A 55618-nucleotide genomic window follows, 5' to 3' on the forward strand; every position below is an offset into this window, starting at 1 on the left:
GCTACGGGCCTGCTCCCGGGAGTACGCGCTGCAGGCCCCATCCATGGGGCCTCAGCGCTTGACGGGCATCCATGCCCGTCACCTCCCTCCGCAGTCCCTCCGCTCGGCCTCCTGAAGTCGCAATCGGCGGCGCCTGAACTATTGCGCGCTTAAAAGCAAAAGCAAAAGCAAAAGCAAAAGCAACGGCAACGGCAACGGCAACGGCAACGGCAACGGCAGTTGGATGGTTCCGGGAACCTGGCGAATGTCACCGACCTCTCAATTCATAGGCCCTGTTAGGAGGACGCCGCCCCATGAAACACCTGACGCCTTGGTTATTGGCCGCCAGCCTGACTGCCTGCGGCGAAACCGCCCTGCTGAATGTGCTCGACGGTAGTGGCCCAACCCCCCAGCTGCCTGCTCCGGTCAAGACCACCCTCCCCACCGTGAATATCGCCCCGGCAGTGGGCTGGCCCAAGGACGCCAAGCCCGAGGCAGCACCAGGCTCTCAGGTGAAAGCGTTCGCCAGCGGGCTCGACCACCCTCGCTGGCTATACCTGTTGCCCAACGGCGACGTCCTGGTGGCCGAAACCAATGCCCCGCCCAAGCCCGAAGATGGCAAGGGCCTGCGCGGCTGGGTCATGAAGAAGGTGATGAAGCGGGCAGGCGCAGGCGTACCTAGCGCAAACCGCATTACCCTGCTGCGTGATGCCGACCACGACGGCGTGGCTGAAATCCGTACGACCTTCATCGAAGAGCTCAACTCACCGTTCGGCATGGCGCTGGTCGGCAAGGACCTGTATATCGCCAACACCGACAGGTTGCTGCGCTTTCACTATGAGCCCGGTGCCATGCAAATTCGTAATGAAGGCCAGCCAGTGGTCGAGTTGCCAGGCGGGCCGCTCAACCACCATTGGACCAAGAACGTGATCGCCAGCCCTGATGGCAAGAAGCTTTTCGTGACGGTCGGCTCCAACAGCAACGTAGGCGAAAACGGTATGGACAAGGAACAGGGGCGCGCCGCGATCTGGGAAGTGGACCCCACCAGCGGCCAGCACCGCCTGTTCGCCACCGGCCTGCGCAACCCTAACGGCCTGGCCTGGGAGCCGCACAGCGGTAAATTGTGGACGGCAGTCAACGAGCGTGACGAGATCGGTAGCGATCTGGTACCGGACTACATCACTTCCGTGAAGGACGGCGGTTTCTATGGCTGGCCCTATAGCTACTACGGCCGCCACGTGGACGAGCGCGTGCAACCGCCAGCGCCTGAAAAAGTTGCCCAGGCGCTGGTGCCCGACTACGCCGTAGGCCCACACACGGCATCGCTAGGGCTGGCATTCGCCGAACCGAACGGGCTACCACCGCCCTTCGAACAAGGGGCATTCGTGGGCCAGCACGGGTCGTGGAACCGCAAGCCACACAGTGGCTACAAGGTGATTTTCGTGCCGTTCGACCCATCAGGAAAGCCCTCGGGCAAGCCCGTAGACCTGCTTACCGGTTTTCTGGATGAGCATGGCAAGGCCCAAGGGCGCCCGGTCGGCGTAATCACCGACGGGCGTGGTGGCGTGCTGGTAGCCGATGATGTCGGCAACGTGGTCTGGCGGGTGAGCAAAGCCCCGCCTGTCCTCAGGGGTTCTGCGCCAGATGCCCTTGCGGAATGACGCGCTTGGCCTGCAGGTAAGCCTTGGCCCAGTAGCTGTTGGACAGGTAGTCCAAGCGCACCGTGCCGCCGCTGGAGGGAGCATGCACGAAGCGCCCTTCCCCCACATAAATGCCGGCATGGCTGACCTGCGAGCCGCCACTGGTGGCGAAGAACACCAGGTCACCGGACTGCAGCGACTTGGCATCCACGGTTGGCGCGCGCATTACGATCATCTCACGCGTCGAACGCGGCAGGCTTATGCCGGCAGCATCACGATAGACGTACTTGATCAGGCCACTGCAATCGAAACCGGAGTCCGGCGTATTGCCACCCCAGCGATAAGGCGTGCCCACCAGGCCGATGGCACGCATCAGCACGTCATCGGCAATCGGCGACGGACTGGGCTGGCTATAGGTTACCTGCGGCTGTACCACAGGGGCCGGCGCAGGCGCACGGCTGGAGCAGGCAGCCAGCAAGGCTGCCAAGGAGAGAAATGCGAAGCGCGCCATCTTTACCATGGCCAGAACATCCTGTCTGAGTCCGCTGGGCCGCAGCCGAAAAGAGTTGAGAAATTAGATTAGACGCTTTCTATAAATGCGCACGGCGGCGAGCTTTTTTTCAAAGCATCGCCGCCGCGGCAGGGTACATCATTTTGCTATCAGTTGCGCGCGATATTGGTGGTCGGCGCCATGGCCAAGGCACGCTTGGCTTCGATGAAGGTCTTGCTCCAGTAGCGGTCACCGAGGCTGTCGATGCGCACACCACCGCTGCGGCGGCTGCTGGAGTGAATGAACTGGTTGTCACCCAGGTAGATGCCAGCATGGCTGACGCGGCCGCGACCATTGGTGCTGAAGAACAGCAGGTCACCTGGCTTGAGCTTGTTGCGGGCCACTTTCGGGGCATCGACGTTGATCATTTCACGCGTGGAACGCGGCAAGGTCACGCCCGCCTCTTCGCGGAACAGATAGCCGATGAAACCACTGCAGTCGAAGCCGGACTTCTCCGAGGTACCGCCGAAGCGATAGCGGGTGCCGATCAGCGACATGCCGCGCTCGAGAATGCTGTCAGCCAGAGCTGGCAACTGGTATGGCTTGTTGCTGGAGAAGGCCTCCAGGTCATCTTCGGTAGCCAGCTCTTCCGGCTCGCCGAATACCGACGAGGAGGAGGCTTTGGCCTTGAAGGCCGATTGTGCGGCGATCGGGGAGTGATCCTGGGACTGCAGCTCTGAATGAGAAGCTGGGCCTTGGGCCGCGCAGCCAAAAAGCAGGGTCACGAGTGCGAGTGGCACGAGGGGTGCGAAGCGCTTCAGCATGGGCACGACCGTGTCTGTAATCCTTTAGAAGGGTGAAACTATGCCCTCTATCATGGCCATTTGCAAATTTTATCGAAAAAGATGTGACTTTTTCGTTTTGCCGCTCTGGCCCAGCGTTTTCGGGGTTACCAGCCCAGGGTTTCTTTGAGGAAAGGGATGGTGAGCTTGCGCTGTGCCTGCAACGAGGCCTGATCGAGGCGTTCCAGCAGGTCGAACAACGCGCTCATGCTGCGTGCGCCGCGGGTGAGGATGAAGTGGCCGACTTCGTCGGTAAGGTGCAGGCCGCGGCGCGAAGCACGCAGTTGCAGGGCACGCAGCTTGTCTTCATCGGACAGGCCACGCATCTGGAACACCAGGGCCAGGGTCAGCCGCGACTTCAGGTCCGGCAGCTTGATCGGCAGTTCGCGCGGCGATGCCGAGGCGGCCAGCAGCAGGCGCCGGCCGCTGTCACGCAGGCGGTTGAACAGGTGGAACATGGCCTCTTCCCAGTCAGCCTTGCCGGCGATCACGTGCAGGTCGTCGATGCATACCAGTTCGTACTGGGCCAGGTAGTCGAGCAGCTCTACGCCACGATCGAGCAATTGCGCCAGCGGCAGGTAGACGGCTGGTTCGCCGCGTTGCTGAAAGCGGTGGGTGGCGGCCTGTAGCAGGTGGGTCCGGCCAACACCCTGCTTGCCCCACAGGTAGATAAGGCTCTCGGTCCAGCCGGCGTCGGCTTCGCATAGCCGCTCGACGTAGCCCAATGCCGCAGCATTGGCGCCCGGATAGTAGTTGATGAAGGTGGCGTCATCGCGCAGGCGCACACCCAGGGGCAACTGGATCGGTGGTTTCATGCTCGCGGGCGGTCGACAGGACCGCAGGGGGCCTTTGGTGAACAATGTGCAAAGTCTATACCCGCAGCGCGGGGCGCACAATCACGGCAGCAGATAGCACAAGTAAAATCAACGAGTTGCGCTTTTTTTGGCTGTTTTGGGGCTGCTTTGCAGCCCCAATTTTCTTAACTGGCCGGCATTAAGGCGGCCCCGGGGTCACAACTCCGGGTCGATATCCCCGGCATACATGTCCGATTCCTTGTACAAGTCATGCACATGCCGCAGCAGCACCATGATCACCGCCGCCACCGGCAGCGCCAGCAACACCCCGGTAAAGCCGAACAGCTCACCGCCGGCCAGGATCGCGAAAATCACCGCAACCGGGTGCAGGCCAATGCGGTCACCGACCAGCAGCGGGGTCAGCACCATGCCTTCCAGCGCCTGGCCGACCATGAACACTGCGACGATACCCAGCATCGGGTACAGGTCGCCGCCAAACTGGAACAGGCCAGCCACCAAGGCCGCGCCGATCCCGATGATGAAACCCATGTACGGCACGATGGCAGCCAACCCGGCGAGCATGCCGATCAATAACCCCAGTTCCAGCCCCACCAGCATCAGCCCGGCCGAATAGATGATGCCCAAGGCCACCATCACCATCAATTGCCCGCGCACGAACGCCCCCAGCACCTCATGGCATTCGCCTGCAAGGCCCATCACTTGCGGCTCACGCTGGCGCGGCAGCAGGCCACGCAGCTTGGCCATCATCAAGTCCCAGTCGCGCAGCAGATAGAAACCCACCACCGGGATCAGCACCATGTTGGCCAGCCAGGCCATCAGCGCCAGGCTCGAGGCAGTGGCATGGGACAGCAGCACACCGACGATATCGGTGGTCTGGCCCATGTGCGAGCCGATGGCGGCCTTGATCTTGTCGAACTTCCAGAAGCCGTCAGCCAGGCCCAGGCGGCTCTGCACCCAGGGCAGCGCCACGTGCTCGAGCCAGTCGAGCATCTGCGGCGCCAGTTCGTACAGGCGCACCAGCTGCTTGGCCAGCAGCGGCACCAGAACCAGCAGCAAGGCCAGCAACAGCAAGGTGAACAGGCCGAACACCACCACTACGCCCCAGGTGCGCGACAGCCCCAGGCGCTCCAGGCGGTCGACCAGCGGGTCGGCCAGATAGGCCAGCAGCACGCCGACCAGGAACGGGGTAAGAATGTTGTGCAGGCTGTAAAGCAGCACGGCGACCAGCAGGGCAACGCCCAGCCAGATCCAACGACGTACGTCGGTCACGGTGTGCTCCCCTTACCAGCGAAAACGCAAACCGTCGAACGGCTTGGGTGCTGGCTGGGCCGGCACTGGTTGCCCGGCCCCGGCAGCGTCCGCCGGAGCTGGAGGGGGCTGCACAGCGGGCGCCTGCTCTACCGGTACTTCCTGCAGCTTGGCCAGGCCAAGCTGGGCGCGCAGCTGTTCGCGGTTGGCGGTCACGCCGTAGGTCAGGGTGCTGCCTTCGGCCATCTGCAGGCGCGGGCCAAAGGGTTCGAGCACGCGGGCCAGCTCGGCGTAGCGCTGCAGGTTCATCCCCTGCACTTGCAACTGCAACTGGCTGCTGGCGCCCGGGCGGGTGACGTAGCGCGGCGCCAGGCGGCTGCTGAGCGCCAGCATCACGGCGTCGGCCAGCGCTGCCGGGTCGGCACCTTCGGCAGTGCCTTGTTCACGCTGGTCGCCCAGCCAAAGCTGCCATTTGCCCTGCCATTTGCCGTCGGCTTCCCGAGCATGCACCGCCAGCAAGGCATCGGCGCCGTAGCGCCCTGAGGCTTCGCGCAGCGCCGCAGGGTCACTGCCTTCGATCTGCTCGGCATTGGCCACCAGTTGCTCCTGCAGGTCGGCCAGCGGCAGGCGCAACGGCAGGCCACGGTGCTGGGCGGCACGACGCAGGGGTTGGGCGCTGGCCTGGCCGTCACCTACCAGGTTGCTGCCTTCGACACTGTCGTTCAGCCACCATCCGAGGATCGAGGGGCGGTTGCTGCCCCACAAGGCCAGGCCGGCCTTGCGCAAGGCCCGTTCGGTACTGCCAGGGTCGAACTCGACCAACACCGACTCGGGTGGCCCGGCTTCGCTGGCGACCTGGTTGATGATTTGCTGCGGGTCCTTGCGCAAAGCGGCCAATGCCGGGCTTTGTGCCGCCTTGGGGTCGCCGGTCAGGCGCGTTACCAGGGTATCGAGAGCCTGGATGGTAGCCGCGGCACGGGCTTCGGCGCCCTGCCCTGTGACCGGCTCGCGCACCTGGTAAAGGCCGGAGACATTTTCAGCCTGGGCACTGGCCGAGATCAGGGCCAGGCAACCGACTGCCAGAATATTGAAGAGACGCATGGAGGATTCCTGTCCATTTACCGCAATGCCTATACCTTATACACGGGGGCGAAAGGTAACCAGTCGCGAGGATGAAAGATTGGTTGCGGAGATTGCCTGGGAAATGTGATGGGTCTGACAGGTGTTCGCCGCAACAGGTTCAGCGCCTGCGCGTGCATGGCGCGGCCCTTGTGGCGCCTGCGAGATCGAGCGCCGCCCGCGCGGCGCTTCGCGGGACAAGCCCGCTCCCACATCTGTTTCGGGCCAGTAACGCCTGTGCCATTGCACACGACCGCCTTGTTTGCCCGACGCAATATCGAGGTGGACGCCAAGGGGCCGCGCGCCTCTGCCTCAGAAATAATTGGCCCGAAACAAATGTGGGAGCGGGCTTGTCCCGCGAAGCGCCGCGCGGGCGGCGCTCGATCTCACAGGCTCCACACCTCTCGTGGCGTACACCCCCAACTTTTTACCTATTTTCATGCCCTGCCCGTCGGCCTGAGGATGGCCGCTGCCCGGCAACCCTGATAAAATCGCGCGCCTTCACAGACCACTGACGTTTCAGGCAGCCGCCGCTTACCAGCCGGCCTTGGCCGTCATGGTCGTTTTTAAGAATCCCTCCCTCCTAAAGGCCTGGATCAATGAGCAAGCAACCCTCCCTGAGCTACAAGGACGCCGGTGTAGACATCGACGCCGGCGAAGCACTGGTCGAACGCATCAAGGGCGTGGCAAAACGCACCGCACGCCCTGAAGTCATGGGTGGCCTGGGCGGCTTCGGCGCCCTCTGCGAGATCCCGGCCGGCTACAAGCAGCCGGTGCTGGTCTCCGGCACCGACGGCGTCGGCACCAAGCTGCGCCTGGCACTGAACCTGAACAAGCACGACAGCATCGGCCAGGACCTGGTCGCCATGTGCGTCAACGACCTGGTCGTGTGCGGCGCCGAGCCGCTGTTCTTCCTCGACTACTATGCCACCGGCAAACTGAACGTCGACGTGGCCGCCACCGTGGTCACCGGCATCGGTGCCGGTTGCGAACTGGCCGGCTGCTCGCTGGTCGGTGGTGAAACCGCCGAAATGCCTGGCATGTACGAAGGCGAAGACTACGACCTGGCCGGCTTCTGCGTCGGCGTGGTGGAAAAGGCCGAGATCATCGACGGCTCCAAGGTTGCCACCGGCGACGCACTGATCGCCCTGCCGTCCTCGGGACCGCACTCCAACGGCTACTCGCTGATCCGCAAGATCCTCGAAGTGTCCGCCACCGACATCGAGAACACCCAGCTGGACGGCAAGCCGCTGACCGACCTGCTGATGGCGCCGACCCGCATCTACGTCAAGCCGCTGCTGCAACTGATCAAGAACACCGGCGCGGTCAAGGCCATGGCCCACATCACCGGTGGCGGCCTGCTGGACAACATCCCGCGCGTACTGCCGGCCAACGCCCAGGCGGTCATCGACGTGGCCAGCTGGCAGCGCCCGGCGGTGTTCGACTTCCTGCAGGAAAAAGGCAACGTCGACGAGCATGAAATGCACCGCGTGCTGAACTGCGGCGTCGGCATGGTCATCTGCGTGGCCCAGGACCAGGTAGAAGCAGCCCTGAACGAACTGCGCGCCGCTGGCGAGCAGCCATGGGTGATCGGCCACATCGCCGAAGCCGCCGAAGGCGCTGCCCAGGTCGAGCTGCAAAACCTCAAGGCACACTGATGCCAAGCAAGACCTGCAATGTAGTGGTACTGCTGTCGGGCTCCGGCAGCAACCTGCAAGCCCTGATCGACAGCTGCCAAGGCCAGGACAGCCCGGTGCGCATCCGTGCGGTGGTTTCCAACCGCGCCGATGCCTACGGCCTGCAACGCGCCGCGGCGGCCGGCATCGACAGCGTCGTGCTCGAGCACACCCAGTTCGACGGCCGTGAAGCCTTCGATGCCGCGCTCATGGCGCGCATCGACGGTTTCGCCCCGGACCTGGTGGTGCTGGCCGGTTTCATGCGCATCCTCAGTGGCGACTTCGTGCGCCACTACCAGGGCCGCCTGCTCAACATCCACCCGTCGCTGCTGCCCAAATACAAGGGCCTTCATACCCACCGTCGGGCGCTGGAGGCAGGCGACGCCGAGCACGGCTGCAGCGTACACTTCGTGACTGAGGAACTCGATGGCGGCCCACTGGTCGTACAGGCTGTGGTACCGGTGGTGCCTGACGACACCGTCGAAAGCCTGGCCCAGCGGGTACACCGCCAGGAACACCTGATTTACCCGCTGGCGGTGCGCTGGTTCGCCGAAGGGCGCTTGCGCCTTGGCGAACAGGGTGCATTACTGGATGGCCAGCCCCTGGCGGCCAGCGGTCACTTGATTCGATCCTAGGAGAATTTATGCGTCGCGCCCTGCTCTTGGCTCTCGCCGTGCTCGCCCTGCCCCTCCAGGCAGCTGATCTGAAGCCTTTCTCGGCCAGCTATACCGCAGACTGGAAGCAACTGCCCATGAGCGGCACCGCCGAGCGCAGCCTGGTCAAGAATGCCAACGGTACCTGGGACCTTAATTTCAAGGCCTCCATGATGATCGCCAGCCTGACCGAGCAAAGCACCCTGCGCATGGACAACGACACCCTGCTGCCACAGAAGTACCACTTCGAGCGTGGTGGCCTGGGCAAGGCCAAGAAGGTTGACCTGACTTTCGACTGGAACAGCAAAAAGGTCACCGGCAGCGACCGTGGCGATGCCATCAACCTGCCGCTGAACCGTGGCGTGCTAGACAAGTCGTCCTATCAGCTGGCCCTGCAACATGACGTGGCCGCCGGCAAGAAGAGCATGACCTATCAGGTGGTTGACGGTGACGAGATCGACACCTACGACTTCCGCGTGCTGGGCACCGAAAAGGTCACTACCAAGACTGGCCAGGTCGATGCGGTGAAGGTCGAGCGCGTGCGCGACCCAAGCCAGAGCAAGCGCATCACCGAGCTGTGGTTCGCCAAGAACTGGGACTACCTGCTGGTGCAACTGCGCCAGGTCGAGACCGATGGCAAGGAATACGTGATCGTGCTGCAGGACGGCACGGTCGATGGCAAGCCGGTGAAGGGCAACTGAGCCAGCGCTGCCAGCAGCACCCGAAGCCCCGCCTTGTGCGGGGCTTTTTTCTGCACTGGAGAAGGCGCGCTCTTGTGGGAGCGGCCTTGCGTCGCGAAAGGGGCGCGCAGCGGCCCCACGGCCTCTGCCCTGACTCAGGGTGCCGGGGCCGCTCTGCGGCCGTTTCGCGACACAAGGCCGCTCCCACATTTGACTGCGCTCCGGCTTCCATGAAACTTGTTTCATGCCGGTTTTATTTACTTAGCCTGCTAACAAACTCTATAAAGAGGTTGTGCGACACAGTGTCGCAGCCAACTGAAACAGTGGAGTTTAACGATGACAGTCCAAGTAACCGAACGCGACGAATCGAAAATGTCCCACGAAGGCCTGGCCGCTGGTGTGCGGATCTGGGATGTGCACCAACAGGGCCAACTGGTGGGGATGTTCCACAACGAACATGAAGCGCATCAGTACCGTACAGAGCTGGAAAACCTGGAAAACCAGCGCGCCACGCAATGACCCATCTTCAAATGAAAAACCCCGCCAAGGCGGGGTTTTTCGTGGTTACCACATCAGATCATCAGGGATCTTGTAGGCTGCGTACGGGTCGTCCTCGTCCGCTTCCTCGACATGGGTGTTCAGCAGCAGGACACGGCCAGGATCGCGTTCCTGGATCTTCAATGCCGCCTCACGAGGGATCACCTCGTAGCCGCCGGCAAACGACACCACGGCCAGCGCACCATTGCTCAGCTTGGTCCGCATCAGGGCATTGACGGCAATGCGCTTGACCTTCTTGTCGTCGACGAAATTGTAGTAGTCCTCGGTGCTCAGCTTCGGCAGGCGAGTCGCTTCGATCAACTGCTTGATCTGCGCGGCGCGGGCCTTCTGCTCGGCTTTTTCCTGCTGCTGGCGGTTCAGTTCCTGGTCACGCTTGGCTTTCTCGGCCATGGCTTCCTTGGCCATGCGCTGCTGGCTGTCGTCCACCTCGACCTGGCCTTTGTGCTCCAGGCGTTTCTGTTTCTTCTCGGCTTTGTTGGCCTGGGAAACCTGTTTCTGGTTGACCAGACCGGCTTTGAGCAGTTGGTCGCGAAGGGAAAGGCTCATGAATGTTCACTCACTTATGCAACAGCTCAGCCGCAGCTGGGCAGGTTCTTTTCCTGACGTTTGGCTTCACCCCAAAGGGCATCCAGTTCATCAAGGTTACAATCTTCGATGGGGCGGCCACTGTCGCGCAATGCCTGTTCGATGAAGCGGAAACGCCGCTCGAACTTGCGATTGGCACGGCGCAGGGCGTGTTCCGGGTCATGTTTGAGGTGGCGGGCCAGGTTGACGGCGGCAAACAGCAGGTCGCCGATTTCATCCTCGAGCGCATCGGCATCGCCGTCGGCCATGGCCTGCAGTACTTCGTCCAGCTCTTCGCGCACCTTGTCCAGCACCGGCAATGCCGCAGGCCAGTCGAAACCGACCGTGGCCGCGCGCTTTTGCAGTTTGGCTGCCCGCGACAACGCCGGCAATGCCGCTGGTACGTCGTCGAGCAACGACAGCTGTTCGGGCTGGCTCTTTTCCGCGCGCTCTTCAGCCTTGATTTCTTCCCAGCGTGACTTGACCTGGGCCTCGTCCAGGCTGGGGGTGTCCACCGGCGCATACAGCTCGCCGGTGGGGAATACATGCGGGTGACGGCGAATGAGCTTGCGGGTGATGCTGTCGACCACGCCGTCGAACTCGAAACGCCCCTCCTCGCGGGCCAGCTGGCTGTAGTAGACCACCTGGAACAGCAAGTCGCCCAGCTCACCTTGCAGGTGCTCGAAGTCGCCGCGCTCGATGGTGTCGGCAACCTCGTAGGCCTCTTCGATGGTGTGCGGGACGATGCTCGCGTAGTTCTGCTTCAGGTCCCATGGGCAGCCGTACTGCGGGTCGCGCAGGCGGGCCATGAGGTGCAGCAGGTCTTCGAGGGTGTAGGTCATGGTCAGCTATTCCTCGGCGGGGGCTTTGCCCCCGATCGCCGGCAAGCAAGCTCCCACCGGTATTGCACAGGACTTGAGGCCTGCGGAGTACCGGTGGGAGCTGGCTTGCCGGCGATGGGCCGCACAGCGGCCCCAATCCAGATTATCAAGGTGTACGATTACGCCGCGTCTCGATGATGTTGGGCAACTGCGAGATCCGCCCCAGCAGGCGCCCCAGCGCATCCAGGCCTGGAATCTCGATGGTCAGCGACATCAGCGCGGTGTTGTCTTCCTTGTTCGAGCGGGTGTTCACCGCCAGCACGTTGATCTTTTCGTTCAGCAGCACTTGCGACACATCGCGCAGCAAGCCCGGGCGGTCGTAGGCACGGATGACGATGTCGACCGGGTAGGTCTGCACCGGGATCGGCCCCCAGCTTACCTGGATCATGCGCTCCGGTTCCTTGCCCGCCAACTGCAGCACCGAAGCGCAGTCCTGGCGGTGGATGCTCACACCGCGGCCCTGAGTGATGTAGCCGACGATGGCGTCGCCCGGCAGCGGCTGGCAGCAGCCGGCCATCTGCGTCAGCAGGTTGCCGACACCCTGGATCTGGATGTCGCCACGCTTGCCGGTACGCGGCCCGGTAGGCTTGCGCGGTACCAGTTCGATCTGCTCGATGCGCTCGGGCTCAAGCAGCTGCTGGGCGGCGTTGACCAGGTGCGCCAGGCGCAGGTCGCCGGCACCGAGCGAGGCGAACATGTCCTCGGCGGTCTTGACGTTGGTCTTCTCGGCCAGGCGCTCGAAATCCACCTGCGGCAGGCCCAGGCGGCTGAGCTCGCGTTCGAGCAAGGTCTTGCCGGCAGCGACGTTCTGGTCGCGTGCCTGCAGCTTGAACCAGTGCACGATCTTGGCCCGCGCCCGCGAGGTAGTGACGTAGCCCAGGTTGGAGTTCAACCAGTCACGGCTAGGATTGCCGTGCTTGCTGGTAATGATCTCGACCTGCTCGCCGGTCTGCAGGCTGTAGTTGAGCGGCACGATGCGCCCGTTGATCTTGGCGCCGCGGCAGTTGTGGCCGATTTCGGTGTGCACGCGGTAGGCGAAGTCCAGCGGCGTGGCACCCTTTGGCAAGTCGATGGCGTGGCCGTCCGGGGTGAACACATAGACCCGGTCCGGCTCGATGTCGACCCGCAGCTGCTCGGCCAGGCCACCGATGTCGCCCAGCTCTTCGTGCCACTCCAGCACCTGGCGCAGCCAGGAGATCTTCTCTTCGTAATGGTTGGAACTGGACTTGACGTCGGTGCCCTTGTAGCGCCAGTGGGCACATACCCCAAGCTCGGCTTCCTCGTGCATGCCGTGGGTACGGATCTGCACTTCCAGCACCTTGCCCTCGGGGCCGATCACCGCGGTGTGCAGCGAGCGATAGCCGTTCTCCTTGGGGTTGGCGATGTAATCGTCGAACTCCTTGGGGATATGCCGCCACAGGGTATGCACGATGCCCAACGCGGTGTAGCAGTCGCGAATTTCCGGCACCAGCACGCGTACCGCGCGCACGTCGTAGATCTGGCTGAATTCCAGGCCTTTGCGCTGCATCTTGCGCCAGATCGAATAGATATGTTTCGCCCGGCCGCTGATGTCGGCCTTGACGCCAGTGGCCAGCAGCTCGTTCTGCAGCTGGTTCATAACCTCGCTGATGAACCGCTCGCGGTCCAACCGGCGCTCGTGCAGCAGCTTGGCGATCTGTTTGTACTGGTCGGGTTCGAGGTAGCGGAAGGAAAGGTCTTCCAACTCCCACTTGATGTGGCCGATACCCAGGCGGTGCGCCAGCGGCGCATAGATATCGAACACCTCGCGCGCGACACGCAGGCGTTTCTCGTCGTCGGCGGCCTTGACCGCACGGATCGCGCAGGTGCGCTCGGCCAGCTTGATCAGCGCCACGCGCACGTCGTCGACCATGGCCACGAGCATCTTGCGCAGGTTCTCGACCTGCGCCTGCGAGCCCAGCACCAGCGATTGGCGCGGGCTGAGGCTGGCGCTGATGGCGGCCATGCGCAGCACACCGTCGATCAGCTTGGACACTACCGGGCCAAAGCGCTGGCTGACCTCGGCCAGGGTCACTTTGCCCTCGCGTACCGAGCGGTAGATGACCGCCGCCACCAGGGAATCCTGGTCGAGCTTGAGGTCGGCTAGGATTTCCGCGATCTCAAGGCCCGCCTGGAAGCTGGACGTACCGTCCGCCCAGGAATGCTTGGCCGGGTTGCCCTTTTTCTCGACTTCATGGGCAAACTCGCAGGCCTCTTTCAGCGCTGCGCGATCCAGTGCCGAATCGACGCTTACCACATGGTCCAACCATGCTTCGAGATTGATACTGCCGTCGGTGTTGACCGGCTGGTGCACTCTCACCTGTACCATCTTTGTTTTACCTTTCCATACAGCACACCACACGGGTGCGCTGGCGATCACCGTGCGGCCACCATTCCATGAAAGCCGCACCAAGGGGCCAGTCAGCTAGCCCGCTTCGAATAACGCCATGGCCTCGACATGCGCCGTCTGAGGAAACATGTCGAGAATCCCGGCCCTTTTTAACCGGTACCCCTGGCCGACCAGCACCTGCGCGTCTCGCGCCAGCGTGGCCGGGTTGCACGATACATAGACCAGCCTTCTGGCCTTGAGGCGGGCGATGCCTTGCACCACCTCGAAAGCACCGTCGCGCGGTGGATCCAAGAGTACCGCAGAAAAGCCCTCGGCGGCCCATCCGGCACCCGCCAAAGGCTGCGATAAATCGGCCTGAAAAAACCGTGCGTTATGCACATTGTTGTTCCGGGCATTGGCCGCGGCCCGATCGACCATGGCCTGCACTCCTTCCACTGCCACTACCTCGCGCGCCTGCCGGGCCAGTGGCAGGGCGAAGTTGCCCAGGCCGCAGAACAGGTCCAGCACGCGCTCGTCGGCCTGCGGTGCGAGCCAGGCCAGCGCCTGCTCTATCATTGCCGTGTTGACCTGGGCATTCACCTGTACGAAGTCACCTGGGCGCCAGGCCAGTTCCAACTGCCAGGGCGCCAAGGCAAAGCCCAGCTGCGCGGCCGGGTCCAATGGCGCCGGCTCCCCTTCGCCCTGCAGCCACAACTGGACATTGGCCTGTTCGCAGAACGCCTGCAGCCTGGCCAGGTCTTCGGCGGGCAACGGCGCGACATGGCGCACCAGCAGCGCCTCGGCAGTACCGCTGAACAGTTCCACATGGCCCAGCGCCTGCGGCTTGCTCAGCGAGCGCAGCACGGTCGGTAAATGGCGCAGAATCGACTGCAAGGGCTGTACCAGCACCGCGCAATCGTCGATGGCAATGATGTCCTGGCTGGCTTCGGCACGGAAGCCGACCTCCAGCTGACGCGCCTTGGCGTCCCAGCGCACGGCCACGCGGGCGCGGCGCCGGTAGCCGAACTCCGGCCCACTCAGCGGTGCGGCCCATTCCTCGGGCTGCACACCGGCCACCCGCTGAAGCTGCTCTGCCAGGGTGCGCTGCTTGAGCGCCAGCTGCGCTTCGTGCGGCAGGTGCTGCAGGTTGCAGCCTCCGCAACGCTCGTAATACCGGCACGGTGCCTGACGGCGTTCGGGGCTGGCCTGCAGCAGGCGCTCCAGGCGGGCCTCGACCACTTTGCCACGGGCATTGAGCACCCGCGCCTCGACGGCCTCACCGGCCAGGGCGCCGCTGACGAACCAGGTGCGCCCTTCGTGGAAGGCAATGCCCCGGCCGTCACCGGCCAGGCGCTCGATTTCCAGGCGCTGCTTCTTGCCCACCGGGACCTGGGGGCTGCGGTTGCCGCCAGCCGGCTGGAAGCGCAGGCCGCTGTTGCTTTTCTTCTTGGACATTTAGCTCGGGTCGAACAGGCCGGTGGACAGGTAACGGTCGCCGCGGTCGCAGATGATCGCGACCATCGTGGCATTTTCCACCTCGCGGGACAGGCGCAGCATGGCCGCGACTGCACCACCGGAAGACACGCCGCAGAAAATGCCCTCTTCACGGGCAAGGCGGCGGGTGGTTTCCTCGGCTTCCTGCTGCGACATGTCGACCACGCGGTCGACACGGCTGGCGTCGAAGATTTTCGGCAGGTATTCCTCGGGCCAGCGGCGGATGCCCGGAATTGCCGAGCCCTCCATTGGTTGCAGGCCAATGATCTGCACCGCCGGGTTTTTTTCCTTGAGGTACTGCGAGCAGCCCATGATGGTACCGGTGGTACCCATGGAGCTGACGAAATGGGTGATGGTGCCCTGGGTCTGCTGCCAGATCTCGGGGCCGGTGCTGTTGTAGTGGGCGATGGGGTTGTCGCCATTGGCGAACTGGTCCAGCACCAGGCCGCGGCCTTCGGCCTGCAGCTTCTCGGCCAGGTCACGAGCGCCTTCCATGCCCTCCTCCTTGGTCACCAGGATCAGCTCGGCGCCGTAGGCGGTCATGGCGGCCTTGCGCTCGGCGGTGGAGTTGTCGGGCATGATCAGGATCATCTTGTAGCCCTTGATCGCCGCAGCCATCGCCAGGGCGATGCCGGTGTTGCCGGAGGTGGCTTCGATCAGGGTATCGCCGGGCTTGATCTGGCCGCGCAGTTCGGCGCGGGTGATCATCGACAGTGCCGGGCGGTCCTTCACCGAGCCGGCGGGATTGTTACCTTCGAGCTTGAGCAGGAGGGTGTTGCTGGTTTCGCCAGCGATACGCTGCAGGCGAACCAGGGGCGTATTGCCGACGCAATCGGCGATGGTTGGGTACTGCAAGGTCATGGCGTATTTCACAATCCGGACGGCAGGGGTGCCTATCATACCGGCAAACCCTTCCCGGCCATATCACGCAATCTGTGATGAATATAGCTACAAGCTATATCGATAGCCTGTACCGGCCCTTTCGCGGGTGAACCCGCTCCCACAGGGACTCCACTGGTCTCAAGAGTAGTGATGAACCTGTGGGAGCGGGTTCACCCGCGAAGGGGCCGGCACATGTAACGGCAATCTCATCCACAGCCGCAGCCCATGCTTGCCATTCTGCGCCCACAAGGTGCCACCCTGACGCTGGATGGCACTGCGGGCGATGCTCAGCCCCAGGCCGAAACCACCATCCCCGGGCCGCGAACCGTCCAGCCGTGAGAACGGTGCAAAGATCCGCTCCAGGTCTTCTTCAGCCACGCCACCGCCTTCGTCTTCCAGCCACAACCGCCAATACCCGCCTTCACGCTGCCCACCGAGGCACACCACACCCTCGGCCGGCGAGTGACGAATGGCATTGCGCAACATGTTCTCCAGCGCCTGGGCCAGGTAGTTCAGGTTGCCCTGCACCCAGCAGTCCGCCGGCACTTCGCAGCGCAGCCGCGCCGGGGCCCAGCCGCTTTCGTAACTGGCATTCTCGGCCAGCAGCTCCCACAGCGCCTGCACCTCGATCGGCTCAAGGTTCATCGGCGCACGGTCGGCGTCCTGCCAGGCCAGTTGCAGGGTATCCTCGACCAGCTGCTGCATGCAGTCCACCTCCCGTGCCAGGCGTTCACGCAGGCGCTGCAGGTCGGTTTCACCATCGCAGGCCACCCGCAGCCGGCTGAGTGGCGTACGCATTTCGTGAGACAGATCACGCAGCAACTGCTGCTGCATGGCTACCGTGCCCTGCAGCCGCTCGGCCATCTGGTCGAAGGCACGGGCCAGTTCACCCAGCTCGTCATGCCGGGCGATGGTGCGTGAGTCGAGGCGAGCCGACAACTGGTCGGCGCGCCAGGCATTGGCCTGCTCGCGCAATTGGTTCAACGGCACGATCAGCATGCGATAAAGGCCAACGCACAACAGCAGGGTGAACAGACCCGGGATGATGCCGTTGGTGATGATACGCCACAGCATCCGGTACTGGCCGGGGTTGAAGCGCTGCGGCAGTTCGATCACCAACATGCCCTGCTCCGGTGCCCCCGGGAACGGTATGCGCAACCACGGCTGGTCGACGCTGCGCCGGCTCATCGGCCAGTCGACACCGCGCAGGCGGGTCAACCGCTGCATGATCTGCGGGTCGAGGCTGGCGCTGTCGAGCGGCCGCAGGTTCAGGTCGAGCACGCCGACCCAGCCGCGTTCGCGCTGGTGCATCGTCGCCACCCAGCGGTCCAGCCCTGCCCGCCCACCACTGCGCCATGCCTGCTCGGCCTCGGCGGCATAGCCACGCAAAGCCTGCCGCGCCGGCTCCGAAAGGAAGGCGTTCTGGGTCTCCATGTGCCGCCCCCAGGTGTAACTGAGGCCGATCATCAGCAGGCAGAAGCCCACCAGCAGGATCGCCAGCTTCCAGAACAGCGAATGGCGGTCGAGCATGGGTTACTCCGCCTCGCTGGCGCTGAGCACGTAGCCCTTGCCCCACACGGTACGGATCTGCCGTTCGTGATAGCCGATGCCCTTGAGCTTACGGCGTATCTGGCTGACGTGCATGTCCAGGCTGCGGTCATGCCGCGAATAGCCTCGCTGCAGTACTTGCTGGTAAAGGAATGGCTTGCTCAGCACTTCGTCGAGGTTGCGGTTGAGAATGTCGAGCAGGCGGTATTCGCTGGGTGTCAGGCCGGCCAGGCGGCCATCCAGGCGCACGTCGCACAGCGCCTCGTCGTATTGCAACTCGCCACTGCCGTCCTGCACCTGCGGGGTTTGATGGCGCCGCTCGAGGGCCACACGGCGCAGGATAGCCTCGATGCGCACCCGCAGCTCTGCCATGCTGAACGGCTTGGGCAGGTAGTCGTCGGCACCACGCTGGAAGCCGCTGATGCGGTCGGCTTCGGCACCTAGCGCCGACATCAGGATCACCGGCGTGGCGCTGCGCTTGCGCAACTGCGCCAGGGCATCCAGGCCGTTTAGCCCGGGCAGCAGGATGTCCATGAGCACCACGTCGAAAGCATGGCGCCCCGCCGTTTCCAGGCCCTCCAGGCCATTGCGGCACCAGGTCACCTGGAAGCCGCCGCGCTGCAGCTCTTCGTGCAGATAGGCACCGAGGACCGGATCATCCTCGATGGCGAGGATATTGGAGTTGTGAATAGCTACAGGATTCATTGGCAACTGCCATGCATTCTCAATTGCGTGATTATTGAGTATCCAGCGCCTGCCAGGCAACCGCCCTGCGACCAATGCCGCTGCAAGGGCACAAAACACGTACTAAAGAGGTGCAATAGCACGGCAGGCGGAGTAACTTCCCGGCTTGGCCGTCATCGCTTGACGGTGTCCAGGCACATGACAGGAGGCAAGTGTGCTCGATCGCTTGGGAATTCGCAGCCGGGTCCTGCTGCTGGCCCTGCTGCCGGCCGGCCTGATGGCATTGGTGCTGGGTAGCTACTTCACCTGGCTGCAACAGAACGACCTGCGCACCCAGCTGCTGCAACGCGGCAAGATGATCGCCGAGCAACTGGCGCCGTTGGCCGCGCCCGCCATGGCCAAGCTGGCACCGGCACAACTTGAGCGCATTGCCGCACAAACACTGGAGCAGGCCGATGTGCGCGCAGTCGCCTTCCTGGCCCCGGACCGCACGCGCCTGGCCCATGCCGGCCCGAGCATGCTAAACCAGCCGCCCAGCGGCGGCACCGGCACCCAACTGCTGCAACGCAGCGGCAATGACGCCACCCGCTATCTGATGCCAGTGTTCGGCCACCACCGCGACCTGGCCACCGATGCCGTGCCGACCGAAGCCGAACGCCTGCTGGGCTGGGTCGAGATCGAGCTGTCCCACGACGGCACCCTGCTGCGCGGCTACCGCAACCTGTTCACCAGCCTGTTGCTGATTCTCGCCTGCCTGGTGCTCAGCGGCCTGCTGGCACTGCGCATGAGCCGCACCATCAACGACCCGATCAAGCGCATCAAGCATGCGGTCAACCAGCTCAAGGACGGCCACCTCGAGGAGCGCCTGCCGGCCATGGGCAGCCACGAGCTTGACGAGCTGGCGCGCGGCATCAACCGTATGGCCGAAACCTTGCACAACGCCCACGAAGAGCTGCAGCACAGCATCGACCAGGCCACCGAGGACGTACGCCAGAACCTGGAAACCATCGAGATCCAGAACATCGAGCTGGACATGGCGCGCAAGGAAGCCCTGGAAGCCAGCCGCATCAAGTCGGAATTCCTGGCCAACATGAGCCACGAAATCCGCACCCCGCTCAACGGCATCCTCGGTTTCACCCACCTGCTGCAAAAAAGCGAGCTGACACCGCGCCAGCTCGACTACCTGAGCACCATCGAGAAGTCTGCCGACAACCTGCTCGGGATCATCAACGAGATCCTCGACTTCTCCAAGATCGAGGCCGGCAAGCTGGTGCTCGACAGCATCCCCTTCAACCTGCGCGACCTGATCCAGGACACCCTGACCATCCTCGCCCCGGCCGCCCACGCCAAGCAGCTGGAACTGCTCAGCCTGATCTACCGCGATACCCCATCGTCGCTGATCGGCGACCCGTTGCGGCTCAAGCAGATCCTTACCAACCTGGTCAGCAACGCAATCAAGTTCACCCGCGAGGGCACCATCGTCGTACGCGCCATGCTCGAAGATGAGCACGAGGACAGTGCGCAGCTGCGCATCAGCGTGCAGGACACCGGCATCGGCTTGTCGCCGCAGGATGTGCGTACGCTGTTCCAGGCCTTCAGCCAGGCCGACAACTCGCTGGCCCGCCAGCCTGGCGGCACCGGCCTGGGGCTGGTGATTTCCAAGCGCCTGATCGAACAGATGGGCGGCGAAATCGGCGTCGACAGCACCCCGGGCGAGGGCTCGCAGTTCTGGATCAGCCTCAACCTGCCCAAGGCCCACGATGGTGTCGAGGAGCTGCCGCTGCAACCGCTGCTGGGCCGCCGCGCAGCCATCGTCGATGGCCACGAACTGGCGCGCCAGGCGTTGGAGCACCAGCTGGAAGACTGCGGCCTCAGCGTCAGCCTGTTCGCCTCCTTCGACCAACTGCTGCAGGGCGTGCAAGCCGCCAGCCAGGCCGGCCTGCCGTTCGAGTTCGCCGTGCTCGGGGCCAACCTTGGCAACCTGTCGCCCGAGCAGTTGGGCCATTACCATCAGCAGCTCGAGCGCTACCATTGCCAGTGCGTGGTGCTGTGCCCGACCACCGAGCAGGCGCTGTACCACCCGTACCTGCCCAACGGCCATGGCCAGTTGCTGTCCAAGCCGACCTGCACGCGCAAACTGCGCCGCCTGTTGCTGGAACTGGTACAACCACGCCGCCCGCAGGGCGAGGTGAACAGCATCAACGGCCAGCGTCAGCCGAAGATCCTCTGCGTCGACGACAACCCCGCCAACCTGCTGCTGGTGCAGACCCTGCTCGAAGACCTGGGCGCCGAGGTGCTGGCCGTCGACAACGGCTATGCGGCAGTACAGGCGGTACAGGACGAACCGTTCGACCTGGTGCTGATGGACGTGCAGATGCCCGGCATGGACGGCCGCGCCTGTACCGAGCAGATCCGCCTGTGGGAAAACACCCAAAGTGGCAACCCGTTGCCGATCGTCGCCCTCACCGCCCACGCCATGGCCAACGAGAAACGCGCGTTGCTGCACGGAGGCATGGACGACTACCTGACCAAGCCGATCAGCGAACGGCAGCTGGCCCAGGTGGTAATGAAATGGACCGGCCTGAGCCTGGGTGCGCCAGAGCAGGAACGCCTGGCCGAGCAACTGGCCAACGGTGATGACCTGAAGGTGCTGGACCCTGAGGAAGGCCTGCGCCTGGCCGCCGGCAAAGCGGACCTGGCGGCCGATATGCTGAGCATGCTGCTGAGCTCGCTGGAAGCCGACCGCGAAGCCATACGTGCCGCCCGCGAGGCCGACGACCGCAACCGTCTGATCGAACAGGTGCACCGCCTGAACGGCGCCTCGCGTTATTGCGGCGTACCGCAGTTGCGGGCCGCGTGCCAGCGCAGCGAAACCTTGCTCAAGCAGGAAAACCCGCTGGCACAACTGGCACTGGACGAACTGGATGCGGCGATCAACCGCCTGGCGGCGCAGGCCAGATTGAGCGCCTGACCTCACCGGCCCTATCGCCGGCAAGCCAGCTCCCACAGGAAATCACTGCTCTTGAAGGCTGTGTTGTACCTGTGGGAGCTGGCTTGCCGGCGATAGGGCCGGTCCAGGTCAACACCCCTTTCAACCCGCTGGCTACAATCCCCAGACCACTGCAAAGGAAGCCCCACCATGCGCGCCCTGTTGTTCAGCAGCCAGCACTACGACCAGGAAAGCTTCACCCGTGCCGCCAGCGGCACCACCCTGGACCTGCACTTCCAGCCCGCCCGCCTGACCCTCGACACCGCTGCCCTGGCCGATGGCTACGAGGTGGTCTGCGCCTTCATCAATGACGAGCTCGACGCCCAGGTGCTGCAGCGCCTGGCCGCAGGCGGCACGCGCCTGGTCGCCCTGCGCTCGGCCGGCTACAACCATGTCGACCTGGCCGCCGCCCAGCGCCTGGGCCTGACCGTAGTGCGAGTGCCGGCCTACTCGCCGCACGCCGTGGCCGAACACGCCGTGGCGCTGATCCTGGCCCTGAACCGGCGCCTGCACCGGGCCTACAACCGCACCCGCGAGGGTGACTTCACCCTGCACGGGCTGACCGGCTTCGACCTGCACGGCAAGACCGTCGGCGTGGTCGGTACCGGCCAGATCGGCACAGCCTTTGCTCGCATCATGGCTGGTTTCGGCTGCCAGTTACTGGCTTATGACCCCTACCCCAACCCCGAGTTGCTGGCCTTGGGCGCGCGCTACCTGCCATTGCCCGAGTTGCTGCGCGAATCCCGCGTCATCAGCCTGCACTGCCCGTTGACCGAGCACACCCGGCACCTGATCAATGCACAAAGCCTGGCCCAGTTGCAGCCCGGCGCCATGTTGATCAACACCGGCCGCGGGGCGCTGGTCGACACCCCGGCGCTTATTGATGCGCTGAAGAGCGGCCAGCTCGGCTACCTCGGCCTGGACGTATACGAAGAAGAAGCCCAGCTGTTCTTCGAGGACCGCTCCGACCTGCCGCTGCAGGACGACGTGCTGGCCCGTCTGCTGACCTTCCCCAACGTGATCATCACTGCCCACCAGGCGTTCCTTACCCGCGAGGCACTGGATGCCATCGCCGCGACCACGCTGGACAACATCAACCGCTGGGCGGCAGGCAATCCACAGAATCTGGTGATGGGTTAGTGCTAGGATACGCGGCATTTCTGGAGGACCCATGGTCGAGCACGATTTCCGCTACACCCTTTTCAACCCGCAACATACCCTGATCGAGTGCCGCGCCCTGGTGCCGGGCCGTTACCAGGTCACCGGCAACGGCGGCTCGATGCACAAAGGCGACACCCTGCTGGTCACCCTCAAGGGCAGCAAGGATTTGTCCATGCGCCTGACAGTGGAGAGCGTGCGCCACCTGATCAACCCGCGCGGCCAGTGGGTTGCCGTGGCCAGCGGCCCGGTGTTCAACGAGCTGGAAATCCTCACCTGGCAGGTCGCGTGCGACAGCTGCGACGCCGTGCTGGACTTCGAGTTCGCGGTGGACGCCAAGCTGGGCAAGAAAGCCCGCCAGCCTGCCGCCAGCGCGCGCGTTGCCGAGCTGGGCTGGGCCAGCCGTGGCGAAAAACACCTGTGCCCGCGTTGCCAGGAGAGCGCCGAGTGAAAAATCTGCTGACCGGCGTGCTGATTGCCACCGGCCTGCTCGGCTGCGCCGCAGAACCTTCCAAGCTGCAGCAGGAGCGCAGCTATGTGCTGGAGTGGATTGGCGAACGGCCGCTGATCGACTACAGCCACCTGACCCTGACCTTGGCCAGCGATGGCCGTGCCTATGGCAATGGCGGCTGCAACCACTGGTTCGCGCCATACAAACTGGACGGCGAGCACCTCAGCTTCGGCAAGGTCGGCAAGACCCGCAAGCTCTGCGCGCCGGCGTTGATGGAACAGGAAAAACGCTTCCTGCAGGCGCTGGAAACAGTGCAGCGCTGGGATGTGTCGCCTATCGAGCAGATGCGTTTCTGGCCGGCCGAAGGCAAGCCACTGCGCTTCTGGCCTGAGGAAGGCTGAATATTGCCGGGGCCGCTGTGCGGCCCATCGCGACACAAGGCCGCTCCTACAGGAGATCGCATCCCCCTGTAGGAGCGGCCTTGTGTCGCGATGGGCTGCAAAGCAGCCCCAAAATGCATCAGGCGCCCTTCAGTGCCTTGATCCTGGCCTGCAGCCCTTCTTGGGTCTGCTCGCCCATCAATTGTTCCCGCACCTTGCCCTTGTCATCAATGATGTAGGTCACCGGCAATGCCTCGCTACGCGGCAGGTCATAGCGCTCGGCCGGGTCCTGCGCCAATACGGTGAAAGCGATCCCCAGGGTTTCGGCAGCCTGCTTCAGCTCCTGCCCTTGCAAGCCATCGAAGTTCACCCCCACCACCTTGATACCATCGGCCGCCCACTGCTTGGCTGCCGCGTTCAGTTCAGGGATTTCGGTACGGCACGGCCCGCACCATTCGGCCCAGTAGTTGAGCACCAGCCAGTGCCCGTCGATCTGTTCGGCCTTAACCGTATTACCGTGTTGGTCCACGCCATAATCGGCACCGCAACCACCGAGCAACAGGCTCGCGGTGATGGCCAGTACTGCTGCCAGACGCCTTGCCATGGGTCAATCCTTCTCGAGTTTTAAAGCAAATTGGTCAGTCGCTGCGGTTAGAATAGCCGCCACACCCTGCTGGATGCGACCCGACATGACCGACCTCACGCTCTATCATAACCCGCGCTGCTCGAAATCCCGCGGCGCCCTGGAACTGCTCGAAGCTCGCGGCCTGGCGCCGACAATCGTGCGCTACCTCGAGACCCCGCCCGACGCGGCCACCCTGAAGGCTCTGCTCGGCAAGCTGGGCATCGCCCCGCGCCAGCTGCTGCGTACCGGCGAGAACGAGTACAAGGAGCTGAACCTGGCCGACCCGTCGCTTACCGACGCGCAACTGATCGACGCCATGGCCCAGCACCCCAAGCTGATCGAGCGGCCGATCCTCATCGCTGGCGACAAGGCCGTGGTCGGCCGACCACCCGAGAAAGTACTGGAGATCCTGCCGTGAGCGAGCCCTACATCCTGGTGCTGTATTACAGCCGCCATGGTTCGACCAGCGAGATGGCCCGGCACATCGCCCGCGGCATCGAGCTGGCCGGCATGGAAGCCCGCCTGCGCACGGTACCGGCGATTTCCACCGAGTGCGAAGCAGTGGCCCCGGACATCCCGGCCAATGGTGCGCTGTACGCCACCCTGGACGACCTGCGCCACTGCGCCGGCCTGGTACTGGGCAGCCCGACCCGCTTCGGCAACATGGCGGCGCCGCTCAAGTACTTCCTGGATGGCACCAGCAGCCTGTGGCTGGGCGGTGAACTGGTCGGCAAGCCGGCAGGCGTGTTCACCTCTACCGCCAGCCTGCACGGCGGGCAGGAAACCACTCTGCTGTCGATGATGCTGCCGCTGATGCACCACGGCATGCTGGTGATGGGCCTGCCGTACAGCGAATCGGCATTGCTCGAAACCCGTGGCGGCGGCACCCCGTATGGCGCCAGCCATCATGCTGGCGCCGATGGCAAGCGCGAGCTCGACCAGCACGAGATAGCCCTGTGCCGCGCCCTTGGCCAACGCCTGGCGACCACTGCAAAGGCCCTGGAGGCTGCACGTGGCTAAGAAGCCCAAGGTATTGCCGCCGCTTGAGTGGCTGGCGCCTCGCCTGCGCCTGACGCGGGCGCTGAGCCTGGCATTCTTCTTCGGCCTGATCGCCCTGCTGGTGGCGAACAACCTGTGGTTCGCCAACCTGCACGGGGCGCGAGTCGAGGTGATCCTGGCGATCGAGCTGGTGCCGTTGCTGCTGTTGCTGCCGGGTATGCTGACAGGTAGCGCCCGGGCACATGCATGGACCTGCTTCGTGGTGAATATCTATTTCATCAAGGGCGTGCTGGCGGCGTTCGACCCGGCGCGGGCGGTATTTGGCTGGGTTGAAGTACTGGTGAGCCTGGGGCTGTTCATTGCCGGGCTGCTGTATGTGCGCTGGAAGTTCCAGCACGAGCGGCGCATGGCAGGCGAAGGCAGTTAGATTCTTCGCGGGCTTGCCCGCTCCCACAGGGTTCGCGCCACACTTGAGGTCGGCGCTGTACCTGTGGGAGCGGGCATGCCCGCGAAGGGGCCAACACAACTCTCAATGGTTGACGGTATGCGCCAGCATCACCGACAACTGGCACAGCGGCCGCCCACTCTCCGCATGCCACTGGTTGAACGCCTGCTGCACCAAGGCCAGGTCCCGCTGGCTGGTCGGCGGCTTGTCGACCACCTTCTGCGCAATCAACGCCGCAACCATGTCATCCGTAGGGATGAACGTGTCCTTGCCAACCATGCGCAGGAAGCGCGGTGCCGACAACCCGCCCAGCTGGTTGCCGTGCTTGGCCAGGTATTTCCACAAACCGACGATGTCGGTCACCGGCCAGTCGGCGATGAAGGCGCCGAAACTGCCCTTCTCCTTGGCCACGTCAAGAACCATCTGCGCATTGCGCGGCACGCTCTTGAGCTTGCCCAGGTGGCGAATGATGCGCTCGTCGTGCATCAGCCGCTCGAGGTGCTCGGCGCCCATCAATACCACCTTCTCCGGGTCGAAGCCGAAGAACACCTGCTCGAACGCCGGCCACTTGGCATCCACCAGGCTGTGCTTGAGCCCGGCGCGGAACACGCGCAGGGCCAAGGTCGACAGGTAGCGGTCGTCGCTGATATCACGCAGTTGTGCGGGTGTGCGCGGCTGCGGCAGGAAGGCCTCCAGGGCCTGGGCCGAGCCGAAGCGGTTCAGGCAGTACTCGTGCAACCACTGGTAATCGCGCATGGGCTCAGATGTTCAGCACGTCAAGGAAACGTGGGGTGGCGTTCTCGTCGATCTTCAGGCTGGTGAAGTCGAACAGGTTGCGGTCGGCCAACTGCGACGGTGCCACGTTCTGCAGGGCGCGGAAGATGCTCTCGGTACGCCCCGGGTGCTTGCGCTCCCACTCCACCAGCATGTCCTTGACCACCTGGCGCTGCAGGTTTTCCTGCGAACCGCACAGGTTGCACGGGATGATCGGGAATTCCTTCATGTCCGAGTAGGCCTGGATATCCTTCTCGCTGCAGTAGGCCAGCGGGCGGATCACCACGTTGCGGCCATCGTCGGCGCGCAGCTTCGGCGGCATGCCCTTGAGCGCACCGTTGAAGAACATGTTGAGGAAGAAGGTTTCGACGATATCGTCGCGGTGGTGCCCCAGCGCCATCTTGGTCGCGCCGATTTCGTCGGCAAAGGTGTACAGGGTGCCACGGCGCAGGCGCGAACACAGCGAGCAGGTGGTCTTGCCCTCGGGGACAAGCTCCTTGACCACCGAATAGGTGTCCTTCTCGACAATGTGGTACTCGACGCCCAGTTCCTTCAGGTAGGCCGGCAGCACATGCTCGGGGAACCCCGGCTGCTTCTGGTCCATGTTCACCGCGACGATCTCGAACTTGATCGGTGCCACCTTCTGCAGGTGCAACAGAACGTCGAGCATGGTGTAGCTGTCCTTGCCGCCGGACAGGCAGACCATGACCTTGTCGCCATCCTCGATCATGTTGTAGTCGGTGATGGCTTCGCCGGCGAGACGACGCAGGCGTTTTTGCAGTTTGTTCTGGTTGACCGAGAGGGTGCCCATAGCGCTTGGATCCGCGAGGTGTGACAAAAGCCGGCTATTTTACGCACAAACGCGGCGGCGCTGTAGGCATTCCGATAAAGACTTCATTGTAATCAACAGCGCGTCTTACAGCGCAATTTGCTCTAAAAAGCGCGGTTTATGCGGGTAACGGCTTCCTATACTGCGACATAAGGCCACATTACCGCTTGCTTCGGTGTTCGGGCCTAGGGCCGCTTGCGCTCCATCTGGGGGGCGTTTGGCAACATTGAGAGGAGTGATCGGCATGATTCATCACGTTGTGGGGCTGTTTACCCATCCCGACCAGGAATGGCGGGAAATTCGTGGCGAAGAAGAAACCATCAGCCACATGTACCTGACGCACACCCTGATCCTGGCTGCGATCCCCGCCGTTTCGGCGTTCATCGGTACAACCCAGGTCGGCTGGGTAATCGGCGACCGGCCAGCGGTGATGCTGACCATGGAAAGCGCCATCTGGATGAGCATCATGTCGTACCTGGCGATGCTTGCCGGGGTAGCGGTAATGGGGGCGTTCATCCACTGGATGGCCCGCACCTACGATGCCAACCCGTCCATGGCACAGTGCATCGCCTTTGCCACCTACACCGCCACACCGTTGTTCATCGGCGGCCTGGCGGCGCTGTACCCGCACCTGTGGCTGGGCATGCTGATCGGCACGGCCGCCATCTGCTACACGGTGTACCTGTTGTACGTCGGTTTGCCGACGTTCATGAACATACCGTCCGACGAAGGCTTCCTGTTCTCCAGCTCGGTGCTGGCGGTAGGCCTTGTAGTACTGGTGGCGATCATGGCCGCCACGGTGATCATCTGGGGACTGGGCGTGGGGCCCGTCTACACCAACTAGAACAGACTCGACCAACACTGGGGCATCAAACCTGGGGCCGCCGCAAGGCGGCCTCTGGCTGTGCGCTGACCGGTGGCTCGGCAGGTTGCCCGGGGTTGCGGCATAATGTCCGGTCAGGAGAACCACCCCGCCATGCCCGAGCTGCTCAGACAACGCGTCGAAACCTGTTACCAGCAAGCTGAAACCTTCTTCAAACGCCCCTTCCCACGCCCGGAAATCAGCTTCAAGCTGCGCGGGCAAAAAGCCGGCGTCGCCCACCTGCACGAGAACCTGCTGCGCTTCAACCTGCAGCTTTACCGCGAAAACCAGGAAGACTTCCTGCGCCAGACCGTGGCCCATGAGGTGGCGCACCTGGTGGCCCACCATCTGTTCGGCGACCGAATCCAGGCCCATGGCGAAGAGTGGCAGCTGATCATGCGCGGGGTGTATGAACTGCCGCCCAACCGTTGCCACAACTACGAAGTGCAACGGCGCGTGGTGACCCGCTACATCTACCGCTGCCCCTGCCCGCAGAGCGACTTCCCGTTTACCGCGCAGCGGCACAAGCTGGTGCGCCAAGGGCGGCGCTACCTGTGCAAGCGGTGTCGGGAGATATTGGTGTATAGCGGCGAGACGCGCGTGGAATAGATTGGGGTTTGCCTGCACTGGCCTCATCGCCGGCAAGCCAGCTCCCACAGGTTCGGCACAGGTTTCAAATGTTGTGGGACTCCTGTGGGAGCTGGCTTGCCGGCGATAGGGCCGGTACAGGCGATATATGAATCACAGGCACAAGAAAGGCGACCCGGGGGTCGCCTTCTTTTGCATCAGCCTGCGCCTTACTTCTCGACGAAGGCACGCTCGATCAGGTAGTCACCCGGCTCGCGCATGCGCGGGGAGATCTTCAGACCGAAGCTGTCCAGCACTTCGCTGGTTTCGTCGAGCATGCTCGGGCTGCCGCAGATCATCGCGCGGTCGTCCTGCGGGTTGATCGGTGGCAGGCCGATGTCGCTGAACAGCTTGCCGCTGCGCATCAGGTCGGTCAGGCGGCCCTGATTCTCGAACGGTTCACGGGTCACGGTCGGGTAGTAGATCAGCTTGTCGCGAACCGACTCACCGAAGAACTCGTTCTGCGGCAGGTGCTCGGTGATGAATTCGCGGTAGGCCACTTCGTTCACGTAGCGCACGCCGTGCACCAGGATCACTTTCTCGAAGCGCTCGTAGGTTTCCGGGTCCTGGATGACACTCATGAACGGTGCCAGGCCAGTGCCGGTGCTCAGCAGGTACAAGTGCTTGCCCGGGTTCAGGTCGTCGAGTACCAGGGTACCGGTAGGCTTCTTGCTGATGATGATCTCGTCGCCTTCCTTCAGGTGCTGCAGCTGCGAGGTCAGCGGACCGTCCGGCACCTTGATGCTGAAGAACTCCAGGTGCTCTTCCCAGTTCGGCGAGGCGATGGAATAGGCGCGCATGAGCGGACGGCCGCTTTCTTGTTGCAGGCCGATCATCACGAACTGACCGTTCTCGAAGCGCAGGCCCGGGTCGCGGGTGCACTTGAAGCTGAACAGGGTGTCGTTCCAGTGGTGCACACTGAGGACACGTTCGTGGTTCATGTTGCTCATTTAATGGGGCTCCTGAAGAAAGACGCGGCGCGCGCAAGACGCGCAGTTGCGCGATAGTTTAGGGGCAGCGACAATATCTGTTAACTGGATTATCAAGATATGTGTTATCGGTTATATCGATATGCGATTTACACTTCGTCAACTGCAAGTCTTCGTTGCCGTGGCCCAGCACCAGAGCGTTTCCCGCGCCGCCAGTGTGTTGGCCTTGTCGCAGTCGGCCGCCAGCACCTCGATCACCGAGCTTGAGCGACAGTCCAGCTGCCAGCTGTTCGACCGGGCCGGCAAGCGCCTGAGCCTCAACGCCCTGGGCCAGCAACTGTTGCCGCAGGCAGTGGCCCTGCTCGACCAGGCCAAGGAAATCGAAGACCTGCTCAACGGCAAGTCCGGTTTCGGCTCGCTTGCAGTCGGCGCCACGCTGACCATCGGCAACTACCTGGCCACCCTGCTGATCGGCAGCTTCATGCAGGTGCACCCGGAAAGCCAGGTGAAGCTGCATGTGCAGAACACCGCGCATATCGTGCAACAGGTGGCGCATTACGAAATTGATCTGGGTCTGATCGAAGGCGATTGCAACCACCCGGACCTGGAAGTGCAGCCCTGGGTCGAGGACGAACTTGTGGTGTTCTGCGCGCCACAGCATCCGCTGGCCAAACTGGGACGCGCCGATGTACAGACCTTGTCCCAGGAGGCGTGGATCCTGCGCGAACAGGGCTCAGGCACGCGCCTGACCTTCGACCAGGCCATGCGCCACCACCGCACCAACCTCAACATCCGCCTGGAGCTGGAACACACCGAAGCCATCAAGCGCGCGGTGGAGTCGGGCCTGGGCATCGGCTGCATCTCGCGCCTTGCCCTGCGTGACGCCTTCCGCCGCGGCAGCCTGGTAGCGGTGGAAACCCCGGAGCTGGACCTGATGCGCCAGTTCTACTTCATCTGGCACAAACAGAAGTACCAGACCTCGGCCATGCGCGAATTTCTCGAACTTTGCCGCAACTTCACCGCGGGTTTCACACGCAGTGACGAGATCGTGTTGCCACCGATCGCTTAAAGCAGGATCACACCCCACACCAGCGCCACCATGGTCAATGCCACCAGTTGCGCGGCGCTGCCCATGTCCTTGGCGTTTTTCGACAGCGGGTGGCGCTCCAGCGAAATACGATCGATGGCTGCCTCCACCGCCGAGTTGAACAATTCGACGATCAAGCCCAACAGGCATACGGCGATCATGATCGCACGCTCTGCACGGCTGACCGGTAGCCAGAAGGCGATCGGGACCAGCAGCACGTTGAGCAGCACCAGTTGGCGGAACGCGGCCTCACCCTTGAAGGCAGCGCGCAGCCCATCCAGCGAATAGCCGGCGGCGTTGAAGATACGTTTGAGGCCAGTCTGGCCCTTGAATGGCGATGTCATGTGAGTCACTTAACGGCGGAAAGGCCAGCAGACTAGACCGGCACGGGTAAAAAAAGCGTGAAGCCACGCCCACTCAGCTGCTGGCAACCGATTCAAGTTGTTGCAGCAACAACGCCGCCTGGGTGCGGGTACGCACACCCAGCTTGCGGAAGATTGCCGTCACATGGGCCTTGATGGTCGCTTCCGACACGTTCAGCTCATAGGCGATCTGCTTGTTCAGCAGCCCTTCGCAGACCATGGTCAGCACGCGGAACTGTTGCGGCGTGAGGCTGGCAAGGCCTTCGCTGGCGGCCTTGGCTTCGGCCGAGACATCGACCTTTTCGAACGCCTGCGGCGGCCACCAGACCTCACCATCGAGCACCTTGCGCACCGCATCCTGGATCACTTCCAGGGTGCTGGACTTGGGAATGAAGCCACTGGCGCCAAATTCGCGGGACTTGACCACCACTGCAGCCTCTTCCTGCGCCGATACCATCACCACGGGGATCTGCGGGTATTGCCCGCGCAGCAGCACCAGCCCGGAAAAACCATAGGCACCCGGCATGTTCAAGTCCAGCAACACCAGGTCCCAGTTGTCTTTTTCGCTCAGACGGGTTTCCAGTTCGGCAATGCTGGCAACTTCTACCAGGCGTACATCCGGGCCCAGGCCGAGGGTAACGGCCTGGCGCAAGGCGCCACGGAACAGCGGGTGGTCATCGGCAATCAGGATTTCGTAAGTGGCCATCGATCTGGGGATCCTGTTCTGTGTCGGGCACTCGGGTAAGGGTCATTATGAACCAAAGCAGGGGTTGTGCCCCTTGGACTATAGGAAGGTATGCAAACGCTGGTGGGTGTCGTCCTGCTCGTCCAGCGGCAGGCGACGCTTGCCGCTCAGGTAATGCAGGCTGAACACATCCAGGTACGCGTCCAGCGCCTGCGAGGCCTGGGTATCGCCGGCAAGGTCCAGGCACATGGCAGCGACTTCCGCGGTACAGAAGTGATCATCGCGCTTGGAGCGGCGCAGGCGGTAGCGGGACATCTGCTCGGCCTGCAGGCTCAACACCGGGAAGCGATCAAGGTACGGGCTTTTGCGGAACATCTTGCGCGCTTCGGTCCAGGTGGCATCCAGCAGGATGAACAGCGGACGCTTGCCGGGCTCGCGCACTACCTCGCTGACCACTCGCTCCTGGGCAACGAATTCGCCGGGAAAGACGATGTAGGGCTGCCAACGCGGGTCGCCCAGCAACGCCAGCAAACGTTCGTCGACCGAAGTGCGCAGCCAGCCGAAAGCCGAGGTGTCCTCGATCAGGTCGGCAATCAGCCAACCGGTATTGGTGGGCTTGAGCGGCTCGGTGTCATGCATCAGCAGGCACACGCCGGACTCGGCCTGCACCCGGGGCTTCCAGGCGCACAGGCAATGAGTGGCAATGACCCGGCAATCGGGGCAGCGTTCGGCACGTGAACCACGGGCGATAAAGGGCTTGTTGCTGCGAGCCAGGCGTTCGGCGCGCAGGCGCGCTACCGCATGGCTCATGCCGGCAGGCCTCTGGACAGGTTGGGAATGGACACAAGGATGACTCGGAGAAAACTAAGGGCACCAGTCTACCAGAACAGGGGGCAATTGCTGTGCAGGTGGCGGCGCGGTCCTTATAATCGCTGCTTTTACCGTACCCCAGCCTCGCGCCTGCGCGATTTTCAGGGAACGCCGTCGACCCGCGCATGTCAAAGCGCCAGTCATCGAACCAGGAGAGATTCATGCTGCGCCGTATCGTACCCGCCCTGAGCCTGTTGCTCGCCCTGCCCCTGGCAGCCCAGGCGGCTTCCAAGCAGGAATACGACCTGAACAACATGTTGCAGAAGGTTGCCAAAGAGAGCAGTGTCGGCACCCCGCGAGCCATCAACGAGGACATCCTCGACCAAGGTTACACGGTGGAAGGCAAGGCACTGGTCAACCACCTGAGCGTGCGCCAGGACCATGCCGCGCGCATGCAGGCCAACCCCGAACAGGTCCGCAGCCAGCTGGGTGATAGCGTCTGCCGCAACAGCGGTTTCCGTAACCTGATGTCCAAAGGCGCGGTGATGGTCTACCGCTTCACGGTATACAAGACCAACCAGCCGATCATGGACCAGGCGTTCGATAATGCCAGCTGCGTGGCCGGCAACAAGAAGAAGTAACCAGCTCGGACGCTACGCCTTCTCGTCTTCACGGGCGCACCAGCGCCCCTCAGCGGCATCGGCGCGCATCTCTGCCAGCAGCGCCTGCAGGTAGCGCGACTGGCATTCCAGCCCCGACAGCCTGCGCCGGCACTCGTTCTCCAGGCTCAGGTGATGCATCTGGGCCGCATTCTCCAGCTGCTGGTAAAGCTGCCGGTCAACTTCGATGATCAAGCGATGCATACCGCCACCTCCTGCATCGACACGTTTCGCTTTACCCAGTTAACCAAACCCGCATCCCCCGTGGCTGCATGCCGACGGGCGGCTGTGGCGAACACCCCCGGCAGGATTGAGCGCAAGGGTCTAGATTGAGGTCAGAGGTATAGGTGCAGAAGGAGACGTTGCATGCCTTACCAATCGAGTGAACTGCTGTTCAGCCACTTCCGCGACAACAACATCGACCTGAGCAACATCGACGCACAACTGCAACTAGTGGCACCAAACAGCCCCAACCTGCCGCTGTACCGCGACATGATGCTGACTATCCTGCGCATGGCCCATGACGACACCGACCGCTGGAGCGCCAAGATCACCCTGCAGGCCCTGCGCGAACTGGACCATTCGTTCCGCACCCTGGAACGCTACAAGGACCGCCGCAAGGTGACCGTGTTCGGCTCGGCGCGCACCCCGCTGGAACACCCGATGTACGCCCTGGCCCGCGAACTGGGCGCAACCCTGGCGCGTTCTGACCTGATGGTCATAACTGGTGCCGGCGGCGGCATCATGGCAGCCGCCCACGAAGGCGCCGGCAGCGACCACAGCCTGGGGTTCAACATCACCCTACCCTTCGAACAACACGCCAACCCCACGGTAGATGGCACCGACAAGCTGCTGCCGTTCCATTTCTTCTTCATCCGCAAGCTTTTCTTCGTCAAGGAGGCCGATGCACTGGTGCTGTGCCCGGGTGGTTTCGGTACTTTGGATGAAGCATTGGAGGTGCTGACCCTGATCCAGACCGGCAAGAGCCCGCTGGTACCGGTGGTGCTGCTGGACTCACCAGGTGGCAGCTTCTGGCGCGACTGCCTGGACTTCATCAGCCGGCAACTGGAGGAAAACCGCTACATCTTGCCCAGCGACCTGAAACTGCTGCGCCTGGTGCACAGCGCTGACGAGGCAGTGGAGGAAATCAACCAGTTCTACAGCAACTACCACTCCAGCCGCTGGCTGAAGAGCCAGTTCGTGATCCGCATGCATCACCCGCTCAGCGAAGCGGCGCTGTATGACATCCAGGAAGGCTTTGCCGACTTGCGTCTGAGTGGCAAGTACCACCAGCAACCTGACAGCAGCGCCGAGCACGAAGTGGGCAACTTCAACCACCTGACCCGTTTGTCATTTGCCTTCAATGGCCGGGATCAGGGCAGGCTGCGCGAGCTGGTGGATTTCATCAACCTGCCGGAGAACTGGGCCAAGCCGCAGCCCATGCATACGACCCAGCGGGCCAGGGAGGCGTTGAAGGTCAGTTGATCGTGACACAAGTCCGCTCCCACAAAGGACTGTAAAACGGCCCCAGCCCTCAGTAATCGTCGAGATCACGCCCACTGAGCAGGCGGCCGATCATGTCCATGGGGAAACCCCGGTAAGCCAGAAACCGGGTTTGCTGGGCACGGCCGCGGGGATCTTGCGGGCGCTGCCCGGCAAACTTGCGCTGCCATATGTCACGCATGCGCCCGCCCCAGTCCACCTCGCTCTCGCGTAGTGCCTGCTCGATATCAGCACGCGCCAAACCGCGCTGGCCTAGCTCTTCGCGAATACGTGCAGGGCCATAGCCAGAGCTGGAACGGTACCGGATGAAACTTTCGAGGTAGCGGGCTTCGCTAAGCAACCCTTCTTCGGCGAGCCGATCGAGTTCAGGCTCAATCAACTCGTCCGAAGCGCCGCGCTGACGCAACTTGCGCGTCAGCTCGACGCGACCGTGCTCACGTCGCGCAAGCAGGTCCATGGCTGTCCGCCGGATGGCGACGGGGGTGTCGAGTACGGCGGACATGTTCGGCTATCTACCGCGCAATCAGTAGCCGGCGTCAGCGTCGGCCATGTCATCGGCATCGGCTTCGGCAGCAGCAGCCTTGCCAGCAGCCGCAACAGCACCAGCGGTCAGCAGCTTCTCGCGAATCTGCTTCTCGATCTCGGCGCCAATAGCCGGGTTCTCAGCCAAGTACTTGGCAGCGTTTGCCTTGCCTTGACCGATCTTGTTGCCCTGGTAGGCGTACCAGGCACCGGACTTCTCGACCAGGCCTTGGGAAACACCCAGGTCAATGATCTCGCCGTTACGGTAGATACCTTTGCCGTAGAGGATCTGGAACTCGGCCTGACGGAAGGGCGGCGAAACCTTGTTCTTGACGATCTTGACGCGAGTTTCGCTACCGACCACCTCGTCGCCTTCCTTGACCGCACCGGTACGGCGAATATCCAGACGCACCGAGGCGTAGAACTTCAGGGCGTTACCACCGGTGGTGGTTTCCGGGCTGCCGAACATCACACCGATCTTCATACGGATCTGGTTGATGAAGATGACCAGGCAGTTGGCGTTCTTGATGTTACCGGTGATCTTGCGCAGCGCCTGGGACATCAGGCGCGCCTGCAGACCCACGTGCATGTCACCCATTTCGCCTTCGATCTCGGCCTTCGGTACCAGGGCAGCAACGGAGTCGACGATGATCACGTCAACAGCGTTGGAACGCACCAGCATGTCGGTGATTTCCAGGGCCTGTTCGCCGGTGTCCGGCTGCGAAACCAGCAGGTCGTCGACGTTGACGCCCAGCTTGCCGGCGTACTCGGGGTCGAGGGCGTGTTCGGCGTCGACGAAGGCGCAGGTGGCGCCGTTTTTCTGGGCTTCGGCGATGACCGACAGAGTCAGCGTGGTCTTACCCGACGATTCCGGGCCGTAGATCTCGACGATACGGCCTTTTGGCAGGCCGCCGATGCCCAGGGCGATGTCCAGGCCCAGCGAACCGGTGGAGATGGCAGGGATAGCCTGGCGCTCGTGGTCGCCCATGCGCATGACGGCGCCCTTGCCGAATTGGCGTTCGATCTGACCCAGGGCCGCAGCCAAGGCGCGCTTCTTGTTGTCGTCCATTGAAATCCTCACGTGTTCGACTTGGCCCTGACGGCCGGAATACCTGTATAAGTAGCCAGTATTATTCCACAGGCAGGCGCTCGCGCAAACCCCTGTTGTCGATTTACTCGGCACCAAGCTGTAACAAGCCGTCTAACGCGGCGATCACCGTCTGTCGGCGCACCGCCTCGCGGTCGCCGTCAAACTGGCGCCGCTCGCTGAACACATGGTTGCCGTCGCCCCAGGCCAGCCACACGGTGCCCACCGGTTTGGCCGGCGAACCACCGTCCGGCCCGGCCACGCCGCTCACCGCCACGGCAAAGCGCGCGCCGCTGGCGGCCTGGGCGCCGCGGACCATCGCTTCGACCACTTCCTGGCTGACCGCGCCAACCTGGCCGAACAACGCCGCGGGCACTCCCAGCTGACGGGTTTTCTGGGTGTTGGAATAGGTCACGTACCCAGCCTCGAACCAGGCCGAGCTGCCGGGCACGCGGGTGATGGCCTCGGCGATGCCGCCACCGGTGCAGGATTCGGCGGTGGTCACCTGCGCGTTGAAGCGACGCAGGTGTTCACCCAGGCGGGTGGCAAGCGTGGTGATCGGGTCCATGTCGGGCTCCTTGAAGGCTGCCCTCTACCCTAGCATTTCAGGGATGGGGAATGGGCGTCTGGCGGCGTGCTGGGCACGAGGATGTTCGCCTCTGGATTTTTGGCGCCTGTAAGATCGAGCGCCGCGCGGGCGGCGCTCGATCTCGCAGGCGCCAAACCTCTCAAGGCATGCACCTCAAGCCCACACCAATCAGAAATTCAGCCGAAGCACGGTCCGCCAGATGTTCTTCATCGGTGAACGACGATGCTTGGTCCAGTTGCGCTCCCACCACTCGTCCTCATTGCGCACCACCTGTTCCAGGTCGCTACCGGCCACTGCGGCGGCGTGCTGGCGGAACATCATGGGGAACACGCAGTGCTGGCGGATCCGGTGTTTGACCACCACATCCACCGGGGTGCCATCGTAGGGCGTCTCTGCCAGGATCCGGCAGCCCTCGCGCGACAGCACATAGGCATGCAGCGCCACCACCCGCCCGCGGGCGATGAACGGGAACCAGGTCAGCCAGGTTCGCCCCATGGAATAACCCAGGTGCAAGGCCTCGAAGGGCCGTTTCTGCATGAAGCGGTTTACCCAGCGCACCCGCGAAGGCTTGAACTCATACGCCTTGGCATCGTCTTCGAAGATCAGGATTCGATCAAGGCCATTGTCCAGCGCATGACGGGCCAGTTGCTGATGGGACTCGTAGCAACCGCGCTTGGGGTCGCTGTTTTTCTCGACGACATGAAAGAGCACTTCGTTGTCGAGCTGTCGCCCGATGGTTTCGCTGAACAGCGTGCGCCGGTCAGCGCGGGTGTCGAGGGAAATACAAAAAACCGCATCTACATCAAAACGAATTGCGCTCACTGCACTAATCAACCTGTTGCAATAACTTTTTACCGGGCCGCGGGCCACCGCGAGTGCGTCAGGCAAGCCATCCCTGATGGGCGAAGGCAGGCAATTCTCCATGGAGGCACCATGATGTCAACCTGCCTTCAGCGCATCCCTGTGCACTCGCCGGACTTGCAGGTACAGCCCGCCGGGTAGCCGTGTTAACCTATGCGGCTTGAAAATCCGGTGGGTCTCGGCGTCGCGCATGCAACACAGAACGCCCCAATTTGCCCCACAATATTGAGACCTACTTTCTAAGCCCTTGATGAATAAAGCAATTTCCGACTTCTCCGCACACACCCCGATGATGCAGCAGTACTGGAAGCTGAAGAACCAGCACCCGGACCAGCTGATGTTCTACCGCATGGGCGACTTCTACGAGATCTTCTACGAAGATGCGAAAAAAGCCGCAAAGCTGCTGGACATCACCCTGACCGCGCGCGGTCAGTCGGCCGGCCAGTCCATCCCCATGTGCGGGATTCCGTTCCATTCGCTGGAAGGTTACCTGGCCAAGCTGGTCAAGCTCGGCGAATCGGTGGTGATCTGCGAGCAGATTGGCGACCCTGCCACCAGCAAGGGCCCGGTGGAACGTCAGGTTGTGCGCATCATCACCCCGGGTACGGTCAGCGACGAGGCCCTGCTCGACGAGCGTCGCGACAACCTGATTGCCGCGCTGCTCGGGGACGAGCGCCTGTTCGGCCTGGCCGTACTGGACATCACCAGTGGCAACTTCAGCGTGCAGGAGATCAAGGGCTGGGAAAACCTGCTGGCCGAGCTCGAGCGCCTCAACCCGGTCGAGCTGTTGATCCCCGACGACTGGCCGCGCGACCTGCCTGCCGAGAAACGACCGGGCGCCCGTCGCCGTGCGCCATGGGACTTCGACCGCGACTCGGCGCGCAAGGCCCTGTGCCAGCAGTTCGCGACCAAGGACCTCAAGGGCTTTGGCTGCGACAAGCTGACCCTGGCCATCGGCGCCGCCGGTTGCCTGCTGATCTACGCCAAGGAAACCCAGCGCACCGCCCTGCCGCACCTGCGCAGCCTGCGCCACGAACGCCTGGACGACACGGTCATTCTCGACGGTGCCAGCCGCCGCAACCTGGAGCTGGACATCAACCTGGCCGGCGGCCGAGACAACACCCTGCAGTCGGTGGTCGACCGCTGCCAGACCGCCATGGCCAGCCGTTTGCTGAGCCGCTGGTTGAACCGTCCGTTGCGCGATCTCAAGGTGCTGCAGGCGCGCCAGGACTCGATCCGTTGCCTGCTCGACGGCTACCGCTTCGAGAAGCTGCAGCCGCAGCTCAAGGAAATTGGCGATATCGAACGGATTCTCGCCCGTATCGGCCTGCGCAACGCCCGCCCACGCGATCTGGCACGCCTGCGCGATGCACTTGGGGCGCTGCCCGAGTTGCAGAATGCCATGGCCGAGCTGGAGGCACCGCACCTGGCACGCCTGGCCGCCATTACCGGCACCTATCCCGAACTGGCCAGCCTGCTGGAGCGGGCGATCATAGACAACCCGCCGGCGGTGATCCGCGATGGCGGCGTGCTCAAGGCCGGCTATGACAACGAACTGGACGAGTTGCTGGCGATCAGCGAAAACGCCGGCCAATTCCTGATCGATCTGGAAGCGCGGGAAAAGGCCCGTACTGGCCTTGCCAACCTCAAGGTCGGCTACAACCGGGTGCATGGCTACTTCATCGAACTGCCGACCAAGCAGGCCGAGCAGGCCCCGGGTGACTACATCCGCCGTCAGACCCTAAAGGGCGCCGAGCGCTTCATCACCCCGGAGCTGAAGGCGTTCGAGGACAAGGCGCTGTCGGCCAAGAGCCGCGCCCTGGCCCGCGAGAAGATGCTCTACGATGCCCTGCTGGAAACCCTGATCAGCCACCTGGCACCGCTGCAGGACAGCGCCGCCGCCCTGGCCGAACTGGACGTGCTCAGCAACCTGGCCGAACGTGCACTGAACCTCGACCTGAACTGCCCACGCTTCGTAGACGAGCCGTGCCTGCGCATCGAGCAGGGCCGTCACCCAGTGGTGGAACAGGTACTAACCACACCGTTCGTGGCCAACGACCTGGGCCTGGACAACAGCACGCGCATGCTGATCATCACCGGCCCGAACATGGGCGGTAAGTCCACCTACATGCGCCAGACCGCCCTGATCGTGCTGCTGGCGCATATCGGCAGCTTCGTGCCGGCTGCCAGCTGCGAGCTGTCGCTGGTCGACCGCATCTTCACCCGCATCGGCTCCAGCGACGACCTGGCCGGCGGCCGCTCGACCTTCATGGTCGAGATGAGCGAAACCGCCAACATCTTGCACAATGCCACCGACCGCAGCCTGGTGCTGATGGATGAAGTGGGCCGCGGCACCAGTACCTTCGACGGCCTGTCGCTGGCCTGGGCCGCCGCAGAGCGCCTGGCCCAGCTGCGCGCCTACACGCTGTTCGCCACGCACTACTTCGAACTCACCGTGCTGCCGGAAAGCGAGCCACTGGTGGCCAACGTGCACCTGAACGCCACCGAACACAACGAACGCATCGTATTCCTGCACCACGTGCTGCCTGGTCCTGCCAGCCAGAGCTACGGCCTGGCCGTGGCGCAGCTGGCCGGCGTGCCGACGGCCGTCATCCAGCGTGCCCGTGAACACCTGGCGAGGCTGGAAACCACCAGCCTGCCGCATGAACAACCACCGGCCCAAAAGGCCAAGGACGTGCCACAGGTCCCGCACCAGAGCGACCTGTTCGCCAGCCTGCCACACCCGGCCATCGAGAAGCTGGGCAAGCTGCAGCTGGACGACATGACCCCGCGTCAAGCTATCGAAATGCTATATCAACTAAAGAACCTGTTATAACGGCGCCCACTACAAGCTGGTAGAATCCGCCGCGGTTTGCTGGTGCTGCAGGTTATTAGCCTGGCCTGCAGCCACATACCCGTAAACCGCGCGGCCCTGAGAGGAAGGGCCGCCGCCGTCGCCTGAGGAGAGAATTAGAAATGACCTTCGTCGTCACCGACAACTGCATCAAATGCAAATACACCGACTGCGTGGAAGTCTGTCCGGTGGACTGCTTCTACGAAGGCCCGAACTTCCTGGTCATCCATCCGGACGAGTGCATCGACTGCGCCTTGTGCGAGCCGGAATGCCCAGCGCAAGCCATCTTCTCGGAAGACGAAGTGCCTGCGGGCATGGAAAACTTCATCGAGCTGAACGCCGAACTGGCGGAAATCTGGCCGAACATCACCGAGCGTAAGGACGCCCTGCCGGACGCTGAGGAATGGGATGGCAAGACTGGCAAGATTGCAGATCTGGAGCGCTGATAGCGTCCGGACACTAAAAAGGCCCCTTGGGGCCTTTTTTGTTTTCTGCAGACAAAAAAAGGGGCGGTTTGACCCGCCCACATTTTTTCCGTAGTCCCTGCTTGTCCCAAACAGCATCCTGATGAAATCGCGTCTTGCGATGTCCCTGGCTTTCCTCCTGAAAGCCTGTGCATGTCCCTGTGCACAGTTCGAATACTAGCGACTTGAGCCTGGCCGGCAACCGCGAAACCTCACAGGGTGTTGCAGGTGACACATTTCCTCACAGCTGAATAAGTCAGGATTTTCAAGAGGTTGGGAAAACGCAGGATCTGGATACGACAATGATTTACTGAAGCGTACATAAAAGGCTTACAGAACAAGTAAGCAAAGGCTTACACGCGATGTTATTGGGGTAGCGCAGTACATAATGTCTTGGGGCTGCTTTGCAGCCCTTTCGCGACACAAGGCCGCTCCCACAGGATAGTGGTGCATTCAAAGGCGATGAAATACCTGTGGGAGCGGCCTTGTGTCGCAAAAGGGGCGCAAAGCGCCCCCGCAATTTTGAATGGGACACCTCTGATCGCCACATACAAAAACGCCCCGAAATCATCGGGGCGCTTTGTGTTACAGGCTTCCGCTACTGGAACAACGACTCACTGGACAGGCCGTTCTTCTCGAGAATCTCGCGCAAACGCTTGAGCCCCTCGACCTGGATCTGCCGCACCCGTTCGCGGGTCAGGCCAATCTCCAGTCCGACATCTTCCAAGGTGCTACTTTCATGCCCGCGCAAGCCAAAGCGGCGCACCACCACTTCACGCTGCTTGTCGGTCAACTCGCCCAGCCACTGGTCGATGCTCTGCGACAGGTCATCATCCTGCAGCAGTTCGCATGGGTCGGTCGGACGGTCGTCAGTCAGGGTATCGAGCAGGGTCTTGTCCGAGTCCGGGCCAAGCGACACATCCACCGAAGACACCCGCTCGTTCAGGCCGAGCATGCGCTTGACCTCGGCGACCGGTTTCTCCAGCAGCGTGGCGATTTCTTCTGGCGAGGGTTCGTGGTCCAGTTTCTGGGTCAGCTCGCGCGCAGCGCGCAGGTAGACGTTCAGTTCCTTGACCACGTGGATCGGCAGGCGAATGGTGCGGGTCTGGTTCATGATCGCCCGTTCGATGGTCTGGCGAATCCACCAGGTCGCATAAGTCGAGAACCGGAAACCACGCTCCGGGTCGAACTTCTCGACCGCACGGATCAGCCCAAGGTTGCCCTCCTCGATCAGGTCGAGCAGCGACAGGCCGCGGTTCACGTAACGACGGGCAATTTTTACAACCAGGCGCAGGTTGCTTTCGATCATGCGCTTGCGGCCGGCAGGGTCGCCCTTTTGCGACAGGCGCGCAAAGTGCACTTCCTCTTCCGGCGAAAGCAGAGGCGAGAATCCTATCTCGTTGAGATACAACTGGGTGGCATCGAGCGCCCGGCTGTAATCGATGTACTTGTGTTGCTTGAGCGAAGAGCCCGACTTGGCCCTCGTCCGAACCGAAGATACAGCAGGTTCGTCTGACACCACATCCGTTTCCAAAACGATACCCGTCTCCATCAGAAGCAGGTCATCGTCGATGTCAAACTCCGGCACTTCTTTACTGAGAGCCATTGTTATAGTCCTTTGCTGAGTTCGAACTCAGACTCGAGCGGCACCTATCTCCCTGGCAGCGCTGGAGCCTGTCCCCTCTACATCACAGGAACAGGCCGGGTACAACGGTCAACGACGTGGCAGGAACTGGAGCGGATCGACGGGTTTGCCCTGGCGGCGAATCTCGAAATGCAGCTTCACCCGATCTGTGCCCGTGGACCCCATTTCAGCAATCGACTGCCCTGCCTTGACCTGCTGCCCCTCCCGAACCAACAGCCTGCGGTTATGGCCGTAGGCACTGACGTAGGTATCGCTGTGCTTGATGATGATCAGTTCGCCGTAGCCCCTCAAGCCACTCCCGGCGTACACCACTGCACCATCAGACGCAGCAAAAACAGGCTGTCCCAAATCACCGGCGATATCAATGCCTTTATTCAAACTACCGTTTGAAGCGAATTTTCCAATCAGCACGCCGTTGGCGGGCCAGGTCCAGCCACCTACCGCACGCTCCGCGGCAGGCACCGTGGCGACCACCGGGGCGCTGCTGGAGGCTGCCGGCGTGGCCGGTTTGCTGGTGTTGCCAGGAGGTGTGCTGGTGCTTCCCACAGGCCGCCGGATGACCGTGGTCTTGCTCGACGACGACGGGCTGGACACCACCGTGGTGGTGCCGGTAGAGCCGCTGCTGAAACGAATCGCTTGCCCCGGGCGAATGGTGTAAGGCGCCGCGATACCGTTGCGCGCAGCCAGCTCCTTGTAGTCCCAGCCATAACGGAAGGCGATGGAGAACAGCGTATCGCCAGGTTTGACGATGTACTGCCCGGTGGTTACCGCCGGGCGCTTGGGCACGGTGTTGTTGCGGTCGACCACCCGCGCGCTGTTGCTGCTGGTGCTCGAGCAACCCACCAGTAGCGCGCCCATGGCCAGTGCAATCACCAGAAGCGTGAAACCCGACCCGTCCTTGCGCTGCCGAATGACTGTGTGACCCACCCGCGCTCCCCTCATGGTGCCGAAAACGATATGAAGACAAGAAATGCAATATTATTGCAATTATAACCAAGCCCGCCCGCATTGGCAGGGTTGGTGAAAGACTGCTGCAAAGCCTTGCAACACGCTGTGCGATAGCGCTTCACCCCGCCAGATAGACAGGGCGTTGCTGCAAGAATTCGGTGCTGGCGCAAAAATATCGCGCGGTTCGAACCAGCAGTGTTCAGGCCAGCGGGCCGTTGAGCAGCGGTACGAAGCGCACGGCCCCCAGCACGCGGCGGGAGAATCCATGCTCCTCGCGCACGATCAGCATCAGCTGCTGGGTTTCGCCGGCTGGCCCCACCGGGATCACCATACGGCCACCGGGCGCCAGCTGGTCGAGCAATGCCTGCGGCACTTCCGGTGCCACGGCGGTGACGATGATGCCGTTGTACGGCGCCAGCGCCGGCCAGCCTTCGCAACCATCCCCCCAGCGGAACACCACATTGCGCAGGTTCAGTTCCACCAGGCGCTCCTTGGCCCGGTCCTGCAGCACCTTGATGCGTTCCACCGAGAACACCCGCTCGACCAACTGGGCCAGGATTGCCGTCTGGTAGCCCGAGCCGGTGCCGATCTCCAGCACCTTGTCCAGCGGCCCGGCCTCGAGCAGCAGTTCACTCATGTGGGCAACCATGAACGGTTGCGAGATCGTCTGGTTGTGGCCGATCGGCAGCGCGGTGTCTTCGTAGGCGCGATGCGCCAGCGCCTCGTCGACGAACAGGTGGCGCGGGGTACGACGGATGACGTCGAGCACCTTGGTGTTCGAAACGCCCTCCTCGCACAGGCGCTGGATCAGCCGCTCCCGGGTGCGCTGGGAGGTCATGCCGATGCCACGCCGCAGCATATCGTCCTCGCGCATCAGAGCAGGCCCTCCAGCCAACCGTCGAGCTGCTCGAAGGCATCACTGAAGGTGCGGTCGAGCTGCAGCGGAGTGATCGATACATAGCCTTGCATCACCGCATGGAAGTCGGTACCCGGGCCACCGTCCTCGGCATCCCCGGCGACAGCGATCCAGTAGCCTTCCTTGCCGCGCGGGTTGACCACCTTGGTCGGCGCCGCCGCCCGCGCCCGGTGACCGAGGCGGGTGAGCTGGATACCACGAATGTGCTCCAGCGGCAGGTTGGGGATATTGACGTTGAGCACGGTGCGCGGCGGCAAGGCCAGGCGCGACTGAGCCTCGACCAGGCGGCGGGCGATGTGGGCCGCGGTGGGCAGGTTGTCCGGCTGGCGCGACAACAGCGAAAACGCCAGCGAGGTACCGCCGAGGAAACGGCCTTCCAACGCGGCCGCGACCGTGCCCGAATAGAGCACGTCGTCACCCAGGTTGGCACCGAGGTTGATCCCCGACACAACCATGTCCGGCGCCTGTGGCAACAGCCCATTGAGCCCCAGATGCACGCAGTCGGTCGGCGTGCCGTTGAGGCTGATGAAGCCATTGGCCAAGGTCTGCGGGTGCAGTGGCCGGTCCAGCGTCAGCGAACTGCTGGCGCCGCTCTTGTCTTGATCCGGGGCAATAACCACGCACTCGGCGTAATCCACCAGCGCAGCATGCAGCGCGGCGATGCCGGGTGCGGTAACACCGTCGTCGTTCGAAATCAGAATACGCATGAGCTGTCCGTCTGCCCCGCCGACACCAGATCCACGATTTCGCGCACCACCACGGTGGCGAAACATCCGGCCGGAAGGACGAATTCCAGTTGCAGGATATCAGGCTCGGGATAATGCCACGTAAGACCGCCAATAGGGAGCCGCAGAATGCGTCGTTCGTGATCCATGCCCGCCAGGGCCAGCCACTGGCAAAGTGCCGGCTGCCGTGCGGCGATCGCATCCTCTTGTTGCGCAGTACTCCCCGTAGCCGGCGAATCGCCTGCCCCCCACAGCGGGCCGGTCGGATGCAGGTCAAGAATCGCCAGCCGAGGATCGGAACATTCCGACTCCCCAGCAGGAAAGAAGCTACGACTCGTGGTGAACGCCAACAGGTCGCCCACCTGCGCACGCGCCCAGCTGCCGTCGGCAACACGGGCTGCCAGCACCTGGTTGAACAGGTAGCTGCGCCCGGCCGAGAGCAACCGCGAACGCACGTTGCGCTGTTCGGGCAGGGCATTGCGTGCGGCCCAATCAAGAGCGTCGTGAACGTTGCCGCCACCGTGGCCGAAGCGCTGGGTGCCGAAATAATTCGGCACACCGTAATGCTTGAGCTGTTCCAGGCGCGCATCCACCGCTTGGTGATCGGCAGCCAGGGCAGTCAGGCGCAGCGTGAAGCCGTTGGCCGAATGCGCACCGCGCTGCAGCTTGCGCTGGTGGCGCACCTGCTTGAGCACACGCAGGCTGGCATCCTCGGCACGCGACAGGTCCGGGTCGGCCTTGCCGGGCAGGTGCAGGCTGAACCACTGGCGGGTCAGGGCCTGGCGGTCCTTGAGGCCGGCGTAGCTGATCGTGCGCACCGGCACCCCAGCGGCACGGGCCAGCCGGCGGGCCGCCTCCTCGGTGTTCAGGTCACGCTTTTCGACCCACAACCACAAGTGCTCGCCCTGTCCCGACAGCGGGATGTCCAGCACTTCGTCGACCTGGAAATCTTCGGCCACTGCCTTGAGAACGGCGGTACCCAGTGGTTCGCCCGACGCACGCGGGCCCAACAGTTCCAGTTCGGTCATGCTGGCAGCAGCAGGGCTACCGAATGCACGGCGATGCCCTCCTCGCGGCCGGTGAAGCCGAGCTTCTCGGTGGTGGTAGCCTTGACATTGACCTGGTCGAGTTCGACCTGCAGGTCTTCGGCGATCAGTTTGCGCATGGTTTCGATGTGCGGGGCCATCTTCGGCGCCTGGGCGACGATGGTGGCGTCGATGTTGCCGACCTTCCAGCCCTTGGCCTGGACGATGCCGACCACATGGCGCAGCAGAACACGGCTGTTGGCGCCTTTGAACTGCGGGTCGGTGTCGGGGAAATGCTTGCCGATGTCACCCAGCGCTGCCGCGCCAAGCAAGGCATCGCTCAGGGCGTGCAGCAGCACGTCGCCATCGGAGTGGGCCAGGAGGCCGTATTTGTGGGGGATACGCACCCCGCCCAGGGTAATGAAATCACCGTCGCAGAAACGGTGCACATCGTAGCCGTGGCCAATACGCATAGAAAAACGCCCTGAATGAGTCAGGGCGTGATTCTACCTGCTTTAACCGGTATTGGGGCCGTCGTTGTAGGAGCAGCCTAGTGCTGCGAATGGGCCGCAAAGCGGCCCCGGCAATATCGGCGATAGCGTTAGACCCAGGGTCTGCTTCGCAGCCCATTCGCAGCACAAGGCTGCTCCTACAGGCGATCGCGCAGCTACGCCTCACACCCGCCCCAAGGCCACCGCATGATGACGCAGATGCTCCTCGATGAAGCTGGCGATGAAGTAGTAGCTGTGGTCATAGCCAGGCTGCAGGCGCAGGGTCAGTTCATGCCCCCCTTTGCGTGCCGCCTGCTCCAGCGCTTCAGGCTTGAGCTGCTTTTCGAGGAAGTCGTCACGGTCGCCCTGGTCCACCAGCAACGGCGGGCATTCGCCGGCCGGAGCCTCGGCCAGCAGCACGCTGGCATCCCACTCGCGCCAGCGCGCACGGTCTTCACCCAGGTAGCGGCTGAAGGCTTTCTCGCCCCACGGGCAATCCATCGGGTTGCTGATCGGCGAGAACGCCGACACCGAGCGGTAGCGCCCCGGGTTGCGCAAGGCGCACACCAGCGCGCCATGCCCACCCATGGAGTGGCCACTGATGCTGCGCTCGCCCGAAGCCGGGAAGTGCGCCTCGATCAACGCGGGCAACTCCTCCACCACATAGTCGTGCATGCGGTAGTGCTGGGCCCAGGGCTGCTGAGTGGCATTGAGGTAGAAGCCAGCACCCAGGCCGAAGTCCCAGGCACCGTCCGGGTCGCCCGGCACCTGCTCGCCACGCGGGCTGGTGTCGGGGGCGACGATGATCAACCCAAGCTCCGCGGCCAGACGCTGGGCGCCGGCCTTCTGCATGAAGTTCTCGTCGGTGCAGGTTAGGCCGCTGAGCCAATACAGCACCGGCAGCTTTTCGCCCTGTTCGGCCTGCGGCGGCAGGTAGACGGCGAACACCATGTCGCAACCCAGCACCTTGGAGTGATGCCGGTAACGCTTGTGCCAGCCGCCGAAGCTCTTCTGGCAGGAGATGTTATCCAGGCTCATGGCAAACCTCAGAAGTGGATGACGCTGCGGATGCTCTTGCCTTCATGCATCAGGTCGAAGGCCTTGTTGATGTCTTCCAGGCCCATGGTGTGGGTAATGAAGGTATCCAGCGGGATCTCGCCCTTCTCGGACATTTCCACGTAGCTCGGCAGCTCGCTGCGACCACGCACGCCACCGAACGCCGAACCACGCCATACGCGACCGGTGACCAGCTGGAACGGACGGGTGGCGATTTCCTGGCCGGCACCGGCCACGCCGATGATCACCGACTCACCCCAGCCCTTGTGGCAGCATTCCAGCGCAGCACGCATCAGCTGCACGTTGCCGATGCACTCGAACGAGAAGTCCACGCCGCCGTCGGTGAGGTCGACGATCACTTCCTGGATCGGGCGGTCGTAGTCTTTCGGGTTGATGCAGTCGGTGGCACCCAGCTGACGGGCGATCTCGAACTTGGCCGGGTTGATGTCGATGGCAATGATGCGCGACGCCTTTGCCTTGACCGCACCAATCACTGCCGACAGGCCGATGCCGCCCAGACCGAAGATGGCCACGGTGTCACCCGGCTTGACCTTGGCGGTGTTGAGCACCGCGCCGATACCGGTGGTGACGCCACAACCCAGCAGGCAGACCTTTTCCAGCGGCGCTTCTTTCTGGATCTTGGCCACGGAGATTTCCGGCAGCACGGTGTACTCGGAGAAGGTCGAGGTACCCATGTAGTGGAACAGCTGCTGACCTTTGTAGGAGAAGCGCGTGGTGCCGTCCGGCATCAGGCCCTTGCCCTGGGTGGCGCGGATGGCCTGGCAAAGGTTGGTCTTGCCCGAGAGGCAGAACTTGCACTTGCCGCATTCCGGGGTGTACAGCGGAATGACGTGGTCACCGACGGCGACCGAGGTGACGCCCTCGCCTATCGCCTCGACGATCGCGCCACCTTCGTGACCGAGGATCGACGGGAAGATGCCCTCCGGGTCGGCGCCCGACAGAGTGTAGGCGTCGGTGTGGCAGACACCGCTGGCGACCACGCGCAGCAGCACTTCACCGGCCTTGGGCATGGCCACGTCGACTTCGACGATTTCCAGGGGTTTCTTGGCTTCGAAAGCTACGGCAGCACGGGACTTGATCATCAAAGGTCTCCAGACAGAGGGTCGATTCAGTCTGGCAGTGTAATTCACCGCCTTTTGATGAATAATCAGGCCAAAGACAAAACATTATTGCCATACAGGGATAATCAATGAGCAGCCGCTGGGAAGGCATCGACGAGTTCGTCGCCGTGGCCGAGTCGGGCCAGTTCACCGCGGCCGCAGAGCGCCTGGGGGTTTCCTCGTCGCACATCAGCCGGCAGATCGCCCGGCTGGAGGAGCGGCTGCAGACGCGCCTGCTGTACCGCAGTACCCGGCGGGTGACCCTGAGCGAGGCCGGGCAGACATTCCTGCAGCACTGCCAGCGCCTGCAGGATGGCCGCGAGGAAGCTCTACGCGCCATGGGCGATCTGGCCAGCGAGCCCAAGGGGCTGCTGCGCATGACCTGCGCGGTGGCCTACGGCGAGCGTTTCATCGTGCCGCTGGTGACGCGGTTCATGGCGCTGTACCCGCAGCTGCGGGTGGATGTGGAACTGAGCAACCATACCCTCGACCTGGTGCATGAAGGCATGGACCTGGCCATCCGCCTGGGCCGGCTGGCCGACTCACGACTGGTGGCAACCCGCCTGGCACCCCGGCGCATGTACCTGTGCGCTTCGCCGGCCTACCTGGAACGTTATGGTCGGCCGCACAGCCTGTCGGAACTGGCGCGGCACAACTGCCTGGTAGGCAGTTCGGATTTGTGGGCGCTGCAGCAGGACGGCCGCGAGATCAGCCAGCGAGTCCAGGGCAACTGGCGTTGCAACAGCGGGCAGGCGGTGCTGGACGCGGCGCTGCAGGGGATGGGGTTGTGCCAGTTGCCGGATTACTACGTGCTGGAGCACTTGAACAGTGGTGCGCTGGTGTCGTTGCTTGAGGCGCACCAGCCACCGAATACCGCGGTGTGGGCGCTGTATCCGCAGCAGCGGCACCTGTCGCCGAAGGTTCGGCGGCTGGTGGATTACCTGAAAGAAGGGTTGGCGGGGTTGCCGGAGTATCGCTTGAACTGAAACCTTGTGCTGGCTGGTCTGGCCTCTTCGCGGGTAAACCCGCTCCCACAGGTACAGCGCAAACCTGAAGGGATGTGCGATACCTGTGGGAGCGGGTTTACCCGCGAAGAGGCCGGCACAGGGCAAGAAATTCAGCGGCGCCCTGCCCAACGCTGGCGCAACCACTCCAAGTCTTCCGGCCGGGTCACCTTGATGTTGTCGCTGCGCCCTTCGACCAGCCGCGGCGCCTGGCCGGACCACTCGATGGCAGAGGACTCGTCGGTCACCAGCACATCCGACACAAGGCACTCGGCCAGTGCCCGATGCAACGCCCCCAGGCGGAACATCTGCGGCGTATAGGCCTGCCAGATGGTGCTGCGGTCGACGGTAGCGCCCACCCGACCATCGGCATCGGCCCGCTTGAGGGTATCGCGCGCCGGCACCGCCAGCAGGCCACCCACCGGGTCGCCTGCCAGCTCCGACAACAGCTTGTCCAGATCGCTGCGCGCCAGGTTTGGTCGCGCGGCATCATGCACAAGCACCCAGTCGCTGTCCGCCGCCCCTTGAGCATGCAGCATCAGCAATGCATTGAGCACCGAGTCGGCACGCTCGTGGCCACCCGCGGCGCGCTGGATGCGCGGGTCGCAGGCGCAGCGCAGGCGAGGCCAGTACGGGTCATCTTCGGCAATGCTGACCACCACGCCCTTGAGCATCGGGTGGCCAAGAAAACAGTCGAGGCTGTGCTCGAGAATGGTCTGCCCGGCCAGCTCCAGATACTGCTTGGGGCGGTCGGCAGCCATGCGGGCACCTACGCCCGCAGCAGGAATCACAGCCCAGAAGGCCGGTAAGGTTTCGATCATTTCTGTGGCAACTGGAAGAGGGTTTCGCCCTCTTTGACCATCCCCAATTCGTGGCGAGCCCGCTCTTCAACGGTCTCCATGCCTTTTTTCAGCTCCAGCACTTCGGCATCGAGCACGCGGTTGCGCTCGAGCAAGCGCTCGTTTTCGGCATGCTGCTCGGCAATCTGCTGCTTCAGCTCGGTCACTTGCGCCAGGCTGCCATTACCCACCCACAGGCGGTACTGCAGGCCACCCAGCAGCAGGAGCAGGACGAGGAACAACCAATAGGGACTGCGCATCACGTTATCCAGGTTAAAAAGGCTGCCGGGTACTTTTTACTTCGGGGCCTCGAATAGCACGAAGCCTGGCCGAGGCCAGGCTTCGTCGACAGAAACCCGTTGGAATGTAGGAAAGAACAGTACGAACGTTCCTACAACTCCGGCTGCTGTCTTTTTACCATCTCTTGCTTAGCCGCGAAACTCGGCACGACCGCGGTAAACCGCTTTGGCACCCAGTTGCTCTTCGATGCGCAGCAGCTGGTTGTACTTGGAAACGCGGTCGGAACGGCACAGCGAACCAGTCTTGATCTGGCCAGCAGCAGTACCCACGGCCAGGTCGGCAATGGTCGAGTCTTCGGTTTCACCGGAACGGTGCGAAATCACCGCGGTGTAGCCAGCAGCCTTGGCCATCTGGATGGCTTCCAGGGTTTCGGTCAGCGAGCCGATCTGGTTGAACTTGATCAGGATCGAGTTACCGATGCCCTTCTCGATGCCTTCCTTGAGGATCTTGGTGTTGGTCACGAACAGGTCGTCGCCAACCAGCTGCACCTTGGTGCCGATCTTGTCGGTGAGGATCTTCCAGCCAGCCCAGTCGGACTCGTCCAGTCCGTCTTCGATCGAGATGATCGGGAAGCGCTCGGTCAGGCCTTTCAGGTACTCGGCAAAGCCTTCGGCGTCGAACGACTTGCCTTCGCCGGACAGGTTGTACTTGCCGTCTTCGTAGAACTCGGAAGCCGCGCAGTCCAAGGCCAGGGTCACGTCGGTGCCCAGCTTGTAGCCGGCTTTCTCGACAGCTTCGGCGATGGCGCCCAGGGCGTCTTCGTTGGAAGCCAGGTTAGGGGCGAAACCACCTTCGTCACCAACGGCGGTGTTCAGACCACGGGCCTTGAGCACGGCTTTGAGGTGGTGGAAGATTTCGGTACCCATGCGCAGGCCGTCGGAGAAGGTCTTGGCGCCAACCGGCTGTACCATGAACTCCTGGATGTCGACGTTGTTGTCGGCGTGCTCGCCACCGTTGATGATGTTCATCATCGGTACCGGCATCGAGTACTGGCCAGGGGTGCCGTTCAGGTTGGCGATGTGCGCGTACAGCGGCAGGTCCTGGTCCTGGGCAGCGGCCTTGGCGGCAGCCAGGGAAACGGCCAGGATGGCGTTGGCGCCCAGCTTGGCCTTGTTCTCGGTACCGTCCAGCTCGATCATGGCGCGGTCCAGGGCCTTCTGGTCGGCAGGGTCCTTGCCCAGCAGCAGGTCACGGATCGGGCCGTTGATGTTGGCGACGGCCTTCAGCACGCCCTTGCCCAGGTAACGGCTCTTGTCGCCATCACGCAGCTCCAGCGCTTCGCGCGAGCCAGTGGAAGCACCGGACGGCGCGCAAGCGCTGCCGATGATGCCGTTGTCGAGCAGTACATCGGCTTCCACGGTGGGGTTGCCACGCGAATCGAGAACTTCACGACCTTTGATGTCGACGATTTTTGCCATTGTTGTAAGCACTCCAGAATTGACGAAAACAACTTAGCTTAGGAAATTCTTGCCGTTCACCGGGCGGACTTGCAGTGGGCAGGCCGGGTGAAGGGAACCCCTGACCGACTGGTCAGGGGTGGATCGGACGGTACTTTACCCGAGAATTGAGCTTTACGCGGTTTCTACCGTCGGAAAACTTTTCACCAGGTCGTCCAGTTGCTTGAGCTGGGCCAGGAATGGCTCCAGTTTGTCCAGGCGCAGGGCACATGGGCCATCGCACTTGGCGTTGTCCGGATCGGGGTGTGCTTCGAGGAACAGCCCTGCCAGGCCTTGGCTCATGCCGGCCTTGGCCAGGTCGGTGACCTGGGCGCGGCGACCACCGGCGGAATCGGCGCGACCACCCGGCATCTGCAGGGCGTGGGTCACGTCGAAGAACACCGGGTACTCGAACTTCTTCATGATGCCGAAGCCGAGCATGTCCACCACCAGGTTGTTGTAGCCGAAGCTCGAACCACGCTCGCAGAGAATCAACTGGTCGTTACCGGCCTCTTCGCACTTGGTCAGGATGTGTTTCATTTCCTGGGGCGCGAGGAACTGGGCCTTCTTGATGTTGATCACTGCGCCGGTCTTGGCCATGGCCACCACCAGGTCGGTCTGCCGCGACAGGAAGGCCGGCAGCTGGATGATGTCGCACACCTTGGCTACAGGCTCGGCCTGGTAAGGCTCGTGCACGTCGGTGATGACCGGCACGTTGAAGGTGCGCTTGATCTCTTCGAAGATCTTCAGCCCCTCTTCCATGCCCGGGCCACGGTACGAGGTCACCGACGAACGGTTGGCCTTGTCGAAGCTGGCCTTGAACACGTACGGGATACCGAGCTTCTCGGTCACCCGCACGTACTCTTCGCAGACCTTCATTGCCAGGTCACGGGACTCCAGGACGTTCATGCCGCCGAACAGGACGAACGGCTTGTCGTTGGCTATCTCGATGTTACCGACGCGAATGATCTTCTGGGTCATTGATCAGGCCTTGTTCTTCTGAGCCAGGGCTGCCTTGACGAAGCCGCTGAACAGCGGGTGGCCGTCACGCGGGGTCGAGGTGAATTCCGGGTGGAACTGGCAGGCGACGAACCATGGGTGGTCCTTGGACTCCACCACTTCCACCAGCGCGCCGTCTTCAGAGCGGCCGGAAACCACCAGGCCGGCATCGATCAGTTGCGGCAGCAGGTTGTTGTTCACTTCGTAGCGATGGCGGTGACGCTCGGTGATCACGTCCTTGCCGTAGCAATCGTGCACCTTGGAACCGGCCGCCAGCTGGCAGTCCTGTGCGCCCAGACGCATGGTACCGCCCAGGTCGGAGGCTTCGCTGCGGGTTTCGACGGCACCGGTGGCATCGGCCCACTCGGTGATCAGGCCGACTACCGGGTGGCCGCTGTTGCGGTCGAACTCGGTGGAGTTGGCGTCCTTCCAGCCCATCACGTTACGGGCGAATTCGATCACGGCCACCTGCATGCCCAGGCAGATACCCAGGTACGGCACCTTGTTCTCACGGGCGTATTGCACCGCGGTGATCTTGCCTTCCACGCCGCGCAGGCCGAAACCGCCCGGCACCAGGATGGCATCGGCGCCTTCGAGCAGGCTAGTACCCTGGTTCTCGATGTCTTCCGAGTCGATGTAGCGCAGGTTGACCTTGGTGCGGTTGGTGATGCCGGCGTGGCTCATCGCTTCGATCAGCGACTTGTACGCATCCAGCAGCTCCATGTACTTGCCGACCATGGCGATGGTCACTTCGTGCTCAGGGTTGAGCTTGGCATCGACCACCTTGTCCCACTCGGACAGGTCGGCGCCATTGCACTGCAGGCCGAAACGCTCGACGACGAAATCGTCCAGGCCCTGTGCGTGCAGCACGCCCGGGATCTTGTAGATGGTGTCGACGTCTTCCAGCGAGATCACCGCACGCTCTTCAACGTTGGTGAACAGCGCGATCTTGCGACGCGACGAGGCATCGACCGGGTGGTCGGAGCGGCAGATCAGCACGTCAGGCTGCAGGCCGATGGAGCGCAGCTCCTTGACCGAGTGCTGGGTCGGCTTGGTCTTGGTCTCGCCAGCGGTGGCGATGTACGGGACCAGGGTCAGGTGCATCAGCATGGCGCGCTTGGAGCCCACTTCGACGCGCAGCTGGCGGATGGCTTCGAGGAACGGCTGCGACTCGATGTCACCCACGGTACCGCCGATTTCCACCAGGGCCACGTCGGCATCGCCGGCGCCCTTGATGATGCGACGCTTGATTTCGTCGGTAATGTGCGGGATGACCTGGATGGTCGCGCCCAGGTAGTCACCACGACGTTCCTTGCGCAGTACGTGCTCGTAGATGCGGCCGGTGGTGAAGTTGTTGTTCTGGGTCATGGTGGTGCGGATGAACCGCTCGTAGTGGCCCAGGTCGAGGTCGGTCTCGGCGCCATCGTGGGTGACGAACACTTCACCGTGCTGGAACGGGCTCATGGTGCCCGGATCGACGTTGATGTACGGATCCAGCTTGAGCATGGTGACCTTCAGGCCCCGCGCTTCCAGGATGGCCGCCAGGGAAGCCGAGGCAATGCCTTTCCCCAATGAAGAAACAACACCGCCCGTGACGAATATGTAGCGCGTCATGAAAAACCCTAGAAGTCTGCGTTAAGGCGGCCAGCGCCGCCGGAGAAAGCGAAGGAAGGCCGAAGCCCCCGATCACCTGCGTCAATCACAGTGCATCTCGAAAAACTGCCGCGTCTGTACAGACCAGGGGTATCCCCGGCATGGAGCTCGCTCGTCATTTTCAGAATCAGCCCAGCAAAAAACTGCTTGGTAATCGGCAACTCCTGTGTTTTCGCGGAACCCACAGAAGCTGTATCAAGAAGGGAGGGTAGTCTACCCGAATGTACCCTTCAGCTCAAACCTTGCGCGTTCGTCGGCAACTGCCAGGACAGCTGGCAATCAGCCTGCACCAGCCCGGGCAGGTTGGCCACCGCCAGCAAGCGTTCGCCCTGGTACAGCAGTGGCAGGCGCGGGCGCAGGAAAAGCGGCACCTGCAGTTCGTTTAACAGGCGCTTGAGGTCGCGTCGGCCGCGGCCGGGTACATCCAGCACTTCACCGCCCTGGCGGTAGGCAATGCGCAGGCCGTCCAGCGGCGCTGCGCCAACAAGACGCACCCTGCCGTTACCCGGCAACAGCAAAGGCTTGGCGGTATCAGCCCAGGGCAGTTCGCCGACGGGCAGCTGCAGCCAGTCACCACTCAACCACCAGATGCGGCCATGACTGCGCAGCAACTGCCCATCGGCAAGCTGCCAGGCGGGCCGGGCATCGGCCGCGGCATCGCGCAGGTCCGCCCAGCCGGCCCAGTGCCGGGTGTCGGGCAGCCGGGTACGGCGGCTCAGCCAGTACTGCAGGGCATTGCGCTGACGGGCCGGCGACAGCGCCACCAGGGTGGCCAGGTCGAGGGAGTCCAGCCCCGGCCAAGCCACCGG

At 63.0% G+C, this 55618-nt stretch carries 58 protein-coding genes (1 of these 58 cut by a window edge); 20 read left to right on the forward strand and 38 right to left on the reverse strand.

The window, feature by feature from the left end:
- The first annotated feature begins 293 nt into the window (after positions 1-293).
- Complete coding sequence (locus CAG18_RS07565) at positions 294-1640, forward strand: sorbosone dehydrogenase family protein (protein ID WP_085720694.1); 1347 nt, start codon at positions 294-296, stop codon at positions 1638-1640.
- Here CAG18_RS07565 and CAG18_RS07570 read toward each other — a convergent pair.
- The 5 genes from CAG18_RS07570 to CAG18_RS07590 all read right to left on the reverse strand — a co-directional run bounded on the left by CAG18_RS07570 (position 1606) and on the right by CAG18_RS07590 (position 6115).
- Positions 1606-2139, reverse strand: coding sequence for a C40 family peptidase (locus tag CAG18_RS07570; RefSeq protein WP_013971371.1), 534 nt, complete (start codon positions 2137-2139; stop codon positions 1606-1608). The genes CAG18_RS07565 and CAG18_RS07570 overlap by 35 nt on opposite strands.
- A 140-nt stretch (positions 2140-2279) precedes the next feature.
- Positions 2280-2933, reverse strand: a complete 654-nt coding sequence (locus CAG18_RS07575) for a C40 family peptidase (protein WP_085720695.1) — start codon at positions 2931-2933, stop codon at positions 2280-2282.
- A 125-nt stretch (positions 2934-3058) separates the two neighbouring features.
- Positions 3059-3766 carry a DnaA regulatory inactivator Hda gene (gene hda, locus CAG18_RS07580; protein ID WP_015269238.1) on the reverse strand — a complete coding sequence of 236 codons (708 nt, stop codon included), beginning with the start codon at positions 3764-3766 and terminating at the stop codon, positions 3059-3061.
- A gap of 195 nt (positions 3767-3961) precedes the next feature.
- Positions 3962-5035 (reverse strand): AI-2E family transporter, encoded by a 1074-nt coding sequence (locus CAG18_RS07585; RefSeq protein WP_054573073.1) that lies wholly within the window; start codon positions 5033-5035, stop codon positions 3962-3964.
- A gap of 12 nt (positions 5036-5047) precedes the next feature.
- Positions 5048-6115 (reverse strand): DUF2066 domain-containing protein, encoded by a 1068-nt coding sequence (locus tag CAG18_RS07590; RefSeq protein WP_085720696.1) that lies wholly within the window; start codon positions 6113-6115, stop codon positions 5048-5050.
- Positions 6116-6732: 617 nt separating this feature from the next.
- Here CAG18_RS07590 and purM point away from each other — a divergent pair.
- The 4 genes from purM to CAG18_RS07610 all read left to right on the forward strand — a co-directional run bounded on the left by purM (position 6733) and on the right by CAG18_RS07610 (position 9661).
- Positions 6733-7791 carry a phosphoribosylformylglycinamidine cyclo-ligase gene (gene purM / locus CAG18_RS07595; RefSeq protein ID WP_013971366.1) on the forward strand — a complete coding sequence of 353 codons (1059 nt, stop codon included), beginning with the start codon at positions 6733-6735 and terminating at the stop codon, positions 7789-7791.
- Positions 7791-8444, forward strand: coding sequence for a phosphoribosylglycinamide formyltransferase (gene purN, locus CAG18_RS07600; protein WP_039615069.1), 654 nt, complete (start codon positions 7791-7793; stop codon positions 8442-8444). The genes purM and purN overlap by 1 nt, the downstream gene beginning before the upstream one ends.
- Positions 8445-8452: 8 nt before the next feature.
- Positions 8453-9163, forward strand: a complete 711-nt coding sequence (locus CAG18_RS07605) for a DUF3108 domain-containing protein (RefSeq protein WP_015269234.1) — start codon at positions 8453-8455, stop codon at positions 9161-9163.
- 315 nt (positions 9164-9478) lie between these two features.
- The gene (locus tag CAG18_RS07610; protein WP_003257734.1) at positions 9479-9661 is read left to right on the forward strand and encodes a hypothetical protein; all 183 of its coding nucleotides are present in this window, start codon (positions 9479-9481) and stop codon (positions 9659-9661) included.
- Between the two features lie 45 nt (positions 9662-9706).
- Here the strand turns inward: CAG18_RS07610 and CAG18_RS07615 are convergent, their stop codons facing one another.
- The 7 genes from CAG18_RS07615 to CAG18_RS07650 form a co-directional block, all read right to left on the reverse strand.
- A complete protein-coding gene (locus tag CAG18_RS07615) occupies positions 9707-10246 on the reverse strand; it encodes a DUF2058 domain-containing protein (RefSeq protein WP_013971362.1) in 540 nt (179 codons plus the stop codon).
- 26 nt (positions 10247-10272) lie between these two features.
- Positions 10273-11106, reverse strand: a complete 834-nt coding sequence (gene mazG / locus CAG18_RS07620; protein WP_015269232.1) for a nucleoside triphosphate pyrophosphohydrolase — start codon at positions 11104-11106, stop codon at positions 10273-10275.
- A 145-nt stretch (positions 11107-11251) separates the two neighbouring features.
- The gene (relA, locus tag CAG18_RS07630; RefSeq protein ID WP_015269231.1) at positions 11252-13492 is read right to left on the reverse strand and encodes a GTP diphosphokinase; all 2241 of its coding nucleotides are present in this window, start codon (positions 13490-13492) and stop codon (positions 11252-11254) included.
- 96 nt (positions 13493-13588) lie between these two features.
- On the reverse strand, positions 13589-14947 hold the full coding sequence (rlmD, locus tag CAG18_RS07635) for a 23S rRNA (uracil(1939)-C(5))-methyltransferase RlmD (RefSeq protein ID WP_085720697.1): 1359 nt from the start codon (positions 14945-14947) through the stop codon (positions 13589-13591).
- Positions 14948-15847: a cysteine synthase CysM gene (cysM, locus tag CAG18_RS07640; RefSeq protein ID WP_085720698.1), complete on the reverse strand. Its 900-nt coding sequence runs from the start codon at positions 15845-15847 to the stop codon at positions 14948-14950. It abuts the gene before it with no gap.
- 159 nt (positions 15848-16006) lie between these two features.
- Positions 16007-17398, reverse strand: a complete 1392-nt coding sequence (locus tag CAG18_RS07645; protein WP_085720699.1) for a sensor histidine kinase — start codon at positions 17396-17398, stop codon at positions 16007-16009.
- Positions 17399-17401: 3 nt separating this feature from the next.
- Positions 17402-18121, reverse strand: coding sequence for a response regulator transcription factor (locus CAG18_RS07650; RefSeq protein WP_015269227.1), 720 nt, complete (start codon positions 18119-18121; stop codon positions 17402-17404).
- A gap of 193 nt (positions 18122-18314) precedes the next feature.
- On the opposite strand from CAG18_RS07650, the gene CAG18_RS07655 reads away from it, so the two are divergent.
- The 4 genes from CAG18_RS07655 to CAG18_RS07670 all read left to right on the forward strand — a co-directional run bounded on the left by CAG18_RS07655 (position 18315) and on the right by CAG18_RS07670 (position 23099).
- A complete protein-coding gene (locus CAG18_RS07655) occupies positions 18315-21071 on the forward strand; it encodes a response regulator (protein ID WP_015269226.1) in 2757 nt (918 codons plus the stop codon).
- 168 nt (positions 21072-21239) lie between these two features.
- Positions 21240-22229, forward strand: coding sequence for a 2-hydroxyacid dehydrogenase (locus CAG18_RS07660; RefSeq protein WP_054573182.1), 990 nt, complete (start codon positions 21240-21242; stop codon positions 22227-22229).
- A 31-nt stretch (positions 22230-22260) separates the two neighbouring features.
- Complete coding sequence (locus tag CAG18_RS07665; protein ID WP_004375491.1) at positions 22261-22698, forward strand: hypothetical protein; 438 nt, start codon at positions 22261-22263, stop codon at positions 22696-22698.
- A complete protein-coding gene (locus CAG18_RS07670) occupies positions 22695-23099 on the forward strand; it encodes an META domain-containing protein (protein ID WP_085720700.1) in 405 nt (134 codons plus the stop codon). Before CAG18_RS07665 ends, CAG18_RS07670 begins: the two co-directional genes overlap by 4 nt.
- 118 nt (positions 23100-23217) lie before the next feature.
- Here the strand turns inward: CAG18_RS07670 and CAG18_RS07675 are convergent, their stop codons facing one another.
- Positions 23218-23682: a TlpA disulfide reductase family protein gene (locus CAG18_RS07675; protein ID WP_039615075.1), complete on the reverse strand. Its 465-nt coding sequence runs from the start codon at positions 23680-23682 to the stop codon at positions 23218-23220.
- An 85-nt stretch (positions 23683-23767) separates the two neighbouring features.
- Here CAG18_RS07675 and arsC point away from each other — a divergent pair, with 85 nt between their 5' ends.
- The 3 genes from arsC to CAG18_RS07690 are packed head-to-tail and all read left to right on the forward strand — an operon-like array spanning position 23768 to position 25129.
- A complete protein-coding gene (gene arsC, locus CAG18_RS07680; RefSeq protein WP_085720701.1) occupies positions 23768-24121 on the forward strand; it encodes an arsenate reductase (glutaredoxin) in 354 nt (117 codons plus the stop codon).
- Positions 24118-24723, forward strand: coding sequence for an NAD(P)H:quinone oxidoreductase (wrbA, locus tag CAG18_RS07685; RefSeq protein ID WP_015269222.1), 606 nt, complete (start codon positions 24118-24120; stop codon positions 24721-24723). The genes arsC and wrbA overlap by 4 nt, the downstream gene beginning before the upstream one ends.
- A complete protein-coding gene (locus CAG18_RS07690) occupies positions 24716-25129 on the forward strand; it encodes a DUF2069 domain-containing protein (RefSeq protein ID WP_015269221.1) in 414 nt (137 codons plus the stop codon). Before wrbA ends, CAG18_RS07690 begins: the two co-directional genes overlap by 8 nt.
- Positions 25130-25231: 102 nt before the next feature.
- Here the strand turns inward: CAG18_RS07690 and CAG18_RS07695 are convergent, their stop codons facing one another.
- Together CAG18_RS07695 and ttcA are read right to left on the reverse strand one after the other, a co-directional pair.
- Complete coding sequence (locus tag CAG18_RS07695; protein WP_085720702.1) at positions 25232-25903, reverse strand: DNA-3-methyladenine glycosylase I; 672 nt, start codon at positions 25901-25903, stop codon at positions 25232-25234.
- 4 nt (positions 25904-25907) lie between these two features.
- Complete coding sequence (gene ttcA / locus CAG18_RS07700; protein WP_012270926.1) at positions 25908-26732, reverse strand: tRNA 2-thiocytidine(32) synthetase TtcA; 825 nt, start codon at positions 26730-26732, stop codon at positions 25908-25910.
- A 262-nt stretch (positions 26733-26994) separates the two neighbouring features.
- On the opposite strand from ttcA, the gene CAG18_RS07705 reads away from it, so the two are divergent.
- Together CAG18_RS07705 and CAG18_RS07710 are read left to right on the forward strand one after the other, a co-directional pair.
- Positions 26995-27594 carry a Yip1 family protein gene (locus CAG18_RS07705; protein ID WP_003252385.1) on the forward strand — a complete coding sequence of 200 codons (600 nt, stop codon included), beginning with the start codon at positions 26995-26997 and terminating at the stop codon, positions 27592-27594.
- A 132-nt stretch (positions 27595-27726) separates the two neighbouring features.
- Entirely contained in the window at positions 27727-28221 is a 495-nt protein-coding gene (locus tag CAG18_RS07710; RefSeq protein WP_013971347.1) for a SprT family zinc-dependent metalloprotease, read from the forward strand.
- Between the two features lie 188 nt (positions 28222-28409).
- On the opposite strand, the gene fpr is transcribed toward CAG18_RS07710, so the two are convergent.
- Entirely contained in the window at positions 28410-29189 is a 780-nt protein-coding gene (gene fpr / locus CAG18_RS07715) for a ferredoxin-NADP reductase (protein WP_004375483.1), read from the reverse strand.
- 121 nt (positions 29190-29310) lie between these two features.
- On the opposite strand from fpr, the gene finR reads away from it, so the two are divergent.
- Positions 29311-30237: a LysR family transcriptional regulator FinR gene (gene finR, locus CAG18_RS07720; RefSeq protein ID WP_004375481.1), complete on the forward strand. Its 927-nt coding sequence runs from the start codon at positions 29311-29313 to the stop codon at positions 30235-30237.
- Here finR and CAG18_RS07725 read toward each other — a convergent pair.
- The 3 genes from CAG18_RS07725 to CAG18_RS07735 form a co-directional block, all read right to left on the reverse strand.
- Complete coding sequence (locus tag CAG18_RS07725) at positions 30234-30599, reverse strand: diacylglycerol kinase (protein WP_004375479.1); 366 nt, start codon at positions 30597-30599, stop codon at positions 30234-30236. The genes finR and CAG18_RS07725 overlap by 4 nt on opposite strands.
- A 73-nt stretch (positions 30600-30672) precedes the next feature.
- Positions 30673-31323 carry a response regulator transcription factor ErdR gene (gene erdR / locus CAG18_RS07730; RefSeq protein WP_015269217.1) on the reverse strand — a complete coding sequence of 217 codons (651 nt, stop codon included), beginning with the start codon at positions 31321-31323 and terminating at the stop codon, positions 30673-30675.
- Between the two features lie 78 nt (positions 31324-31401).
- The gene (locus CAG18_RS07735) at positions 31402-32112 is read right to left on the reverse strand and encodes a tRNA-uridine aminocarboxypropyltransferase (RefSeq protein WP_025337999.1); all 711 of its coding nucleotides are present in this window, start codon (positions 32110-32112) and stop codon (positions 31402-31404) included.
- Between the two features lie 221 nt (positions 32113-32333).
- Between CAG18_RS07735 and CAG18_RS07740 the strand changes: the two genes are divergently transcribed.
- Complete coding sequence (locus CAG18_RS07740; protein ID WP_013971343.1) at positions 32334-32753, forward strand: quorum-sensing-regulated virulence factor family protein; 420 nt, start codon at positions 32334-32336, stop codon at positions 32751-32753.
- Between the two features lie 12 nt (positions 32754-32765).
- Here CAG18_RS07740 and CAG18_RS07745 read toward each other — a convergent pair whose 3' ends face one another.
- Positions 32766-32975: a hypothetical protein gene (locus CAG18_RS07745; RefSeq protein ID WP_004375471.1), complete on the reverse strand. Its 210-nt coding sequence runs from the start codon at positions 32973-32975 to the stop codon at positions 32766-32768.
- A 162-nt stretch (positions 32976-33137) separates the two neighbouring features.
- On the opposite strand from CAG18_RS07745, the gene CAG18_RS07750 reads away from it, so the two are divergent.
- On the forward strand, positions 33138-34256 hold the full coding sequence (locus CAG18_RS07750; RefSeq protein ID WP_004375469.1) for an LOG family protein: 1119 nt from the start codon (positions 33138-33140) through the stop codon (positions 34254-34256).
- A gap of 49 nt (positions 34257-34305) precedes the next feature.
- Here CAG18_RS07750 and recX read toward each other — a convergent pair whose 3' ends face one another.
- From recX to CAG18_RS07770, 4 genes are all read right to left on the reverse strand, one after another.
- Positions 34306-34776 (reverse strand): recombination regulator RecX, encoded by a 471-nt coding sequence (gene recX, locus CAG18_RS07755; RefSeq protein ID WP_004375466.1) that lies wholly within the window; start codon positions 34774-34776, stop codon positions 34306-34308.
- Positions 34777-34797: 21 nt separating this feature from the next.
- Positions 34798-35865, reverse strand: a complete 1068-nt coding sequence (recA, locus tag CAG18_RS07760) for a recombinase RecA (RefSeq protein WP_013971339.1) — start codon at positions 35863-35865, stop codon at positions 34798-34800.
- A gap of 103 nt (positions 35866-35968) precedes the next feature.
- The gene (locus CAG18_RS07765; protein ID WP_025337995.1) at positions 35969-36451 is read right to left on the reverse strand and encodes a CinA family protein; all 483 of its coding nucleotides are present in this window, start codon (positions 36449-36451) and stop codon (positions 35969-35971) included.
- 189 nt (positions 36452-36640) lie between these two features.
- On the reverse strand, positions 36641-37294 hold the full coding sequence (locus tag CAG18_RS07770) for a hypothetical protein (RefSeq protein WP_039615086.1): 654 nt from the start codon (positions 37292-37294) through the stop codon (positions 36641-36643).
- A 301-nt stretch (positions 37295-37595) separates the two neighbouring features.
- Here CAG18_RS07770 and mutS point away from each other — a divergent pair, with 301 nt between their 5' ends.
- Both mutS and fdxA read left to right on the forward strand, forming a co-directional pair.
- Complete coding sequence (gene mutS / locus CAG18_RS07775) at positions 37596-40169, forward strand: DNA mismatch repair protein MutS (protein ID WP_043936065.1); 2574 nt, start codon at positions 37596-37598, stop codon at positions 40167-40169.
- Positions 40170-40309: 140 nt separating this feature from the next.
- Entirely contained in the window at positions 40310-40633 is a 324-nt protein-coding gene (gene fdxA, locus CAG18_RS07780; protein WP_004375459.1) for a ferredoxin FdxA, read from the forward strand.
- 616 nt (positions 40634-41249) lie between these two features.
- Here the strand turns inward: fdxA and rpoS are convergent.
- From rpoS to CAG18_RS07820, 8 genes are all read right to left on the reverse strand, one after another.
- Complete coding sequence (rpoS, locus tag CAG18_RS07785) at positions 41250-42257, reverse strand: RNA polymerase sigma factor RpoS (protein ID WP_013971277.1); 1008 nt, start codon at positions 42255-42257, stop codon at positions 41250-41252.
- A 108-nt stretch (positions 42258-42365) separates the two neighbouring features.
- Entirely contained in the window at positions 42366-43223 is an 858-nt protein-coding gene (locus CAG18_RS07790) for a peptidoglycan DD-metalloendopeptidase family protein (protein ID WP_085720703.1), read from the reverse strand.
- A gap of 220 nt (positions 43224-43443) precedes the next feature.
- On the reverse strand, positions 43444-44082 hold the full coding sequence (locus CAG18_RS07795) for a protein-L-isoaspartate(D-aspartate) O-methyltransferase (RefSeq protein WP_015269209.1): 639 nt from the start codon (positions 44080-44082) through the stop codon (positions 43444-43446).
- Between the two features lie 35 nt (positions 44083-44117).
- Positions 44118-44867: a 5'/3'-nucleotidase SurE gene (surE, locus tag CAG18_RS07800; RefSeq protein WP_013971274.1), complete on the reverse strand. Its 750-nt coding sequence runs from the start codon at positions 44865-44867 to the stop codon at positions 44118-44120.
- Positions 44855-45913, reverse strand: a complete 1059-nt coding sequence (gene truD / locus CAG18_RS07805) for a tRNA pseudouridine(13) synthase TruD (RefSeq protein ID WP_015269208.1) — start codon at positions 45911-45913, stop codon at positions 44855-44857. Before truD ends, surE begins: the two co-directional genes overlap by 13 nt.
- Entirely contained in the window at positions 45910-46383 is a 474-nt protein-coding gene (gene ispF / locus CAG18_RS07810; protein WP_013971272.1) for a 2-C-methyl-D-erythritol 2,4-cyclodiphosphate synthase, read from the reverse strand. The genes truD and ispF overlap by 4 nt, the downstream gene beginning before the upstream one ends.
- 201 nt (positions 46384-46584) lie before the next feature.
- On the reverse strand, positions 46585-47439 hold the full coding sequence (gene fghA / locus CAG18_RS07815) for an S-formylglutathione hydrolase (RefSeq protein WP_054573190.1): 855 nt from the start codon (positions 47437-47439) through the stop codon (positions 46585-46587).
- An 8-nt stretch (positions 47440-47447) separates the two neighbouring features.
- Positions 47448-48560, reverse strand: a complete 1113-nt coding sequence (locus CAG18_RS07820) for an S-(hydroxymethyl)glutathione dehydrogenase/class III alcohol dehydrogenase (RefSeq protein WP_039614790.1) — start codon at positions 48558-48560, stop codon at positions 47448-47450.
- Between the two features lie 107 nt (positions 48561-48667).
- Here CAG18_RS07820 and CAG18_RS07825 point away from each other — a divergent pair, with 107 nt between their 5' ends.
- Positions 48668-49564, forward strand: coding sequence for a LysR substrate-binding domain-containing protein (locus CAG18_RS07825; protein ID WP_015269205.1), 897 nt, complete (start codon positions 48668-48670; stop codon positions 49562-49564).
- Positions 49565-49695: 131 nt separating this feature from the next.
- On the opposite strand, the gene ispD is transcribed toward CAG18_RS07825, so the two are convergent.
- The 6 genes from ispD to tilS form a co-directional block, all read right to left on the reverse strand.
- Positions 49696-50403: a 2-C-methyl-D-erythritol 4-phosphate cytidylyltransferase gene (ispD, locus tag CAG18_RS07830; protein WP_085720704.1), complete on the reverse strand. Its 708-nt coding sequence runs from the start codon at positions 50401-50403 to the stop codon at positions 49696-49698.
- On the reverse strand, positions 50400-50681 hold the full coding sequence (gene ftsB / locus CAG18_RS07835) for a cell division protein FtsB (RefSeq protein WP_004375443.1): 282 nt from the start codon (positions 50679-50681) through the stop codon (positions 50400-50402). The genes ispD and ftsB overlap by 4 nt, the downstream gene beginning before the upstream one ends.
- 168 nt (positions 50682-50849) lie before the next feature.
- On the reverse strand, positions 50850-52139 hold the full coding sequence (eno, locus tag CAG18_RS07840) for a phosphopyruvate hydratase (RefSeq protein ID WP_015269203.1): 1290 nt from the start codon (positions 52137-52139) through the stop codon (positions 50850-50852).
- A gap of 153 nt (positions 52140-52292) precedes the next feature.
- A complete protein-coding gene (gene kdsA / locus CAG18_RS07845) occupies positions 52293-53138 on the reverse strand; it encodes a 3-deoxy-8-phosphooctulonate synthase (RefSeq protein ID WP_015269202.1) in 846 nt (281 codons plus the stop codon).
- A gap of 3 nt (positions 53139-53141) precedes the next feature.
- Positions 53142-54770, reverse strand: a complete 1629-nt coding sequence (locus CAG18_RS07850; protein ID WP_004375437.1) for a CTP synthase — start codon at positions 54768-54770, stop codon at positions 53142-53144.
- Positions 54771-55039: 269 nt separating this feature from the next.
- Positions 55040-55618, reverse strand: partial view of a tRNA lysidine(34) synthetase TilS gene (gene tilS / locus CAG18_RS07855; protein WP_085720705.1) — the 3' portion only. The gene runs 705 nt beyond the window's last position; 579 of the gene's 1284 nt are visible here — the last part of the coding sequence; the start codon falls outside the window, past its right edge — the gene reads right to left on this strand; the stop codon is at positions 55040-55042.

The organism is Pseudomonas sp. B22(2017) (assembly GCF_002113105.1).
GTDB classification, from domain to species: Bacteria; Pseudomonadota; Gammaproteobacteria; order Pseudomonadales; family Pseudomonadaceae; genus Aquipseudomonas; species Aquipseudomonas asiatica.

What these genes read in the sequence shown, in the direction of transcription:
- CAG18_RS07565 (WP_085720694.1), top strand. Translation starts at nt 294, where the DNA reads ATGAAACACCTGACGCCTTGGTTATTGGCCGCCAGCCTGACTGCCTGC.
- CAG18_RS07570 (WP_013971371.1), bottom strand. Translation starts at nt 2,139, where the DNA reads ATGGTAAAGATGGCGCGCTTCGCATTTCTCTCCTTGGCAGCCTTGCTG.
- CAG18_RS07575 (WP_085720695.1), bottom strand. Translation starts at nt 2,933, where the DNA reads ATGCTGAAGCGCTTCGCACCCCTCGTGCCACTCGCACTCGTGACCCTG.
- hda (WP_015269238.1), bottom strand. Translation starts at nt 3,766, where the DNA reads ATGAAACCACCGATCCAGTTGCCCCTGGGTGTGCGCCTGCGCGATGAC.
- CAG18_RS07590 (WP_085720696.1), bottom strand. Translation starts at nt 6,115, where the DNA reads ATGCGTCTCTTCAATATTCTGGCAGTCGGTTGCCTGGCCCTGATCTCG.
- purM (WP_013971366.1), top strand. Translation starts at nt 6,733, where the DNA reads ATGAGCAAGCAACCCTCCCTGAGCTACAAGGACGCCGGTGTAGACATC.
- purN (WP_039615069.1), top strand. Translation starts at nt 7,791, where the DNA reads ATGCCAAGCAAGACCTGCAATGTAGTGGTACTGCTGTCGGGCTCCGGC.
- CAG18_RS07605 (WP_015269234.1), top strand. Translation starts at nt 8,453, where the DNA reads ATGCGTCGCGCCCTGCTCTTGGCTCTCGCCGTGCTCGCCCTGCCCCTC.
- CAG18_RS07610 (WP_003257734.1), top strand. Translation starts at nt 9,479, where the DNA reads ATGACAGTCCAAGTAACCGAACGCGACGAATCGAAAATGTCCCACGAA.
- CAG18_RS07615 (WP_013971362.1), bottom strand. Translation starts at nt 10,246, where the DNA reads ATGAGCCTTTCCCTTCGCGACCAACTGCTCAAAGCCGGTCTGGTCAAC.
- mazG (WP_015269232.1), bottom strand. Translation starts at nt 11,106, where the DNA reads ATGACCTACACCCTCGAAGACCTGCTGCACCTCATGGCCCGCCTGCGC.
- relA (WP_015269231.1), bottom strand. Translation starts at nt 13,492, where the DNA reads ATGGTACAGGTGAGAGTGCACCAGCCGGTCAACACCGACGGCAGTATC.
- rlmD (WP_085720697.1), bottom strand. Translation starts at nt 14,947, where the DNA reads ATGTCCAAGAAGAAAAGCAACAGCGGCCTGCGCTTCCAGCCGGCTGGC.
- cysM (WP_085720698.1), bottom strand. Translation starts at nt 15,847, where the DNA reads ATGACCTTGCAGTACCCAACCATCGCCGATTGCGTCGGCAATACGCCC.
- CAG18_RS07645 (WP_085720699.1), bottom strand. Translation starts at nt 17,398, where the DNA reads ATGCTCGACCGCCATTCGCTGTTCTGGAAGCTGGCGATCCTGCTGGTG.
- CAG18_RS07650 (WP_015269227.1), bottom strand. Translation starts at nt 18,121, where the DNA reads ATGAATCCTGTAGCTATTCACAACTCCAATATCCTCGCCATCGAGGAT.
- CAG18_RS07660 (WP_054573182.1), top strand. Translation starts at nt 21,240, where the DNA reads ATGCGCGCCCTGTTGTTCAGCAGCCAGCACTACGACCAGGAAAGCTTC.
- CAG18_RS07665 (WP_004375491.1), top strand. Translation starts at nt 22,261, where the DNA reads ATGGTCGAGCACGATTTCCGCTACACCCTTTTCAACCCGCAACATACC.
- CAG18_RS07675 (WP_039615075.1), bottom strand. Translation starts at nt 23,682, where the DNA reads ATGGCAAGGCGTCTGGCAGCAGTACTGGCCATCACCGCGAGCCTGTTG.
- arsC (WP_085720701.1), top strand. Translation starts at nt 23,768, where the DNA reads ATGACCGACCTCACGCTCTATCATAACCCGCGCTGCTCGAAATCCCGC.
- CAG18_RS07695 (WP_085720702.1), bottom strand. Translation starts at nt 25,903, where the DNA reads ATGCGCGATTACCAGTGGTTGCACGAGTACTGCCTGAACCGCTTCGGC.
- ttcA (WP_012270926.1), bottom strand. Translation starts at nt 26,732, where the DNA reads ATGGGCACCCTCTCGGTCAACCAGAACAAACTGCAAAAACGCCTGCGT.
- CAG18_RS07705 (WP_003252385.1), top strand. Translation starts at nt 26,995, where the DNA reads ATGATTCATCACGTTGTGGGGCTGTTTACCCATCCCGACCAGGAATGG.
- CAG18_RS07710 (WP_013971347.1), top strand. Translation starts at nt 27,727, where the DNA reads ATGCCCGAGCTGCTCAGACAACGCGTCGAAACCTGTTACCAGCAAGCT.
- fpr (WP_004375483.1), bottom strand. Translation starts at nt 29,189, where the DNA reads ATGAGCAACATGAACCACGAACGTGTCCTCAGTGTGCACCACTGGAAC.
- finR (WP_004375481.1), top strand. Translation starts at nt 29,311, where the DNA reads ATGCGATTTACACTTCGTCAACTGCAAGTCTTCGTTGCCGTGGCCCAG.
- CAG18_RS07725 (WP_004375479.1), bottom strand. Translation starts at nt 30,599, where the DNA reads ATGACATCGCCATTCAAGGGCCAGACTGGCCTCAAACGTATCTTCAAC.
- erdR (WP_015269217.1), bottom strand. Translation starts at nt 31,323, where the DNA reads ATGGCCACTTACGAAATCCTGATTGCCGATGACCACCCGCTGTTCCGT.
- CAG18_RS07735 (WP_025337999.1), bottom strand. Translation starts at nt 32,112, where the DNA reads ATGAGCCATGCGGTAGCGCGCCTGCGCGCCGAACGCCTGGCTCGCAGC.
- CAG18_RS07740 (WP_013971343.1), top strand. Translation starts at nt 32,334, where the DNA reads ATGCTGCGCCGTATCGTACCCGCCCTGAGCCTGTTGCTCGCCCTGCCC.
- CAG18_RS07745 (WP_004375471.1), bottom strand. Translation starts at nt 32,975, where the DNA reads ATGCATCGCTTGATCATCGAAGTTGACCGGCAGCTTTACCAGCAGCTG.
- CAG18_RS07750 (WP_004375469.1), top strand. Translation starts at nt 33,138, where the DNA reads ATGCCTTACCAATCGAGTGAACTGCTGTTCAGCCACTTCCGCGACAAC.
- recX (WP_004375466.1), bottom strand. Translation starts at nt 34,776, where the DNA reads ATGTCCGCCGTACTCGACACCCCCGTCGCCATCCGGCGGACAGCCATG.
- recA (WP_013971339.1), bottom strand. Translation starts at nt 35,865, where the DNA reads ATGGACGACAACAAGAAGCGCGCCTTGGCTGCGGCCCTGGGTCAGATC.
- CAG18_RS07765 (WP_025337995.1), bottom strand. Translation starts at nt 36,451, where the DNA reads ATGGACCCGATCACCACGCTTGCCACCCGCCTGGGTGAACACCTGCGT.
- fdxA (WP_004375459.1), top strand. Translation starts at nt 40,310, where the DNA reads ATGACCTTCGTCGTCACCGACAACTGCATCAAATGCAAATACACCGAC.
- rpoS (WP_013971277.1), bottom strand. Translation starts at nt 42,257, where the DNA reads ATGGCTCTCAGTAAAGAAGTGCCGGAGTTTGACATCGACGATGACCTG.
- CAG18_RS07795 (WP_015269209.1), bottom strand. Translation starts at nt 44,082, where the DNA reads ATGACCTCCCAGCGCACCCGGGAGCGGCTGATCCAGCGCCTGTGCGAG.
- surE (WP_013971274.1), bottom strand. Translation starts at nt 44,867, where the DNA reads ATGCGTATTCTGATTTCGAACGACGACGGTGTTACCGCACCCGGCATC.
- truD (WP_015269208.1), bottom strand. Translation starts at nt 45,913, where the DNA reads ATGACCGAACTGGAACTGTTGGGCCCGCGTGCGTCGGGCGAACCACTG.
- ispF (WP_013971272.1), bottom strand. Translation starts at nt 46,383, where the DNA reads ATGCGTATTGGCCACGGCTACGATGTGCACCGTTTCTGCGACGGTGAT.
- fghA (WP_054573190.1), bottom strand. Translation starts at nt 47,439, where the DNA reads ATGAGCCTGGATAACATCTCCTGCCAGAAGAGCTTCGGCGGCTGGCAC.
- CAG18_RS07820 (WP_039614790.1), bottom strand. Translation starts at nt 48,560, where the DNA reads ATGATCAAGTCCCGTGCTGCCGTAGCTTTCGAAGCCAAGAAACCCCTG.
- CAG18_RS07825 (WP_015269205.1), top strand. Translation starts at nt 48,668, where the DNA reads ATGAGCAGCCGCTGGGAAGGCATCGACGAGTTCGTCGCCGTGGCCGAG.
- ispD (WP_085720704.1), bottom strand. Translation starts at nt 50,403, where the DNA reads ATGATCGAAACCTTACCGGCCTTCTGGGCTGTGATTCCTGCTGCGGGC.
- ftsB (WP_004375443.1), bottom strand. Translation starts at nt 50,681, where the DNA reads ATGCGCAGTCCCTATTGGTTGTTCCTCGTCCTGCTCCTGCTGCTGGGT.
- eno (WP_015269203.1), bottom strand. Translation starts at nt 52,139, where the DNA reads ATGGCAAAAATCGTCGACATCAAAGGTCGTGAAGTTCTCGATTCGCGT.
- kdsA (WP_015269202.1), bottom strand. Translation starts at nt 53,138, where the DNA reads ATGACCCAGAAGATCATTCGCGTCGGTAACATCGAGATAGCCAACGAC.
- CAG18_RS07850 (WP_004375437.1), bottom strand. Translation starts at nt 54,770, where the DNA reads ATGACGCGCTACATATTCGTCACGGGCGGTGTTGTTTCTTCATTGGGG.